The organism is Bernardetia aquimarina, from assembly GCF_042180575.1.
GTDB lineage: Bacteria > Bacteroidota > Bacteroidia > Cytophagales > Bernardetiaceae > Bernardetia.
This window is the reverse complement of record NZ_CP170094.1, coordinates 5,592,056-5,649,726: the sequence shown is the minus strand read 5'-3', so window position 1 is coordinate 5,649,726 and position 57,671 is coordinate 5,592,056. Positions and strand designations below refer to the sequence as shown.

The 57,671-nt window shown below is 31.2% G+C and carries 53 protein-coding genes (2 of these 53 running past the window's edge); 22 read left to right on the top strand and 31 right to left on the bottom strand.

The genetic code is table 11. From position 1 onward, the window contains the following. The 8 genes from ACE193_RS24335 to ACE193_RS24300 all read right to left on the bottom strand — a co-directional run. A protein-coding gene (locus ACE193_RS24335; RefSeq protein WP_375560785.1) for an alpha-1,2-fucosyltransferase crosses the window boundary here: on the bottom strand, positions 1–359 show its 5' end (the start). It extends 580 nt beyond the left edge of the window; only the first 359 of its 939 coding nucleotides appear in the window; it begins with the start codon at positions 357–359; its stop codon lies off the left edge, out of view. Positions 360–375: 16 nt separating this feature from the next. Next, positions 376–1,008 carry a macro domain-containing protein gene (locus tag ACE193_RS24330; RefSeq protein WP_375560784.1) on the bottom strand — a complete coding sequence of 211 codons (633 nt, stop codon included), beginning with the start codon at positions 1,006–1,008 and terminating at the stop codon, positions 376–378. Between the two features lie 78 nt (positions 1,009–1,086). Then, entirely contained in the window at positions 1,087–1,923 is an 837-nt protein-coding gene (locus ACE193_RS24325; RefSeq protein ID WP_375560783.1) for a Rossmann-like and DUF2520 domain-containing protein, read from the bottom strand. Between the two features lie 76 nt (positions 1,924–1,999). Continuing rightward, a complete protein-coding gene (locus ACE193_RS24320; protein ID WP_375560782.1) occupies positions 2,000–2,341 on the bottom strand; it encodes a hypothetical protein in 342 nt (113 codons plus the stop codon). A 35-nt stretch (positions 2,342–2,376) separates the two neighbouring features. Next, positions 2,377–3,621, bottom strand: a complete 1,245-nt coding sequence (locus ACE193_RS24315; protein WP_375560781.1) for a ThiF family adenylyltransferase — start codon at positions 3,619–3,621, stop codon at positions 2,377–2,379. Positions 3,622–3,721: 100 nt separating this feature from the next. Beyond that, complete coding sequence (locus ACE193_RS24310) at positions 3,722–4,690, bottom strand: DNA-methyltransferase (RefSeq protein ID WP_375560780.1); 969 nt, start codon at positions 4,688–4,690, stop codon at positions 3,722–3,724. A gap of 105 nt (positions 4,691–4,795) precedes the next feature. Next, the gene (locus ACE193_RS24305; RefSeq protein ID WP_375560779.1) at positions 4,796–5,545 is read right to left on the bottom strand and encodes a HindIII family type II restriction endonuclease; all 750 of its coding nucleotides are present in this window, start codon (positions 5,543–5,545) and stop codon (positions 4,796–4,798) included. Positions 5,546–5,588: 43 nt separating this feature from the next. Then, positions 5,589–6,503 (bottom strand): hypothetical protein, encoded by a 915-nt coding sequence (locus tag ACE193_RS24300; RefSeq protein WP_375560778.1) that lies wholly within the window; start codon positions 6,501–6,503, stop codon positions 5,589–5,591. A 251-nt stretch (positions 6,504–6,754) separates the two neighbouring features. On the opposite strand from ACE193_RS24300, the gene ACE193_RS24295 reads away from it, so the two are divergent. The 5 genes from ACE193_RS24295 (at position 6,755) to ACE193_RS24275 (ending at position 14,811) form a co-directional block, all read left to right on the top strand. After that, positions 6,755–10,216 (top strand): pyruvate carboxylase, encoded by a 3,462-nt coding sequence (locus ACE193_RS24295; RefSeq protein ID WP_375560777.1) that lies wholly within the window; start codon positions 6,755–6,757, stop codon positions 10,214–10,216. A gap of 93 nt (positions 10,217–10,309) precedes the next feature. After that, positions 10,310–11,722, top strand: a complete 1,413-nt coding sequence (locus ACE193_RS24290) for a hypothetical protein (protein WP_375560776.1) — start codon at positions 10,310–10,312, stop codon at positions 11,720–11,722. 50 nt (positions 11,723–11,772) lie between these two features. Beyond that, complete coding sequence (locus tag ACE193_RS24285; protein WP_375558620.1) at positions 11,773–12,315, top strand: transposase family protein; 543 nt, start codon at positions 11,773–11,775, stop codon at positions 12,313–12,315. Beyond that, positions 12,269–12,709: a transposase family protein gene (locus tag ACE193_RS24280; protein WP_375558619.1), complete on the top strand. Its 441-nt coding sequence runs from the start codon at positions 12,269–12,271 to the stop codon at positions 12,707–12,709. The genes ACE193_RS24285 and ACE193_RS24280 overlap by 47 nt, the downstream gene beginning before the upstream one ends. 296 nt (positions 12,710–13,005) lie before the next feature. Further along, the gene (locus ACE193_RS24275; protein WP_375560775.1) at positions 13,006–14,811 is read left to right on the top strand and encodes a tetratricopeptide repeat protein; all 1,806 of its coding nucleotides are present in this window, start codon (positions 13,006–13,008) and stop codon (positions 14,809–14,811) included. 75 nt (positions 14,812–14,886) lie between these two features. On the opposite strand, the gene ACE193_RS24270 is transcribed toward ACE193_RS24275, so the two are convergent. Beyond that, a complete protein-coding gene (locus ACE193_RS24270; protein WP_375560774.1) occupies positions 14,887–15,387 on the bottom strand; it encodes a hypothetical protein in 501 nt (166 codons plus the stop codon). A 163-nt stretch (positions 15,388–15,550) separates the two neighbouring features. Continuing rightward, positions 15,551–18,406, bottom strand: a complete 2,856-nt coding sequence (locus tag ACE193_RS24265) for a 2-oxoglutarate dehydrogenase E1 component (RefSeq protein WP_375560773.1) — start codon at positions 18,404–18,406, stop codon at positions 15,551–15,553. A 551-nt stretch (positions 18,407–18,957) separates the two neighbouring features. Between ACE193_RS24265 and ACE193_RS24260 the strand changes: the two genes are divergently transcribed. Further along, on the top strand, positions 18,958–19,590 hold the full coding sequence (locus ACE193_RS24260; protein ID WP_375560772.1) for a hypothetical protein: 633 nt from the start codon (positions 18,958–18,960) through the stop codon (positions 19,588–19,590). Positions 19,591–19,666: 76 nt separating this feature from the next. On the opposite strand, the gene ACE193_RS24255 is transcribed toward ACE193_RS24260, so the two are convergent. Both ACE193_RS24255 and ACE193_RS24250 read right to left on the bottom strand, forming a co-directional pair. Beyond that, complete coding sequence (locus ACE193_RS24255) at positions 19,667–20,170, bottom strand: dihydrofolate reductase (protein ID WP_375560771.1); 504 nt, start codon at positions 20,168–20,170, stop codon at positions 19,667–19,669. Positions 20,171–20,321: 151 nt separating this feature from the next. After that, entirely contained in the window at positions 20,322–21,071 is a 750-nt protein-coding gene (locus ACE193_RS24250; protein WP_375560770.1) for a DUF1573 domain-containing protein, read from the bottom strand. 326 nt (positions 21,072–21,397) lie between these two features. Between ACE193_RS24250 and pdxH the strand changes: the two genes are divergently transcribed. Further along, positions 21,398–22,054 carry a pyridoxamine 5'-phosphate oxidase gene (gene pdxH, locus ACE193_RS24245; protein WP_375560769.1) on the top strand — a complete coding sequence of 219 codons (657 nt, stop codon included), beginning with the start codon at positions 21,398–21,400 and terminating at the stop codon, positions 22,052–22,054. 409 nt (positions 22,055–22,463) lie between these two features. Here the strand turns inward: pdxH and ACE193_RS24240 are convergent, their stop codons facing one another. After that, entirely contained in the window at positions 22,464–24,257 is a 1,794-nt protein-coding gene (locus tag ACE193_RS24240; protein WP_375560768.1) for an ATP-binding protein, read from the bottom strand. Positions 24,258–24,504: 247 nt separating this feature from the next. Between ACE193_RS24240 and ACE193_RS24235 the strand changes: the two genes are divergently transcribed. Beyond that, positions 24,505–25,521, top strand: coding sequence for a bifunctional heptose 7-phosphate kinase/heptose 1-phosphate adenyltransferase (locus tag ACE193_RS24235; protein WP_375560767.1), 1,017 nt, complete (start codon positions 24,505–24,507; stop codon positions 25,519–25,521). 40 nt (positions 25,522–25,561) lie between these two features. Then, positions 25,562–26,011 (top strand): protease complex subunit PrcB family protein, encoded by a 450-nt coding sequence (locus ACE193_RS24230; RefSeq protein ID WP_375560766.1) that lies wholly within the window; start codon positions 25,562–25,564, stop codon positions 26,009–26,011. Positions 26,012–26,091: 80 nt separating this feature from the next. On the opposite strand, the gene ACE193_RS24225 is transcribed toward ACE193_RS24230, so the two are convergent. Then, entirely contained in the window at positions 26,092–26,847 is a 756-nt protein-coding gene (locus ACE193_RS24225; protein ID WP_375560765.1) for an SGNH/GDSL hydrolase family protein, read from the bottom strand. A 244-nt stretch (positions 26,848–27,091) separates the two neighbouring features. Between ACE193_RS24225 and ACE193_RS24220 the strand changes: the two genes are divergently transcribed. Then, a complete protein-coding gene (locus ACE193_RS24220) occupies positions 27,092–27,553 on the top strand; it encodes a PA2169 family four-helix-bundle protein (RefSeq protein WP_375560764.1) in 462 nt (153 codons plus the stop codon). A gap of 87 nt (positions 27,554–27,640) precedes the next feature. On the opposite strand, the gene ACE193_RS24215 is transcribed toward ACE193_RS24220, so the two are convergent. Beyond that, entirely contained in the window at positions 27,641–29,086 is a 1,446-nt protein-coding gene (locus ACE193_RS24215) for a bifunctional folylpolyglutamate synthase/dihydrofolate synthase (RefSeq protein ID WP_375560763.1), read from the bottom strand. Positions 29,087–29,282: 196 nt separating this feature from the next. Between ACE193_RS24215 and ACE193_RS24210 the strand changes: the two genes are divergently transcribed. Together ACE193_RS24210 and ACE193_RS24205 are read left to right on the top strand one after the other, a co-directional pair. Further along, positions 29,283–30,260, top strand: coding sequence for a sterol desaturase family protein (locus ACE193_RS24210; protein WP_375560762.1), 978 nt, complete (start codon positions 29,283–29,285; stop codon positions 30,258–30,260). 189 nt (positions 30,261–30,449) lie between these two features. Next, complete coding sequence (locus ACE193_RS24205) at positions 30,450–31,757, top strand: dicarboxylate/amino acid:cation symporter (RefSeq protein ID WP_375560761.1); 1,308 nt, start codon at positions 30,450–30,452, stop codon at positions 31,755–31,757. Positions 31,758–32,341: 584 nt separating this feature from the next. Here ACE193_RS24205 and ygiD read toward each other — a convergent pair. Continuing rightward, positions 32,342–33,229, bottom strand: a complete 888-nt coding sequence (gene ygiD / locus ACE193_RS24200; protein WP_375560760.1) for a 4,5-DOPA dioxygenase extradiol — start codon at positions 33,227–33,229, stop codon at positions 32,342–32,344. A 428-nt stretch (positions 33,230–33,657) separates the two neighbouring features. Next, positions 33,658–34,545: an SDR family oxidoreductase gene (locus ACE193_RS24195; protein ID WP_375560759.1), complete on the bottom strand. Its 888-nt coding sequence runs from the start codon at positions 34,543–34,545 to the stop codon at positions 33,658–33,660. A gap of 156 nt (positions 34,546–34,701) precedes the next feature. Between ACE193_RS24195 and ACE193_RS24190 the strand changes: the two genes are divergently transcribed. Further along, a complete protein-coding gene (locus tag ACE193_RS24190; RefSeq protein ID WP_375560758.1) occupies positions 34,702–35,076 on the top strand; it encodes a winged helix-turn-helix transcriptional regulator in 375 nt (124 codons plus the stop codon). Between the two features lie 346 nt (positions 35,077–35,422). Here ACE193_RS24190 and hisIE read toward each other — a convergent pair whose 3' ends face one another. Together hisIE and ACE193_RS24180 are read right to left on the bottom strand one after the other, a co-directional pair. After that, a complete protein-coding gene (gene hisIE / locus ACE193_RS24185; RefSeq protein WP_375560757.1) occupies positions 35,423–36,052 on the bottom strand; it encodes a bifunctional phosphoribosyl-AMP cyclohydrolase/phosphoribosyl-ATP diphosphatase HisIE in 630 nt (209 codons plus the stop codon). Between the two features lie 142 nt (positions 36,053–36,194). Further along, entirely contained in the window at positions 36,195–36,809 is a 615-nt protein-coding gene (locus ACE193_RS24180) for a DUF2179 domain-containing protein (RefSeq protein ID WP_375560756.1), read from the bottom strand. Between the two features lie 325 nt (positions 36,810–37,134). On the opposite strand from ACE193_RS24180, the gene ACE193_RS24175 reads away from it, so the two are divergent. The 3 genes from ACE193_RS24175 (at position 37,135) to ACE193_RS24165 (ending at position 40,180) form a co-directional block, all read left to right on the top strand. Further along, positions 37,135–38,046 (top strand): succinylglutamate desuccinylase/aspartoacylase family protein, encoded by a 912-nt coding sequence (locus ACE193_RS24175; RefSeq protein ID WP_375560755.1) that lies wholly within the window; start codon positions 37,135–37,137, stop codon positions 38,044–38,046. 239 nt (positions 38,047–38,285) lie between these two features. Further along, a complete protein-coding gene (locus tag ACE193_RS24170) occupies positions 38,286–39,329 on the top strand; it encodes a GSCFA domain-containing protein (protein ID WP_375560754.1) in 1,044 nt (347 codons plus the stop codon). A 110-nt stretch (positions 39,330–39,439) separates the two neighbouring features. Beyond that, positions 39,440–40,180: a methyltransferase family protein gene (locus ACE193_RS24165; protein WP_375560753.1), complete on the top strand. Its 741-nt coding sequence runs from the start codon at positions 39,440–39,442 to the stop codon at positions 40,178–40,180. A 104-nt stretch (positions 40,181–40,284) separates the two neighbouring features. Here the strand turns inward: ACE193_RS24165 and ACE193_RS24160 are convergent, their stop codons facing one another. Both ACE193_RS24160 and ACE193_RS24155 read right to left on the bottom strand, forming a co-directional pair. Continuing rightward, on the bottom strand, positions 40,285–41,220 hold the full coding sequence (locus tag ACE193_RS24160) for a C40 family peptidase (protein ID WP_375560752.1): 936 nt from the start codon (positions 41,218–41,220) through the stop codon (positions 40,285–40,287). A gap of 265 nt (positions 41,221–41,485) precedes the next feature. Continuing rightward, positions 41,486–42,013 carry a hypothetical protein gene (locus ACE193_RS24155; RefSeq protein ID WP_375560751.1) on the bottom strand — a complete coding sequence of 176 codons (528 nt, stop codon included), beginning with the start codon at positions 42,011–42,013 and terminating at the stop codon, positions 41,486–41,488. 202 nt (positions 42,014–42,215) lie between these two features. On the opposite strand from ACE193_RS24155, the gene ACE193_RS24150 reads away from it, so the two are divergent. Next, a complete protein-coding gene (locus ACE193_RS24150) occupies positions 42,216–42,671 on the top strand; it encodes a DUF1573 domain-containing protein (protein ID WP_375560750.1) in 456 nt (151 codons plus the stop codon). A 113-nt stretch (positions 42,672–42,784) separates the two neighbouring features. Here the strand turns inward: ACE193_RS24150 and ACE193_RS24145 are convergent, their stop codons facing one another. Further along, a complete protein-coding gene (locus ACE193_RS24145) occupies positions 42,785–43,252 on the bottom strand; it encodes a peptidylprolyl isomerase (RefSeq protein ID WP_375560749.1) in 468 nt (155 codons plus the stop codon). Between the two features lie 217 nt (positions 43,253–43,469). Here ACE193_RS24145 and ACE193_RS24140 point away from each other — a divergent pair, with 217 nt between their 5' ends. Then, positions 43,470–43,757: a hypothetical protein gene (locus ACE193_RS24140; protein ID WP_375560748.1), complete on the top strand. Its 288-nt coding sequence runs from the start codon at positions 43,470–43,472 to the stop codon at positions 43,755–43,757. A gap of 254 nt (positions 43,758–44,011) precedes the next feature. After that, positions 44,012–44,533, top strand: coding sequence for a CAP domain-containing protein (locus ACE193_RS24135; protein WP_375560747.1), 522 nt, complete (start codon positions 44,012–44,014; stop codon positions 44,531–44,533). An 82-nt stretch (positions 44,534–44,615) separates the two neighbouring features. On the opposite strand, the gene ACE193_RS24130 is transcribed toward ACE193_RS24135, so the two are convergent. The 6 genes from ACE193_RS24130 to ACE193_RS24105 form a co-directional block, all read right to left on the bottom strand. Further along, positions 44,616–45,806, bottom strand: a complete 1,191-nt coding sequence (locus ACE193_RS24130; RefSeq protein ID WP_375560746.1) for an NAD(P)/FAD-dependent oxidoreductase — start codon at positions 45,804–45,806, stop codon at positions 44,616–44,618. Positions 45,807–45,915: 109 nt separating this feature from the next. Beyond that, positions 45,916–46,737: a 23S rRNA (guanosine(2251)-2'-O)-methyltransferase RlmB gene (rlmB, locus tag ACE193_RS24125; protein ID WP_375560745.1), complete on the bottom strand. Its 822-nt coding sequence runs from the start codon at positions 46,735–46,737 to the stop codon at positions 45,916–45,918. Between the two features lie 117 nt (positions 46,738–46,854). Next, positions 46,855–48,306 carry a tRNA lysidine(34) synthetase TilS gene (tilS, locus tag ACE193_RS24120; protein ID WP_375560744.1) on the bottom strand — a complete coding sequence of 484 codons (1,452 nt, stop codon included), beginning with the start codon at positions 48,304–48,306 and terminating at the stop codon, positions 46,855–46,857. A gap of 25 nt (positions 48,307–48,331) precedes the next feature. Next, on the bottom strand, positions 48,332–48,730 hold the full coding sequence (locus tag ACE193_RS24115) for an acyl-CoA thioesterase (protein ID WP_375560743.1): 399 nt from the start codon (positions 48,728–48,730) through the stop codon (positions 48,332–48,334). Positions 48,731–48,780: 50 nt separating this feature from the next. Beyond that, positions 48,781–50,034: a class I SAM-dependent RNA methyltransferase gene (locus tag ACE193_RS24110; protein ID WP_375560742.1), complete on the bottom strand. Its 1,254-nt coding sequence runs from the start codon at positions 50,032–50,034 to the stop codon at positions 48,781–48,783. Between the two features lie 151 nt (positions 50,035–50,185). Next, on the bottom strand, positions 50,186–50,803 hold the full coding sequence (locus ACE193_RS24105) for a hypothetical protein (protein ID WP_375560741.1): 618 nt from the start codon (positions 50,801–50,803) through the stop codon (positions 50,186–50,188). Positions 50,804–50,954: 151 nt separating this feature from the next. Here ACE193_RS24105 and murC point away from each other — a divergent pair, with 151 nt between their 5' ends. Beyond that, positions 50,955–52,319: a UDP-N-acetylmuramate--L-alanine ligase gene (gene murC, locus ACE193_RS24100; RefSeq protein WP_375560740.1), complete on the top strand. Its 1,365-nt coding sequence runs from the start codon at positions 50,955–50,957 to the stop codon at positions 52,317–52,319. A gap of 157 nt (positions 52,320–52,476) precedes the next feature. On the opposite strand, the gene ACE193_RS24095 is transcribed toward murC, so the two are convergent. Then, on the bottom strand, positions 52,477–53,592 hold the full coding sequence (locus tag ACE193_RS24095) for a serine hydrolase (protein WP_375560739.1): 1,116 nt from the start codon (positions 53,590–53,592) through the stop codon (positions 52,477–52,479). Between the two features lie 189 nt (positions 53,593–53,781). On the opposite strand from ACE193_RS24095, the gene ACE193_RS24090 reads away from it, so the two are divergent. Both ACE193_RS24090 and ACE193_RS24085 read left to right on the top strand, forming a co-directional pair. After that, the gene (locus tag ACE193_RS24090) at positions 53,782–54,732 is read left to right on the top strand and encodes a DMT family transporter (RefSeq protein WP_375560738.1); all 951 of its coding nucleotides are present in this window, start codon (positions 53,782–53,784) and stop codon (positions 54,730–54,732) included. 215 nt (positions 54,733–54,947) lie between these two features. Then, on the top strand, positions 54,948–55,160 hold the full coding sequence (locus ACE193_RS24085; RefSeq protein WP_375560737.1) for a hypothetical protein: 213 nt from the start codon (positions 54,948–54,950) through the stop codon (positions 55,158–55,160). An 83-nt stretch (positions 55,161–55,243) separates the two neighbouring features. Here the strand turns inward: ACE193_RS24085 and ACE193_RS24080 are convergent, their stop codons facing one another. Further along, positions 55,244–56,191 (bottom strand): peptidase, encoded by a 948-nt coding sequence (locus tag ACE193_RS24080; RefSeq protein WP_375560736.1) that lies wholly within the window; start codon positions 56,189–56,191, stop codon positions 55,244–55,246. A 128-nt stretch (positions 56,192–56,319) separates the two neighbouring features. Then, positions 56,320–57,671, bottom strand: partial view of a hypothetical protein gene (locus ACE193_RS24075; RefSeq protein WP_375560735.1) — the 3' portion only. Its footprint extends 10 nt past the window's final position; only the last 1,352 of its 1,362 coding nucleotides appear in the window; its start codon lies off the right edge, out of view — the gene reads right to left on this strand; its stop codon occupies positions 56,320–56,322.

Here is a 57,671-nt window from a genome sequence, read left to right as displayed (position 1 = left end):
TTCTTTGTTTTTTCTAAAAACTCTTGACTATTCAAATCATATTTTCGTTCGTCTTTATCATACTCTGAAATATTTAGTGTTTCTATCCACCTTTTATTTTTATCAATTTTGGGCAAACGATAACGTAAACGCTCTAAATTTTGTCGTAAAAACTTATCTATTATTTCATTTTCTGAAAGACGAGTTTTGATAGAATAATTTAGAAATTTATTTTGAGCAATAGTAGGAAAATACTCTTCATACTCATCAAAATTGGGATTATAAAGTGTGTATCTATATTCGATTGCATTCGCTATAAAAAAACCAAAAGAAAAAATTCGATTAGCAAGCTGTCCAGATTTTCCGTCTATGATGACCATTTTTTATAAAATAAAATTAAGGAATATCGTAAGTTATATCTCTGTCATGGTGTGTAAAAAAATACGCATAATTTGAGCGTAATTCTTCCCAACCTTTTTCTGTTTTGAATTTTTCATTCATTACATCTTCCCAAGCTATTCTCATACTTCTAGCACAAAGCAAAGGCGCAACTTGCCCAATTCCAGTTCCCAAACCCGAAAGTGCAACTGTCTTAACTTTATCTTTTATAAGCTCTCCATTTTCAAATTTCCCATAATTTAGAAGTGTCAAAATTGCTTTCATACTCAAATATATATTCGGACTTCTATGAATTGTCATGGGAGTTCGCATAGTTGGAGCAGAAACCAAGTAGGGAAAATCAGTGTGGTCTGTGGGAATAATTTCGGCTTGTCCGACCAAAAGTTCGCCAAAATATTTTTCTCTAATTACTTTTTGAAGTCTTTTTTCAATATGCCAACCCAAATTTTTAGAAATAGCAAAATCAATTCCTCCATTCATAAATCCAAAACTATTAGCAGGACTTACAATAACATCAGAGGGATAATTAAAAATCGAATCGTTCTTGACAATTACATTTTCTACGTCTTGAAAAACTTTTTCCCAAGCAGCAGTAACTTTTTCGTTTGTATCTACAAAATAAAATTTCATTTTGTAAATTTAAGAATGAATTTTCACAAAAACTAGAATACAGTCAAAGGCAAGCCTTTAACCTACGATAAAAATCTATTATTTTTTTTGAATGCTCTCTGTCATTAATTTATAAATTTGGCTAAAACCACTATTCAAATTCATTTCTTCAATCATTTGCAAATGTTTTTCAATTACCTTTTCGTCTTTTCTAATTGCAGGACCTGTTTGAGCATTTGATGGATTTATTTCTAATGCTTTTTGAAGAGTTTCCTCCAAAAGAGGTTTGAGCATATCAAAAGGAAGATTTTTTTCTTTCAAAATTTGCTCGCTGATTGTCCATAAATAATTGGAAAAATTACACGCAAAAACGGCAGCCACATGCAAAATACTTCTATCTTTTGAAGAAACTTGAAATACTTTTTGAGAGAACTGCTTTGCTAGATTTGTCAGTTTTTCTTCAATTTCTTTCTCATTTGCTTTATCGTTTGCTTCTATGCAAAAAGGAATAGAACTAAAATCTACTTCTTTTGCCTTACTAAAAGTCTGTAAAGGATAAAAAACACCAATTTTTTCTATTTTTTCTCCTAATACATTTTGATTAGCTAATTTCAACATTTCCATCGACTGCGAACCCGAAGTATGCGCCAAAATACAGTTCTTTGGAAGAATAAGTTTTGACAAAACACTCTCAAAAGCTCCGTCTGCAATAGATAAAATAGCTAAATCTGCATCTGTTTTAGAAAAATCTAGCTGATTGATAGAATAATGAATTTCAATATTTTGATTATTCTCTCTATCAATTTTTTGCTTTAAAGTTTCTGCATTGTGTTTAGTTCTACTCCAAATATGAGTGATTTGTAAGTCTTTTTTTTTAGAAAATAATACTGCCAAATGCCAAGCTACATTTCCAGCACCAATGAAGATAGTTTTCAAATTAATTACGAGTTACGAATTTAACACTACAATTTCAGCAAAGATAAAAATATAGCCAATTTCATCCTTATCTTTTTTATTTTCCATCGTAGATGGAAGGATTCAATACTTTTTCTAAATCGCCAATTTTAAGCAACTCTTGAATAGTTTGTTGAATACATTCTCTTGTCAATTCTTTTACAAACAAATCAGGAGGCTTTTGATAAAGTCCTCCTAGATTTTGACCTGTTTCTTTATCAGAGTTGATAGCTGTTTCTAAGAATTTATACGTCCAAACATTCAAACCATAATGTCGTCCATCTTCTAAATCAACATGAATGTTACAAAACTCATTTTCTATATTCCAGTTATTAGGTTCTACCTCTTCAAATTCTAACCACAGTGTAAATTTTGGGTTTACTATATTTTTGGCTTTCATTTTTTAGTAAAAATAGATAGTTTACAAACTGATTACTACTTACTGGTAACTGAAAACAGTTTCTTTTTATCTCCAGTCAGTTCATAATATTTATGTTTTCCTTCTGTATCTTGAACTGCCACGACGTGCAAAATAGGAACACCTAGTTCTTTTAGTGAAAAGTTTAATAGCCTTTCTTCTGTTGTTTCTAAATTAAACTGTCCGATAGTTTGTTTTGGTGCTGGAGTTTGGTGTTCTGTTTCGTTTTCTCCTTCACTTCTACACTCTTCACAATGACTTTCGTAATCAAAAATTCGGAAAGAAGGACGATAAAACTCTATTTCTTTCTGACAGCCACGACAAGACATCGTTTTTACAAATGTTCTATCTCCTCTAAAGTCTAACGTTGCGCCTTCGCCTGAATGCTCTGCTTTAGAAATTTCTTTTAGAAAATCTTTAAGTAAAATATCTGTATCCAAATCTAAAGAAATAATTTCATCATAACTCGCTTGATGCGCCCAACAATCTGGATTATCTGGCATATCAAAAACATCAAATTCATTTGTTTTTCCTTGATAATAAATTTGTTTTCCGACAGCTACATCTTGTCCACAAAGAAATTTTATTACTTCCTGTACTTGCAGCGCACCTACCAAAGCCGAAGCAATCTGAACCGTAGGAATTTTGCCTTCACTAACAACTTGCTTTTTAAAATCATCACACGAATAACGCTCTCTGGCTGCCTGCCATTGATTTGGCGACAAACTACACTGATAACAAGGCGCATGAGGAGGCTGATAAAAATTGATTCTCAAACCTAACTCATAAATTCCTGCATCAATCCAAGGTGTACCAGCCAAATAACATTGTTTGTTTACAGCAATTCTAGTTTCGACATTATCCAAACACCCCAAAACTATATCTACATGTCTGTAAACGCCTGTTCCGAGTTCCCAAACTACATCGCCTTCAAAATAATTGACTTTAAAATCATCTGATAAAGCCATTTCTTTAATTCTTTCGGCTGCTGTTTGTGCTTTTCGTTTGCCTTCATCACCTTTTTTGAATAAAACAGTTCGGCTAAGGTTAGACTTTGAAATATCATCAAAATCTGTAATTAAAATACTTCCAACTCCTAAGAGAGCCAAATTTTTGAGTGTTTCGTTGCCGATTGCCCCAGCACCTACTACCAAAACGGTTGCATTTTTTAGTTTGTCTTGTTGCCACCAGTCTATTCTTTCTTGACGGTCAAAAAAACTGTCTTCTGTGGTAGATGTATTGGTTATTTCGAATTTTGACATAGTTTCTTGTTGTTTTGTGTGTCGCTCGTGAGGACACGAGCAACGGCTATATTTTGTTTAAATCTCTTTCTGACAGCTTGGAAGCTGACAGCTACCTATTTTATGATTTATAAAATAAATTCAAATTTCCGTTTTCTGTTTTTTTGGTAGAATAGGCCTTTGCATCATTTTTTCTGATTACATTTTCTACTCTTTGATTCGCTAATAAAGTATAATTTTTATCGATTTCAAAACCAATAAAGTTTCTATTCAATTTTTTGGCTGCAACTGCTGTTGTTCCACTTCCCATAAAAGGATCAAGAACGATTTGATTTTCAGTTGTTGTAAGTGTTATCAAAAATTCTAATAATGCAACAGGTTTTTGAGCTTCATGAAATTTATTTTCATCATAAACAGATTCAAAACCAAATTCTAATAAATTTGTTGGACTTGTTCCATTTATTTTGCACTCTTCAATATTTAAAGCTCCAACATCATTTTTCAGAATATTATCTGTAATTGTAATTTTGTAGGGCTTAAAAAACCAAGCAATCGGTTCGTAAATAGGTGCAAGATTTCCCAAACGCCACCCTTTCCATTTTTCTGCATCTTCTTTTAAACCACGTTTTTCTAAAATACCTGAAAGACGTTGCGCTCTATGATGAGCTGAAGGCTTTTTCCAAGCCAAAACATCTTTCAATAAAAAACCACTATCTTCAAACGCATTTATAGCTCGGTGTAATGTTCTTCTTGCACCAAAAACAAACACTGATGCACCCTCTTTCATAATTGGAAAAATAAGTGATGACCAACTTTCACACCATTCTTGATATTCTTTTCCACTATTTCTGTCTGCCGAACTCCAACCATTTATTGGTTTTCCTCTACGTTTAAATCCTGTTTTTCCTTTTTGTGCTGGAGACTCTCCTAAAAGAGCTGAATTTGTATTCTTATGTAAAACATCCCATTCATCTAAATTTATTCCATACGGAATATCAGAAAGAAATAAATCTATACTTTCAGTTTCCAAATGCTTTAAATGTTCTATACAATCTCCATTTGTAATTGTATTTATATATTCTTTATTCATAGTTTAAGTAATTGAAATATTAATTGTTTTTTCAATCGTTTTAATTTTATTCTCTATTTTTTCAGACTTAATTAATAATTTTATTGCGTCTTCTTTTGATAGCTTTTAAAAACATTCAATTTTTTCAGTCCAATAATTAATACCTTCTTGTCCAATTTGTTTTGTTTTTTGGATTTCTAAATTCCTATACTGTTGTATTTTTTCAATAGGTTGATTTACTGAATTTGCAACTGTTCTATCAATAAACTCCCAATATTGAACAGCATCTTGAAGTTTTAAATCAGATTTTTCAGAAAGTTTTTTTCCTGTTTCTAAAACAGATTTTAAAGAATTTTGACTAGAGAAATCAAGTAAAAAATGCAAATGAGTATAAGAGAGAAGTGTTACATTTTTAGAAACAGCTTGAGAATATATCTGACTTTTACGACTAGGATATTGTGCCAAAGGAGCAACTAATAAAGCATAATTATTTGTTTCTCGCCAATTGTCTAAAGCATTTACTTTAAAATCCTTTTGATTTTTGGCTGTTCTACTTAATCTAAATGTTTTTGCATCTGCTACCAATGTATAATCTTTGGTTCTTCCCAAAACGTCAGCAGAATTCCCTCTAGCTCCCAAAACTTCCGATTTTATTCCTAGATAATTCAATGATTGAGCTAAAAAAATATCTGAAAGTTTAGCCCATATTTTTTCTTCTGAGCTATCATGGTCAAACATTTCTGGCAAAATCCCTACATCAATTATATTTTTAATTATTTTTTTCTTAGTGATAGTTGCTACATAGGCTTCTAGTTGCTCAAAAGCATTTTTTTCTTTAGCAACTTTGAAAACTAAATCTATTAGTTCTTTACGCATATTTTTTATTATTAGTATAATCAGCTAAAATACTAAAAAACTGTTATTTCTCACAAATAATAAGTTCAATACCTCCCATTTTAGCAGCCGTTTCTGAAAATGAACTTGCATGAGAGCCATATATTTTTGAAGTTTTAGAAAGACAAGCCACATCAATATAAGCATCTTGAACACCTTTTTCGGAATCTCTATCAAATGCCTTTTCTGGGTTGGTTATGATTTTTTTTCCAAATAATTGTATAAGTTCTTTTTCAGTTGCTTTATCATCAGTAGCTAAGAAAAAATTGGTTTCTTCGTTTAAAGCTATTTCTTCATTCATTTTTTCTATGAAAAGCGACAACGGACTTTTTTCTATTGCACCTGCATGGTCTGTCCTACGAATATGCAAACCGATTGTAAGACTTGAAAAATCCTTTGTAATTTGACTTATTTTATTTTGAATAGAAGAATGAACTACAAAATTTGAAAAAGGAATATTCATTGTTTCAGCATTCATAGAATATTTATGGGCATAATCAATTTCAAAATCAAAACAAGAAACTATATATAAGGAAGTATGTGTTTTTAATTCATTAAAATCAAAATTATTATTAATGAGTTTAAACATTTCATCTTGATAGATAATTTTATCAAAACCTTTTTCTTTTCCTAAAATCTGACGAAATTTCGATGATTTTTGATAATTTTCTTCTGTGGGCGAAATTACATTCCAAACATTTGCTATGTGCAGTGGATTGAGCATGTTTTTTCCAGTAAAAGGCTGCGTTTCAATTACTTTTATTTTATTATTTGGCTGAAATAGACTTTTATAACTTGCTCCTAACTCATGATTATTTTCCCAAACAACTGTAATATAATCAGTTTTATCTGTTGTTTTTAGTAAATTAAGAACAGATTCTATGGCACGAAGACGGTTACAAAGTCCTCCTGTTGGTTGTACAACTATTTTTTTTAGCATTATTCTTTATCTTCGAACACTAAAGTATTCAGTACATTTTTCACACGCTAAAGCGTATGCTACTTTTTCACGAAATTACTAAACAGTTTTAGATTTTGATTTGATTAAGTCCTTTTTTTATCTATTTTTAGAAATAAATCAATTCAAAACACACAAAGACATTCATTATTTTTCTTATTACACAATTCGCATTTATCATTTTACTATCCTTTTTTACTGGTAACTGATAATTGTTTACTGATAACTGATATATGCAAAAAGAAAATATAAAAAAATTAGACCGTATTTTGGTCGCCAATCGTGGAGAAATTGCAATTCGTATTCTTCGTGCAGCCTCCGAACTTAATATTCGAACTGTTGCTATTTATACCTATGAAGACCGTTATTCTTTACACCGTTATAAAGCTGATGAAGCCTATATTATTGGTGCAGAAGACGACCCTCTGAAACCTTATTTGGATATTGAAGAAATTATTGCGCTGGCAAAAGCTAAAAAAATTGATGCCATTCATCCGGGGTACGGGTTTTTGTCTGAAAATGTTCATTTTGCAGAACGCTGTCGTCAAGAAGGGATTATTTTTGTAGGACCACTTCCAGAAGTAATGAATCAATTAGGCGACAAAGTAGCTGCCAAAATAATTGCTCGTCGTGCATTAGTTCCAGTTATTGAAGATAGTAAAGACCCATTGAGTGATGTCAATGTTGCAGTAAAAGAAGCTACTAGAATTGGTTATCCTGTTATTATAAAAGCTGCTGGTGGTGGTGGTGGACGTGGAATGCGTGTCTGTCATGACGAACCAACTCTCATAAAATCATTCAAAGAAGCAAAAAGTGAAGCCAAAAAAGCCTTTAATGATGATAGGATTTTCTTAGAAAAATATATCGACAATCCGAAGCATATCGAAGTTCAGATAATGGCTGATAATTATGGACGAACCGTTCATTTGTTTGAGCGTGATTGTTCGGTACAACGTCGTTTTCAAAAAGTGGTAGAGGTTGCGCCAAGCCTTACACTTTCACAGCCTACAAAATATGCGCTTTATGATTATGCTTTATCGATTGCAAAAGAAGTAAAATATAATAATGTCGGAACAGTTGAGTTTTTGGTAGATGCCGATGAAAATATTTATTTTATTGAAGTAAATCCACGAGTTCAGGTTGAGCATACAATTACAGAAGAAGTAACAGGAATTGATATTGTTCGTACTCAAATTTTGATTGCTCAAGGTTATCCACTTACAGACAAACGCATTTATATTCATAGTCAAGCTGATGTTCCTTGCAATGGTTTTGCTATTCAATGTAGAATTACAACAGAAGACCCAGTAAATAATTTCAAACCTGATTTTGGTCTTATTGTCGCTTATCGTTCTGCTGATGGTTATGGAATCCGTCTTGATGCAGGAAATTGTTATACAGGCGCACGAATTTCTCCATTTTTTGACCCAATGCTTATCAAAGTTTCGGCAAAAGGACGCACACTTTGGGGAGCTGCTATTCGTTTACATCGTGCTTTGAGAGAATTTCGAATTAGAGGCGTAAAAACAAATATTGATTTTCTTTTGAATGTAATTTCACATCCAGAATTTCAAAAAGGAGCTGCAACTGTTAAGTTTATTGATAATTATCCAGAGTTATTTGAAATGCCTCGTCGTTTTGATAGAGGAACAAAAATACTGCGTTACATTGCCGAAACGACTGTAAATGGCAATGAAAGTGTAAAAAAATTAGACCCAACAAAAACATTCAGAACTCCAAAAATTCCAGATTTTGATAAAAAATATCAAGATTCTTTTCCAAAAGGAACAAAAGACAAACTCAACAAATTGGGTAGAGAAGATTTTTGTAAGTGGCTCAAAAACGATAAAGCAATTCATTATACAGACACAACATTGAGAGATGCTCATCAGTCTTTATTGGCTACTCGTGTTCGTCCTTATGATATGCTTGCTGTTACAGAAAGTTTTGCCAAAAACCACCCAGAAGTATTTTCTTTGGAAATGTGGGGAGGAGCTACTTTTGATGTTTCGATGCGATTCTTGCACGAAGACCCTTGGGAACGCTTAAAAAATATTCGAAAGGCTGCACCAAATATTCTTTTACAAATGTTACTTCGTGGCTCAAATGCAGTGGGTTATAAAGCATACCCTGATAATTTGGTTGTTAAGTTTATTGAAGAAGCCTCACAAAATGGTATTGATATTTTCAGAGTTTTTGATTCTTTAAACTGGGTCGAAGCAATGAAAGTAAGTATCAAAACGATTAGAAAAAATACAAATTCGTTGGCAGAAGCCTGTATTTGTTATACTGGCGATATTATCACAAATCCAAAAGGAAAGTATAATTTACAGTATTATTTAGATTTGGCAAAGCAGTTGGAAGACGAAGGAGCGCATATTTTGGCAATCAAAGATATGGCAGGACTTCTTAGACCGTATGCAGCCGAATTATTAGTTTCAAAACTCAAAGAAACCGTACAAATTCCGATTCATTTGCATACGCACGATACTTCTTCTATTCAGTCTGGAACGTATTTGAAAGCGATTGAAGCAGGTGTAAATGTGGTCGATGTTGCACTTGCGTCTATGTCTGGCTTGACTTCTCAACCATCTTTCAATTCAATGGTTGCAGCAATGGAAGGACATGAGCGTGAGCAAAAAATCTATTTACCAAAACTAAATGCCTTTTCGAATTATTGGGAAGATATAAGAGAAGTTTATTATCCTTTTGAGTCTGATTTGAAGGCTGGAACAGCAGAAGTTTATGAACACGAAATACCAGGAGGTCAGTATTCAAACTTACGTCCACAGGCAGAATCATTAGGTTTGGGAGATAAATTCCAAGAAGTAAAGAAAAATTATGCTGTTGCAAATGAGCTTTTTGGAGATTTGATTAAAGTAACTCCTAGCTCTAAAGTAGTAGGCGATTTTGCTTTATTTATGACGGCAAATGGTTATACAAAAGCTGATATTTTGGAAAATGGAGCAAATATGTCTTTTCCAGAATCAATAAAAGAAATGATGCGTGGAGATTTGGGACAACCACAAGGAGGTTTTCCAAAGAAAGTTCAGAAGATTATTCTCAAAAAAGAAAAACCTTTTACACAGCGTCCGAACGAACATTTAGAACCGATTAATTGGGAAAAAGAATGGAAGAAATTTAAGGCAGCGTTCAAAAATGCAAATGAATTAGATTTGCTTTCTTATTTATTATATCCAAAAGTATTTACAGATTTTTATAACACAACACAAGAATTTGGAGATGTTTCTATTTTGCCTACCAAAATTTTCTTTTATGGAATCCAGCCAAATGAAGAAATTATGATTGATATTGCAGAAGGAAAAACGCTTATCGTAAAACTTCGTTCTATTAGTCAGCCAGATGAGGACGGAATGAAAACAGTTACTTTTGATATGAACGGGCAAATTCGTCGTGTCAGAGTGTTAGATAAGAGTTTGAAAATAACAAAAGTTTCTAATCAAAAAGCAAGTCCAACCGAAGACGGAGAAGTAGGTTCACCACTTCAAGGCAAAATAGCCGAAGTTTTGGTAAAAGAAGGCGATACCGTAAAAGCTGGAGAATCTCTTTTTGTAATCGAAGCCATGAAAATGGAAACAACTGTCAGCACACCGAAAGCAGGAAAAATCAAAAAGATTGTTTTAGGTGGTGGTGCGATGGTTGAGCAAGAGGATTTAGTGATTTTGGTGGAGTAAAAACTAAAGTTTTCTGAATAATTAAAATCTAAATCCTAAGTTTCTTTATATTTGAAGATTCTTAGGATTTTTTATTATTAAAAAAGAATTTCATTGAAAAATTTACATTTATACATACTCTATTTTATAGCATTTCTACTTCTAAATGCCTGTACTTCTAATAGTTCTGAAAGTACAGAAAAACTAGAGTTAGTTCCTTATTTTTATAAAAACGAACTAAATATCTTTGCTAAAGATGGAAAGTGGGGCTTTATGGATAGAGATAAAAATGTTGTTGTACATGCGAGTTATGAATATGTTCAGCGTTTTTATAGAGGAGATAGTCTATTCAATTTTACTTTTGGAAGTGTAGGAGATAGTGAATATGAACTTATTGATAACAATGGAAATATCCTTGAAAAAGATATTATAAAACGAGAAGATGTATTTTTTCAAAAAGATACAAAAGAATGGTTTTACAGATACAAAAATGAAAATATTCTATTAGAGGGAAAAGTGCCTAAAAAATATATTGGAAATAAAATTATACTTCATGATTCGATAAAAAATATAGATTATTTAGCTTCTGCTTTACCTATAAATGAAATAGAAATTGCAAAAAATCATGAACGTATAAATAAACTATATGCTATTAAAGTAGAAAATATAAAGCATTCAAAAAATACCATCTTTTATGAAAATAAGTTAGCAATAATTAAATACAAAAATATTTTATATGAAATTACTCCCACCAAAATAACAGAAGTTGTGGAATATTTGGGTAAAGAGGATAAATTTTTGACAATTAAAGAACCTACATCTTTTATTTATATAGATAAATCAATCAGTCAAAAAATGCCTTCTACAACTGTCTACTCACGTCTAGGTTTTTTTATAGATTACAAAAAGGACAGTTCATTTATTTATGATGAAGAAGGAAACTATTTTGATAAGCACAAAGGAAAAGTAAAAGATGTAATTCAGTATAAAAATAAGACTTTGCCAATTTATCATAAAGATAGTGTAGATGGATTGTCTATAAAATTACCAACAAATAAAGAGATTCTAAGAAATATCAGAAGTATTCATAATTATAATGATGTAGTGCATATAGAATTTGTTGATAGTGCAATAATTGTTACAAAAAATACTATTATAAATAATTTGAGCCATTCATTCCGAGAACAAACATTATTCGGATTTATCAAAAAAAATATACCTGATAGTATATATTTTATTCCTTATGGAAGAAAAATATCGATTGCTGTTCCTACTTACATGGAAGTTGCTATTTCAGATACTCTGACAGAAAAACAAGAACTATGGTATTCTGCAACTATAAAAAATGATGTTTTTTTCTATCGTTGTCCAGCCAAGCAAGAATTTAGTTTTCAAGATTATAAAACGAAAAAGGTAGAAACTATAAAAGGAGTAGTAAGTAGTCTAGGTTTTTCAGAAGGTTTTGCATTTCTGAAAAAAGAAAATGAAATGCTAAAAATTAATGAAAAAGGAGATATAGTTAATTAGACTTTAAAACGTAAATTTTATTATATTAGTGGTCATTTTATCCTTACTTTATGATTGATTTACCTAACTTACGTAAAAAAGAAAAGCCTTTTATGGCTCTTACTAGCTTGACTATCAAAGAGTTTGATGAGTTATTAGCTACTTTTTCTCCACTTTGGGAAAAACATTATATGTATTATGACCTCAAAGGAAAGGCTAGAAATAAGCCCACCTTCCGAGAACACGCAAAAATACAACTAAAAGGTAGTGAAATGAAACTTTTTTTTATCCTTTACTACTTGAAAAACAACCCTTTACAGGAATCTTTAGCTCTTACTTTTGATGTTTCTCAAGGAAAAGTTAATCAATGGATTAACAGCCTTCTTCCCATTTTAAAAGAAAGTTTAAGAAAAATTAATGTATTGCCTGCAAGAAATGAATCGGAATGGACAATAAAACTTGCAGATCGTGTTGAAGAAGCAGGTAAAGCCTTAGAGTTATGGGTAGATGGAAGCGAACGTGAAATTCCTCGTCCCTCCGATTACAAAGCTCAAAAAGAAGTATATAGTGGAAAAAAAAAAGCACACTATAAAAAATACTTTAGTTACAGATAAACATCAAGAGGTAGTTTTTTTAGGAGATACAGAAACAGGAAAAGTACACGATAAACGTTTATTAGAAGAAGATGATATTACCTTTCCTGAGGGAACTATTCTTCATCAAGATACTGGTTATCAAGGTCATAGACCTAAAGGTGTCCTTATTGAGCAACCCAAAAAAAAGCCTAGAGGAAAAGAATTATCGGAGCAGGACAAGGCTGAAAATAGTAAAAAGTCTAGTCGTAGAGTACGTGCAGAACACAGCATAGCAGGAGTAAAAAGACTTAGAATTGTCTTAGATGAAATCCGATTGTGGGGAGAAGAGGTAAGAGACCAAGTCATGGAAATTGCGTGTGGTATTCATAATTTAAGGGTAAAGACAAGAATAACCTATCAAAAATTATCGTAATAAAGTCTATTATTTTGCATTTAAAAGCATTAATAATCCTGTTTTTGAAAATGGATTAGCTTTAATCGTAGAAAGTTCTAATAAAAAACAATATTACATAGACAAAGAGGGAAATACATATTCACTTGATGATTAACAATTTCCTTGAAAAAAATAATTATATTGGAGTATGAATCTTATTATTCCCTTTTATTTTTCTAAAAATGAAATATATTAAACTTTGTATTTGTAAATATTTTGTATTTTTTTATTGCATATTTTTTAATTACTGTTTTGCTCAAAAAAACAAGCAAGATGTGCAGAAACGAATAGATAGTTTAGAACAAATTTTGCCTACTCAAACCGATACAGCAAGAGCGCATACACTTTATGATTTGGCGTATGTGTACAGATATTCTGAACCTCAAAAAGCAAAAAAATATGTGAAAGAAGCTATCTTAGAAGCTACTCCAAAACAATCATATATTCTTGCTCCTGCCTTAAATTTATTAGGAATGTTTTTGAAACACGAAGGAGATTATCAAGAGGCTTTGAGAGTATTTTTGCTTGCTTTACCTTTGCAAAAAAAGGTAGATAATAAAGTCAGTTTGGCGAGTTTGAATAATGATATAGGGCTTTTGTATAAAAACACTGGTGATTTTGAGCGTGCATTACCTTATTATAATGATGCTTTAGAAATTTGTGAGGAAATAAAAATGCACAAAGGTTCGGGAATGATTTTGAATAATATTGGTGTGATTCATCAAGAATTAGAAGAGTATGAACAAGCAAAACCTTATTACTTTGCTGCAATAGAAAAAGGTAAAATTATACAAGATTCAAGTGTTTTTGCAACAGCTTTTGGAAACTTAGGAGAGTGGCATGCGCTACGTCAAAATTATGATAGTTCGCTTTATTATTTAAAAATAACTTTAGAAATTGATAAAAAACAAAAAAATAAAGGTGGAATTATTCTTTCTAGTTTGAATATTGGGGGAGTTTACATGGATAAAAAAGAATTTAGTAAAGCCAAACCATATCTTGAAACAGCTCTTGAAATAGCTTTTCAGATTAATGCAAAACCACTAATTAGTAATACCTATAATTCATTAGCTAATTTTCACGAAAAGCAAAATCAATTCGAAAAAGCCTATTTGTATAGAACAAGAAGACAAAATTTGCAAGATAGTATTTTGAATGAATCAAATCAAAAAGAAATTGCAAGGCTACGAGAAAAGTATGAAACAGAGAAAAAAGAACAAAAAATAATTACGCTTAATCAAGAAAATTTAATCAAAGATTTAGAAATTCTACAAGCTAAAAATAGAGAAAAAATACAAATTGGAACGTTTGTCTTTGTACTACTTTTGGCAGGAATTGGAGTTTTTTCAAATCAAAAAAGAAATCAATACAAACAAAAAATAGCATTAGCAGAAAAAGATAGTTTTTATTTTGCAGCCTTGATAGAAGCACAAGAACAAGAACGCAAACGCATCGCAGCCGATTTGCACGACGGATTAGGGCAACTTTTGGCAGTAGCTAGAATGCAAGTTTCTTCCCTAGAACCTTTGATTGAACTCAATACAAATCCAAAAGAATACGAAGAAGACAAAGAAATATATCAAGAGAACTATGAGAAATCAGTTCAAACGCTTGATTTGGCTTGTAAAGAAATTCGTAGTGTTTCTCATCAAATGATGCCTTATGCCCTTATCGAACAAGGTTTAGTGTCTGCAATCAAAGAATTAACAAATAATATAAATGAGTTGGAAAACAACAAAATGAAAATAGTCTTTTCAACAAATCTCATAAATCAAGAAGTAGCAACTCATCGGTTAAATTCTTCATTAGAAGTTTCTATTTTCAGAATTGTACAAGAAGTAATCGGAAATTCACTCAAACACGCAGAAGCAACTCAATTTGAAATTAGCTTGAATCAAGAACAAAATAATATCATTTTACATTTAAAAGATAATGGAAAAGGTTTTGAGGCAAATCAGATTACAAACAGCAAAGGATTAGGATGGAAAAATATTTATTCCAGAGTAGTCATGGCAAAAGGAAAAATTGATATTTTAAGTGAAAATGGAATGACAATAAAGATTAAATTTCCATTGATGTAAATTGACTTTTGCACAAGTTCATTTTCTGTAAAAATAGTATTCTCACAGAAAATGAATTTGATGATGTTGCTCATTTTATAAGGCAAGTTTATACACAAAAAACTCATTAAAATCAGGAGTTATTATCTCTATTTCCAAAGAACTAATTTCTTCTAGTTCATAAAATGTACAGCAATCTCCTCTCTTTTTCTTGCTATAATGAACAAAACTATACTCTACAGAATCTTTTATACTCAGAATATAGTTTTTATTATCATTTCCATTTTCCCAGCCTATCTCATTGTCTATCAAAATAGCTTTTTTTTGTCCATTTGATTCTATTGAATCTATTTTCAAAGTATGAACTTTGTTTTCTGCAATAGATTTTATGCGAATATCAGAAAGTGTGTAAGTTCCATTTTGAAGTAAATTTTGATTTGTTTCTTTATCAATTAATTGAAAATAAAATGACTCTGGAGGAGTAAAACATTCTGTATCAGCACATTTATCACAACTAGAAATAGAAAAAACTAGACAAGGAAATATAACAAAAAAGAAAAATTTGAATTGCAGTAAACATAAATTATATTTTTTCATAGCATTCTTTAAAATTGAATAATAATTTTTCTCTACACGAAATTAAACTATAAAATGCTGCATAATTATAAAAAAAGACCATTCTTTAAAAAATAAAAAATGGTCTTTGTCATTAGTTTAATTAGTCAGAGGCAAACCTTTTGACCTACAAAACAAATAATTCTTACTTTATTTCAAAAGCCTCATCAACGATAGCTTGTTGTGTTTTGGCGTGAACTTTTGAATAACCTGTTGCTGGAGAAGAACTCGCTTTTCTTGAAATAACATTCAAAGTAGGGCGTTTCTCTTCAATCCACTCTTTGTAAAGCATACGTAAAACAAAAAGCCAAGCTCCCATATTTTCAGGTTCTTCTTGTACCCAAACTACTTCTACTTTCTTACCATATTTATTAATTTCTTCATAAATACGTTTTTTAGGGAATGGATGAAGTTGCTCAACTCGTACAATCGCAACATCTTTGCGCTCATCTTTTTCTTGTTTGTCTAATAAATCATAATAGACTTTTCCAGAACAAAGAAGAACACGTTTTACTTTTTTCTTATCTGCATAATCATCTCCATAAACTTCTTCAAATTTTCCATTTGTAAAATCTTCGATTGGAGAAACCACTTTTGGATGTCTTAAAAGTGATTTTGGCGACATCAAAACACAAGGCTTACGGAAATCCCAAGCCATCTGACGACGCATTAAGTGGAAGAAATTTGCAGGTTTTGTAACATTAGCAACAATAATATTATATTCTGCTGAAAGTTGTAAGAAACGTTCTGGGCGAGCATTTGAGTGTTCAGGACCTTGACCTTCATAACCATGAGGAAGCAAAAGAACTAAACCTGTTGTGCGTTGCCATTTTGTTTCACTACTTGTAATAAATTGGTCAATCATAATTTGCGCTCCGTTGGCAAAATCTCCAAACTGAGCTTCCCAAATTGTGAGTGCATTCGGGTTTGCCATAGCATAACCAAATTCAAAACCTAAAACTCCATACTCAGATAGAAGAGAATTATAAATATCAAAAGGAGGTAAATCTTCTCCATCTTTTCCTTCTAAGTGATTAAGATTATTATACGTTTCATTTGTTTCTGCATCACTCAAAATAGCATGGCGATGCGAAAATGTACCTCTACGCACATCTTGACCTGTAAAACGAACTGTATGTCCATCCAAAATGACAGAACCATACGCCAAAAGTTCGGCACTTGCCCAGTCTAAAACCTTATCTTCAAAAAACATTCTATTTCTTTCAGAAAGAAGTTTATCAATTTGTTTTAGCGCATTAAAATCTTTTGGAATTGTTGTAAGAGCTTTTCCTACTTTATCAATGTGTTCTTGTGTGATTGATGTTTTGGGAGAAGTATCAAAATCTTCAGGCGTAGAACGACGCATGCTTTTCCATACTTGCTCTAATTCTTGATATTCGTAAGGAAGTGGTTTTTGTCTCACATCATCTAAACGTTCTTGAAGCATTTTTTTGAACGACTTTTCCATGTCTTTCGCAAGTTTGCTTGTAATATCGCCTTCTTTTGTCAATTTTTCTATATATAATTTTCTAGGATTAGGATGTTTTCCAATCAAATTATAAAGATGAGGCTGTGTAAATTTTGGTTCATCGGCTTCGTTGTGTCCGTATTTACGATAACAAACCATATCTACATAAACGTCTTTGTGGAATTTCTGACGGTATTCGGTAGCTAATTTGACAGCAAAAACAACAGCTTCTGGGTCGTCGCCATTCACATGAATTTCTGGAGTTTCGGTAAGCTGTGAAATATCTGTACAATAATTTGAAGAACGACCGTCATAAAAATCTGTCGTAAAACCAACTTGATTATTGATTACAAAATGGATTGTTCCACCTACTTCATATCCTTCTAACTCTGACATTTGGGCTACTTCATAGACAATTCCTTGTCCTGCAAGTGCTGCATCTCCATGAATAATAATTGGTAGTGCTTTCTTTTTATCTCTTCCATGCAAATAATCTAATTTTGCACGAGTATAACCTTGAACTACTGGCGCAACAGCTTCTAAGTGAGAAGGGTTTGGAGCTAAACGCAAATATACTTTTTCTCCATTTTGACTTTCTACTTGTGAAGAATAGCCCATGTGGTATTTTACATCACCATCTCCCAAGCCTAAAAGTTCGTCAGAAACATTTCCTTCAAATTCATTAAATACTTGAGCATACGTTTTGCCCATGATATTTACCAACACATTCAGACGACCACGATGAGCCATTCCGATTACTACTTCTTCTACACCTAATCTTGCTCCTTCACTAATAATTGCATCAAGGGCAGGAATTGTAGATTCTCCACCTTCTAAAGAAAAACGTTTTTGACCTAAATATTTTGTATGCAAAAAGTTTTCGAATACAGAAGCTTCATTGAGTTTCTGTAAAATACGTTCTTTTTGTTGGTGGTCTAACTTGAATTTTGGATAATCAACTTCTACTTTTTTTCTGAACCAATATTTTACGTCAGGCTCACGAATAGACATAAATTCAAAACCAATTCCACTTTCATAAATCATCTTTAATCTATCAATGATTTCTTGAAGTGTTGCTTCTCCTATTCCAATTTCATTTCCAGCTCTAAATTTTTTATTTAAATCAGCTTCTGTAAAACCAAAATCTTCTAATTTCAAACGTGCATGTCTATCTCTACGAGGGCGAACTGGGTTTGTTTTGGCTTGTAGGTGTCCACGCAAACGATAACCATCAATTAATTTTTTGACAGAAATTTCTTGTTTTAGTTTATCATCATCAATTCCAGCAGGAAGTGAGTCTGCAAAACTTTTTTGATTTTCTGTTTCTACGCTAATAGCGTGTCCATTTGAGCCATTTTTATTTATTTTGGTAACTTCTCCTGTTTCGGTGTCATAATCAGTCATCGAAAATTCAAAGCCTTCAAAAAATCGTTGCCAACTAGAGTCGACCAAATTTGCATCTTTTTGATAATCTTGATACAATCCTTCGATATACGAGTTTTCGGCATTGGAAAGGTATGAGAGTTTGTCCATTTGTTTGGGTTATATTTTCAAAAGCATTTATATTTATTCTTCGTTTTATTTGGAGAATAAATGCTTCTTGTAGTTTTTTATTCTTTAAACTAAATAGTATATGAGAAGTTATGAAATTTAGAACGAAATTACAATAAAGTAGTCTATTTTACAAAGAATAAGAATAAATTATGACCTGCCAAAACAGTAAATCTAAGCAATAGCTCACTCTCATTAAACACAAAGTTTAGATAATAAATTTTAAGACATACTAAAATAGAATACAAGATCAATTTAAATAAAACAAAGTTACCATACTACTAAACTAAAAATAGAAGAAATTGACTATAAAAACAGTCTGTTATACAAGACTGACCTATATCATATACTACTTTTGTAGTAGTATGCAAAATTAAGGTAAGGTGCATAACTCCTAAATTAGTACCATTCAGTAATAACTGTTTTTCCATATACTACGTTTTAAGTAAAAATCAACTCCTTTATTGCTTGTTGCTAAGAAAAATAGTAGTTTTATAAATCTTTTATCAATTATTCAATCATATACTGTATTTATGCGTTTATTTCTCAAAATATTTGTTGCTGTTATTCTTGTTCATATTATATGGAATTTTCGTTCATGTTCGTATAGCGCACTCAAACCTATATTTTCAGAACGTGCAAAGATGAATGCAGTCGCAAAAGTAGAACGAAATTATGGCGCAGAAATAGAACGTATTTGTGAAGAATTAGAAGCTCCTTCAGAATATTTCAAAGCCTTGGTTTTATTGGAATGTTCGGCACAAAACCCACCTCAAAGTCGTTATGAACCAAATGTTTTTGAAAAACTAAAAGCAGTAAAAGATGGCAAAAGAAAAAAGTATGGAAACTTGACTCAAAAAGATCTAGAACGTTATTCTACCCAAGAGCTTACTATGCTGGCTACTTCGTGGGGCGCATTACAAATTATGGGATATCACGTCGTGAAAGAAGGATTAACTATTGATGATTTGAATGGAGAAAAAGGACTTCAAATTGCTATTCAGTGGTGCATTGCTAATTATGGAAAGTATTTAGAAAAAGGCGACTACAAAAACGCATTTCATATTCATAATACAGGAAAAGAACATCCTATTTTTTGGCAAGCTACTACTTATGACCCACTTTATGTCGATAAAGGTTTGATTTATGTTTCTTCTCTTGAGTAAAGTAAAAGTCTTAATAATTAAATAATCAACCGTCATTGAAACTCAAACAAAGTCTCCAACGATGTTTTTCAATGTTTTATTTTTTCTCATACAAGACAAAACTATAATCATACTGATTTTTTTCTCCTGCTGCAAAATCATCTTTTCGGATAATATTCCATTCTGATTTATCAAACTCTGGAAAAAAAGTATCTCCTTCTATAACTGCATCAATTTCTGTAATATATAAATTTGTTACAAGATTCTTATCTAAGGCTTGTTTGTAAATTTCACCTCCTCCAATAATAAAAAGCTCTGTTTCATTTTGTTCTTTGGCTTTCTTGATTCCCTCTTCCAATGTATTTATGGTTTGGTCTTCTTTGTATTTTGGCTGATAATCTGATTTTCTAGTCAAAATAAGTGCAGGACGCTCCACAAGTTGAATATTAAAACTTTGATATGTTTTACGTCCTACCAAGACATGATGTCCGATAGTAGTTTGTTTGAAAAAACGCATATCAGAAGGCATTTTCCAAGGAAGAGAATTATTTGAACCGATAACACCATTTTTCGAACGTGCTGTAATAATACTAATTTTCATTTGAATAGTTGACGATTTTTTCTTTATAATTTTATTTCATTCAAAATTACTATAAAATTATTGATTTGTATAAATTCTCAAATTATTTCCACAAAAAAACCTTATCTGAAATAAATCAAATAAGGTTTTTAGAATTTTATTTTATTCTAGTTTAGAATCCAGAATTTTCGTTGCGAAGAACGCTGCTAGAACCTTCTACTACTGTTCCTGTAAGTTTGATAGTAGTTGTTCCTTGCGAACGGCTATTTGTATAAATTACGATATCGTCTGAAAAATCACCTGTTTGAGTTGGCGTAATTACGATTTCTAATTCTTGTGTTTCGCCAGCATTTGCAGTTGCTCTTCCTGCTAATTTCACACAGTTACATTTGCTAGTTAGGTTATGAACTTGAAGTTGTTTTTTTCCATCATTTTTGAAAGAAATTTTATAAGTAACAGCTTCTCCTTTTTTGATTTTACCTAAAGCTACCGTAGTGCGTTCTACTGTCATTTTTGGGTCATTTGCAGGGTCACTTACTACATTTCCACGAATAGTCAAAACTTTTGTTGCATCAGTTGCATTCGAAGTAATTGTAATTGTTTTGTTAAATGCTCCTGGACGACCAGCAGAGTTATAACTTACTTCAATTTTGCCAGTCTGACCAGGCATAACAGGCTCACGAGTCCAGTTTGGTGTTGTACATCCACAAGAAGCACGTACATTACTTAAAATAATTGGTTGATTTCCTGTGTTTTTGAACGTAAATGTTTTTTCAGCTTTATCGCCTTCTTCTACTGTTCCGAAGTCAAAAGACTCTACTTCAAACTGAAAAACGCCTTGCGCCATTGAGTTAGAAGATAAAAATAAGAATAAACAGAAGCTAAAAGCCAAAGATGCAAGAGAGTATTTTGTGATTTTCATTGCTAATACGGTTTTTAATGATGAAAATGATATTAAGAAAATTCTGATATTGACAAAAATACAAAATTAGTAATTCAAAACAGATATTTTCTTAAAATTTAAGTGTTAATGAGATGTTAAACTAAAATTGTTTTTTTAGTACTCTACGAATAATGAAAAATTCGTGCCTATTTTTTTCTTAATTTTAGAGTATGTTTTTTTATTCTAGAAATAATAGTGTTACAAATCATTTATTTTGCAATCTTCAAACACCTTTATTACAAAAATGTTATTGATTAATTCGTAATTTTACACAGATTAAAATTTGACAATCAATTATTATTTTTATGGATTTAGGAAATTTAAGACAAAATTATAAAAAGGCTGAGTTTGATACTAAAGATGCTCTAGCAAACCCAATGGAGCAATTCAAGCTTTGGTTTGAACAGGCTTTAGAAACCAAACTTTCAGCAGAACCTAATGCGATGGTACTCTCTACGGTAGGAAACAATAATCGTCCTTCAGCTCGTGTCGTTTTATTGAAAAGTATTGATGAGGGTTTTGTTTTTTATACCAATTATGAAAGTAGGAAAGGTGAAAATTTGGCAGTAAATCCTTATGCTAGTCTGACATTTTTTTGGGCAGAGCTAGAAAGACAAGTCCGAATAGAAGGAAAAATTGAAAAAATTAGTGCTGAAAAATCATCTGAATATTTTGAAAGCCGTCCGATTGGAAGCCAACTTGGAGCAATAGCTTCTCCACAAAGTAAAGTTTTAGATAGCAGAAAAGAATTAGAAAGTCTTTTTGATTCTGCTCAAGAAAATTATGACAAAACAAATACTATCGAAAGACCAGCAAATTGGGGAGGCTACCGTTTGATTCCACATTATATAGAGTTTTGGCAAGGAAGAGAAAGTCGTTTGCACGACCGAATTACTTATGTTTTGGAAGAAAAAAACAACGAACAAAAATCTACTTGGGAAATCGTTAGATTAGCACCTTAGAATAACGTGTACTCGGTATTAGAATTTCTGTATTTATCAGTGCTCTGCTTCTTTATTAGCTGATTTGCGAACTATTTTGTCAGTACACCTTCAAGGTGTCAGACAATTTAGCCCAACATAGCTGTCTGACACTCTGAAGTGTCTGACAGGAACATAAAGCAAGAATATAGTACCGAGTTCATGTTAGAATAAGGTCAGAAGTTTGAAATAAGAAGTAAATACCAAAAAGCAAAATAAATAGTATTTCAATAAACTTTATCACGGTTAATTTAGTAATGTTCATTTTTCCATAGCGACAGGTTTGCAACCTGTCGCTATGGAAAAATAAGACTGCTTTGTTTTTAGATAACTTGCTGAATGCCTGTAAATAACCGTGATAACGTTTAATTAATAGATAAAACTTCTGACTTTACTTCTTTATATTATTTGGTAAGACAATACTAAAAGTAGTTCCTTCATTTGGAGTTGAATCTATTTCTATTGTTCCCCCTAGCTTTAGAACAGTTTCTTTTACAATATAAAGCCCTAAACCTGAACCCATTTTTTGATCATTAGCTCTATAAAACATATCAAAAATATATTCTATGTGTTTTTGACTGATTCCTAAACCATTATCTGTAATATCTATTCTAGCTTCTTTTTCGTTTATGTGAATTGTTATTTTCACAAACCTCTCATCTTGATATGGATTGTGATAACGAATTGCATTTGAAATAAGATTATCAAAAATAGCCTTCACACGAATTTTATCACTTTTGAAAAAGATTGACTCTTGTTTAGAATTTATATCTACTTTGATACTAACATCTTTAAATTCATCTAAATAAGCCAAGTCCTCTTTTATTTCTTCTACAATCTCTTCAAAATCAATTTTTTCATTTGCTATTCTTGTACGACTATTTCTTGAAATGCTCAATACTTCACGAATATAATTATCTAGTCGTGTAATACTTTTCGAAATTAATTGAAGATACATATTCACATTCGAAACCGTTGAAATATCTGTTTTGAGCAGTTGCAAAATTCCCATTACAGAAGTAAGTGGCGCACGCAAATCATGCGAAACACTATATACAAATTGGTCTAATTCATCATTTGTTTTTTTGAGTTGCTCATTTTTTTCTTTGAGTAGATTTTCAACATATTGTGTTGTTAAGATTCCTCCAATAGTGATAGCTAGATTAAAAATAAAGCTCTCTTCTGTAAGTGTCCATATATGTTTTCCAGAACAATCTTCTAATCCTATAAAACCCCAAAACTCTTTTTCATTAATAAAAATAGGAACAATAAGTGTGGATTTTGCGTGCTTGCTCCATAAAAAATACTCTTCCAAAGGTGTAAGTTCTTCAGCTATATTCTTGACTCCCTTTCCTTCTTCAAGTTGATTCCTCCAACGTTCCAATCCTGCTAATTTATAATTTACATACTGCCACTTACTATTATGAATTTGTTTGTATTGAGGCTGGCTTGTCCATTCATGAATAATTTTGCAGCATTCTTCTTTTTGTTCATTCAAAAAATTTTGAAAAATAAATACTCTATCTGTTTTAGTTGCTTTTCCAATCGTAGAAACCGTTGTATCTAATCCATCTTGAAAGTTAGGATTTGTAAAAAGCTGGAAAATACAAGAGTTGATTCCTCTAAGTAAATTATCGTTATGAATAAGACGCTGTTCGGTTTGTTTATGCTCCCAAATTTCTAAAAGAAGTGCAATAATATTTCCAATAGCAAGTATAAATTGTTGTTCTCTAATTTTCCATTCACGAGGTTGTTCACTGTGATTACAACACAAAACAGCCTTAAACTGCCCTTCAATATGAATAGGCATATCAATAATTGAAGTAATAGAATTAGGCGTAAAATAGGTTTCTATTAATTCTTTCAATCTATCATCTTCATATACATTATTCGAAACAATTAATTGTCCTTCTTTCATTGTTTCGAAATACATGGGCATGCTTTCATTATCCAAATTTGCATTCGAAACAGATATATTTTCTTGTTGAGAATGAGCTACGCATTTTATTTGATTTTTGTCTTTATCGACAAGCCATAAATTTATACTGCTAACTTTTAATGTGTCGATGGCAGTCTGAATTACTTCTTCTACAGCTTCCGAAAAGTCTTTTAGTTCGGCTTTTTGGCTACGAGTAAGCTTGGCTAATGCCTCAAAATAATCAATATGAATGGAAGAGTCTGGCAAATCAAAAAATAAGAGTAGAGTTTTGTAATCGTTTTACTATTGAATATACATTTTTTAGACAACTCTTAAAAATCTAGTTCTAAAAATAAACCTAAAATTGAATAGAAGTACAAATTTAGAATTTTTACTGATTAATTCCTTATTAATTACTTGAATAATTACGACCTTTGCCGAATAGGTTTGATTCAAAATGAAAATATCAAACAAAATTCAAACAAAATAAAGCCATTTAATTTTTTATTATAAAATGTCATTAGATTCTATTTTTGAAAATTTTAATACGCTTACAGCTCTTGTTATTGGAGATGTAATGATAGATTCGTATTTATGGGGAAAAGTTGATCGAATTTCGCCAGAAGCACCTGTTCCTGTTGTGAGCTTAAAAGATAGGGAAAGTAGGCTTGGAGGTGCTGCTAATGTAGCACTGAATCTCAAATCTTTGGGTGCAAAAACAATTATGTGTTCGGTGGTAGGAAATGACAAAGAAAGTCAAACTCTTATCGAAATGTTTGAGCAACAAAATATTGATGTACGTGGAATTATTCATAGCAAAGACCGTCCTACAACCATAAAACACCGTATTTTGGCAGGTTCGCAGCACCTTCTTCGCATTGATTCAGAAACAACAAACTCTATTTCAGACAATGAAAGCAACCAATTAATCAATAAAGTAAAAGAATTAGCTCTTGAAGCTGATGTAATTATTTTTGAAGATTATGACAAAGGAGTTTTGACAGAACAAGTAATTTCAGAATTGATAGATTTTGCTAATCAAAATGATATTCCAACAGTCATTGACCCAAAGAAAAGAAACTTTTGGCACTACAAAAATGCAACTCTTTTCAAACCTAATTTGAAAGAATTACAGGAAGGATTGGGAAGAGATATTATTATCAAAAATTCTGTCAAAAATACGGATTTGAATAATTTAAGTGAAAGTGAAATAGCGATTGCTGTCCAAGAACTTGCACAAAAAATGCAACTCAAATCTGTCTTGATTACACTTTCTGAACATGGTGTTTATATTGCTAACCAAAATGAAAATCATCAAATAGCTGCTCATAAGCGAGAAATCTCTGATGTTTCAGGGGCTGGTGATACTGTTGTGAGTATTGCAGGGCTTTGCATGGCTTTAAAATTGCCTTTAAAAACAGTAGCTGAACTAGCTAATTTGGGTGGAGGATTGGTTTGTGAATCCTTGGGAGTTGTTCCGATAGACAAATCAATTTTCAAACAAGAAGCTAAGAAGAAAGTAGTTGTTTAGTATCATTTTTTAATTTTTAATCCTTAATTTTTTTAACTCTATGAAATTTATTTTTTTATGTATTTCTTTATTTTTATCATTTTCGTCTTGTAAATCAACTAAAAAACAAAATACTGATTCTATTTCTTTTGAAACGACTTTCAAAACCATGTCTTTGGGCAGTGAAACCGAAGGCTCAAAAGTAGTTCAAAACAAGGAGGGTTTGAACGATTTTGAAGTGGCTAATAATAATAATATGCCGAAAGAACTTTTAGAAGTGGATTATGACAAAAATACGCTTTTGATGGTAATGGCTGGAATGAAAAACACAGGTGGTTTTGATATAGAAATCAAAAAAATCTTCGAAACAAAGGATAAAATAACAGTTTTTTATGAAGAAACAGACCCTCCAAAAGATGCCATGCTTATTATGGCTCTGACGTATCCTATGCACGCTGTAACTATCAAAAAAACAAATAAAGAAATTATTTTTGAACAAATGACAAAGTAAAATAGCTGCTAAAAAGCAAAAAAAATGGTTTCGAATAATTATATTCGAAACCGTTTTTTTTATAGTTTTCAATTCTGAATTTATTTTATCATTTTCAAAACATCCTCAGCCATTAGTTTTACCCACGCTTTATACATGTCTGCCGATGGATGCAAACCGTCTTTTGCAATCAAATCTTTATCAGAAGTAGCTTTTCTTGAAATAGGAGTTATATCAAAATAATCCACTTTGTGTTTCAATGCTATTTGTTTATTTATTTTATTATAATAATCAATTTCGGTAGCTACTTTTTGGGCATCAATTTTTTTATTTTTGGCATAGTCTGTAACTCCCCAATCTGGAATTGAAATCACAAATACTTTTGAGGCATCTTTTCCTGCCAAACTAATGGCTTTTTGTAATATTTTTTCAAAACGCTGTTCATATTTTGTACTATCATAATTTCTATATTGGTCATTGACACCAATCAAAAGAGAAACAATATCATATTTTTGTTTGAGTTCATTTTTTTGTTCTTCCAAACGAATGGCTGTCAAAAGTTCTTCGCATGTCCAGCCTGTTTTGGCTATAATTTGAGGTTCTTCAAAGTAAATTCTGTTTTTTTCATCCTCCTTATTTGTTTCATTTTTTGATAAAAACTCTATTTTTTCGACAAGCTGAACAGGATAACGTTCTCTTATCTTGACACTCTCTCCGATTGTATAAGAATCTCCTAAAGCAAGATAATTTATTTTTTTATTGGTCCCTTCTTTATCTGTCGTTTTAACAGTGCTACAACAAAAAAACAAGAATATACAAAAAGTAAAAAGCAGGGAGTTTAAAAAGTTTTGGAACATAAGAGGAATAAAGTTTAGAATAGTTTATGCAGTAGAGTTCAAAATACATAGTTTTTTATTAAATTTCTAGCAAAAAATGATTTTTATAGAAAAACTTCAATTATAACAAACATTTTCCTAATACTCGTGTTGTTATAGTGTAATTTTCATATTGCTATATCAAAATTTTATCAATATAAAAATTACTTTTATCATTACAATATTTTAAATAATATTATTTTTTAATCTAAATTTTTAATTCATTATGAATACCGACAAAACAAGAGAGTATTTAAAAGACATTGCAGAATTATGTATCGACGGAGTACAAGGCTATAAAGATGCAGCTCAGCGAGTTGATGCGCCTCATCTAAAATCATTATTTACAACATTTGCCAAAGAACGTGAAGGTATCCTGAATGCCATCAACCAAGAATTAGTTGCTTTGGGGACACCTGCTGTAACTCAAGGTAGAACTGACGGAACAGCTTTAGGTTCTGTACACAAATTTTGGCTAGACTTTAAAGCAATTTTATCATCTGACAACACAGAATCTATTTTAGAAGAATGTGAGCGTGGTGAAAAATATATCTTAGACGAAATGGATGATGTTTTGAAGAACAAAACTGAAATGCCAATTTCATCAGTTAAAGTGTTGCAAGATGCTCGTTATACAATATGGAAAAGAATGGAAACTATCGAACACGCAGAAGAAGCACAAAGCTAGAGATTAGAATCTATGAAAATTAAGTTTTTCAAAAAAATACTCATACATTGAATTGTATGAGTATTTTTTTGCTCAAATTAAGCTACTCTACACTACTTCTGCCACTACAAATGCACTTCCTCCTACATAAATAAAGTCATTTTGATTTTTACCTAAACTAGAATCTTCTTTTGCAGCTTTTAGGGCATCATTTACACTTTCATAAACTTGCCCTTCTAAATCAAACCCACTTGCTTTGACTTTCAAAATACTGACTTCTAATCCACGAGGAATATCAGGTTTACAGAAATAAAATACTGTTTTTTGTGTAATTTTTTCTTGAAGTTTTGTTTGTAAAAGGGTAAAAATTTTGTCCAAATCTTTATCATTTACAACTCCAAAAACTATTCTTAATGTAGAATATTTTCCTTTCTCTAATTCTATCTTTAATTGAGAAATAACTTGGCTTATTCCGTCTTCATTGTGTGCAATATCACAAATTATTGTTGGTTTTTTATTTTCTTTGCTCAATTTGTACCAACGCCCTTTTAATCCTGTATTTTGTGCTGCGTTTTTTAGTCCTTCAATTAGGTTTTCTTCTGTGAAAGTAAAATATGGATTTTGCTTTTCTTGTTCTACTTCTACTTCTTTGAGTATTCTTCTTTTTGATTCAATGGTTTTTAGTTTTTCTAAGGCACAAATAACTCCTGCCAGATTCTGTTTTTGATAAATTCCTTTCAAATCTAATTCTATATCTGTGTAAAGATAAAGCAATTCGGTTGCGTTTAAATTTTTGTGATTTGTTATAGTAGAAATATCAAAATTACTTTTTTTCGAATCATCATCATAACTATAAATTGTTGGAGTTACTTCAAAATTATCTGTTGCAAAAATAAGTTCTGCATTGTTTTTTTGAGCAATTTCTTTAAAGGTTTCTGTTGTTTCTTCTTGCTTCTGACTGATAATTACTGGTGTATTTGGTTTAATTATTCCCCCTTTTTCGGCTGCAATTTTTTGTAAAGTATCTCCCAAAAACTGCTGATGGTCAAAACCAATATTTGTAATAATAGAAATCAAAGGCGAAATTATATTCGTAGCATCCAATCTCCCCCCCATTCCGACCTCAATAATAGCAATATCTACTTTTTTATACGCAAAATATTCAAATGCCATGGCGACAGTAACTTCAAAAAAAGAAGGCGATATAGAAGTAATTGTAGTTCTGATTTTTTCCACAAAATCAATGACAAAATCCTGTTCGATTTCTTGTCCGTTTAGTTTAATTCGTTCTGTAAAATTTTTGAGATGAGGCGATGTATAAAGTCCAACATCGTATCCTGCTGCTTGCAAAACAGAGGTTATCATGTGCGAAGTACTACCTTTTCCATTTGTTCCTGCTACATGAATGGTATCAAATTTTTGCTCTGGGTTGCCCAACTGCTTACACAGAATTTTGATGGTTGATAAATCGCTTCGATAAGCTGCTCCTCCTACTCGTTGAAACATTGGAAGTTGTGCAAAAAGATAATCTAAGGTTTCTTGATAATTTAGCAAAGTAAAAAGTATAAATTAAGGAGTTTGTGATTCTAATTATGATAAGACAAATTTAATTAGAAAAGCAACTAAATCAAGGCACATCAAATGTTTTTTTAAAAGCTGTTTCTCAAAAAGATTTAAAAATAGTAACTTGCATTTATAGATTATTATTTCGTCTAACAATTACTTCATTTTTTTATCAAAAAACATATTTATGTTATTTTCTTCTGTTTTTTTATTTTATTTATCCTCTCTTTTAGTAAACTTGACTCAAAAACCTATTTTTAATTTTGATAATTTAGAAACTTTCAATAATCAAATCAATGACTTGAATTTACCTCAAATTATTGTTTGGGCAGTTCCTGTAATGCTTTCTTTGGTAGCCTTAGAATATTATTTGGAACGAAAAGAAAAAAAAGAGCATGGTACTGAAAAACAAAATAAACGACAAACTTACAACAAACACACTTTTTTACCTTCTGTTTTGATAGGATTAGGTAATCTTATTTCTACAGCACTTGCTAAAGTTTTTACATTTGGTGTCATTTTATTCTTTTTTAGTATCTCTCCTCTTTATGTTGAGCCTTCTTGGTGGTCATTTATTCTTTGTTTTATTGTTTTAGATTTTTGTAGATATTGGGCGCATCGTGTGGCGCATCGTCAGCGTTTTTGGTGGGCTACTCATGTTACACATCACTCTTCGGAAGATTATAATTTTACGGTTTCCTTTCGTCTTTCTTGGGTTCAGCAGCTTAAAGTTATCTTTTTTGTTCCTGTGGCTCTTTTGGGTTTTCATCCTCTGACCTTTTTTATCTGTCATCAAATAGCTGTTTTGAATCAGTTTTGGATTCATACCGAACAAATCAGAAAAATGCCAATTTGGTTTGAGTATATTTTTGTTACACCATCGCATCACAGAGTTCATCACGGAACAAATGAACATTATTTAGATAAGAATTTTGGTTCTACTTTTATTATTTGGGACAGAATTTTTGGTACTTTCGAACCCGAAGGAGAAGAAGCAAAATATGGAATTACTGTGCCTATTAATACAAAAAACCCTGTTCGTTTGGTTTTTCATGAATTTGTGGATATTGCAAAAGATTTAAGAAAAGTACGCTCTCCAAAACAAGCATTTAAAGTTCTTTTTAGCCCTCCTGGTACGTATAATCCGAATGAAAAGACAAAGTAATAGGCAAACCAATTTAAAGAAAAATTAAATACTGCGTAAACTGGAGTAAAGTATTTTTCACAATCAACTTGCTTTTTGAAAGCCAAAACAAACTTCATTTGTTGTTTAAGAGAAACACAACTATATTTGAATTATATTTTAATTCTAGACGAATTAATTACCTAAAACATTATTACAAAACTATCACTCATGAAAGAATCCCCTAGAAAATCTTTTAAGCTCGCTCTACATTGGCAAATTATTATTGGCATGATACTCGGTGTCGTATTCGGAATAAGTGCCGTTCTGATGGGTTGGAGTGGCTTTGTTGCTGATTGGATTCAACCATGGGGAAAGATTTTTGTAAATTCATTAAAAATGATTGCAATGCCTCTTGTATTTATTTCTTTGATACAGGGAATTGCAAGTATGAGTGATATTTCAAAACTCTCTCGTTTGGGTACTCGCACAATAGTCATTTATTTGATTACAACAGTAGTAGCTATTACTATTGGACTTGTTTTGGCAAATGTAATTCAACCTGGTAAAGCATTTTCGGAAGAAAAAAGAGCCGAATTTGCTCAAAAATATGAAGCCAAAACAAAATCTAGCAAAGAAAAGGCATTAGCTGTAAAAGAATCAAATCCATTGCAACCTATCATCGACATTGTTCCTGATAACGTCGTAGCAGCAGCTACCAACAATCAAAATATGCTTCAAGTGATATTTTTTGCTGTTTTGTTTGGTGTCGCTTTAGTAATGATTGATTTTAAAAAGGGTGAGATTATTAAAAAAGGATTTGATGCTCTCAATGATTTGGTCATAAAAATAGTAGAAATACTAATGCTCTTTGCGCCTTATGGTGTCTTTGCGCTTCTTGCATTTTTGATTGTAGATTTTGCAGAAGGAGATTTGAATAAAGTAGTCGAACTTTTCAAGGTAGTTGGTTTATACTGTTTGACTGTAATTTTAGGACTATTTTTGATGGTCGTTTTTTATGTGGTTGTTTTGATGGTTCTTGCTCGTTACAATCCCTTCCAGTTTTTTCAAGGAATTGCGCCTGCTCAACTTTTAGCATTTTCTACCAGTTCTAGTGCAGCTACTTTGCCTGTTACGATGGAAAGAGTGAACAAATTTTTGGGTGTTCCCAAAGAAATTGTAAGTTTTGTTCTACCTGTCGGTGCAACTGTAAATATGGACGGTACAAGTTTGTATCAAGGCGTTGCAGCTCTCTTTATCGCTCAGGCTTATGGAATGGATTTGACTATTGTACAACAACTTGGAATTGTCTTGACAGCTACTTTGGCTTCTGTGGGTGCTGCTGCTGTTCCAGGGGCTGGTATTTTGATGCTTGTTATTGTTTTGGAACAGGCAAAAATTCCTTCTGATGGAATTAATCTTATTTTGGGAGTAGACAGACTTTTGGATATGTGCCGAACGGTTGTCAATGTTACAGGAGATGCAACAGTTTCTCTTTTAGTGGCAAAATCTGAAAATGAACGATTAGATGGGGAATAAGAATTAGAAAAATGGAGATTATAAAGTAAGGAAGACTAAAAAAATAAATTTACATTTTTAGCTATTTATAAAAACAGGGTTAAAACCCTATCAATTACCCACAAGTCTGAAACTTGCTTTTTTTGAAGTAAAAAAGCCGAAATATCGAATTTGAGTAGGGAAAAGGCACGCCTTTTCCCTACAAATACTGAATTTTTATTCAAAATTTACTATTTTTTGTTCTAAAAAAGATGTGGGTAAACAGTAGGGTTAAAACCCTGTTGATTAATGCGTGAATTTTTCAAAGTGTAAATTTATTCATTTTATACTCCTAAGAAATACAGGGCATGTTCATAAAAACTTTGTCAGTAGTTTTTGGTAATCCAAAATAACTCTGACAATAGTTTAACCCACAACTCTTTATTTTTTCAACTATTGACAGCCTTCTGAAAGGACTGTCAAAGTCAAAAAAATACTATAATTTGCTTGATTAAACATATTTACAAGAATATATATTTTTTATGAACATGCCCTGCTAAGAAATAGAAATACAGAATATAATTTCTCAAAAAACTGTATTCTGTATTTTTTTATAAAAAGTCATTCTAACTTGCTTCTATTTTTATTGAAGTCATTGTAAGCGAGCCACCAATAGGTTTATCATTAAAAATATCTATTTTGTCATTTTCCTCTTTTAATGCTAACGTATAAATGATAGGCAAGTAATGTTCTGGAGTTGGAATGGCTAGTTCGAATGCTTTTCCTTGTGATTTGAAATTGATAAGTTTTTGGTGGTCATCATTTAAGATGTATTTTTTGATATTTTCATTTGCTTCGGTTGCCCAATCAAAAGCATAAGGTTGATTCAATTTATCCCAAGCTACTAATCTTAAATTATGTACTATATTTCCACTGCCCACAATTAAAACTCCTTTTTCACGCAAACTAGCTATTTGTTTGGCTAACTCATAGTGATATTGAGCAGGTTTTGAATAATCAATACTCATTTGGATAATAGGAATATCAGCATTTGGATAGAGATGTTTGATTACACTCCATGCGCCATGGTCAAGTCCCCATTTTTCATCTAAACCTACTTCTGTTTTGGTAATTATTTTCTTTGTTTCATGAGCTAATTCAGGACTTCCTTTAGCTGGATATTGCACCTCAAATAACTCTCTTGGAAATCCTCCAAAATCATGAATAGTACGTGGATTTTGCATAGCTGTAACAAAAGTTCCTTTTGTTTCCCAATGAGCTGATATACAAAGTATGGCAGTAGGACGCACCATATCTTTTCCTAATTGCCTGAATGAGACAACAAATTCGTTTTCTTCAATAGCATTCATTGGACTTCCATGACCTAAAAATAATACAGGCATTTTACTTGTCTTACTCAGCGATGAAGTCATTTTATCTAACTCTTTCAATTTCATGGAAGTGCTTAATAATGGTAAAAGTAATAGTGATTTTAAAAAGTCTTTTCTAGTCATTGTAAATTCAATAATTAGCAATTTTAGGAAAAATACACAAATAAAGTAGGTAAAATCCTAAGTCATTTTATAAAACTTAGGATTTTGATAGGGCAAACGCACGAAAATAAAATGTGTGATTTTACACTCTTTTTGACCTATTTTTTTAGTTTTAAAATTCAAGCGAGGACGCTTGAATTAGACAAAAACTGGTTTAAGCCTCCTCGCTTGAACTAATTCTTAAAAAATAAAATTTCGTGCGTTTGCCCTAGTATTTTGATAATTCAATATAAGTAATTGGACAGAATTACATATAACAAAACCCACGATTTTAATCGTGGGAGAAAAGGAGCAGAAACTATCCCATAACTAAAGTTATGGGTTTCATTCTAAAAAAGATGCTTAATAAATAAGTTGTAAATGAATTTAGCTCAATTACTTATAACTCATTATTTATACATTTTTTTAATAAATGAAGAAAGAATTTGAGTTTTTCTACCTAAAATAGTTTCCAAATCACTTTTTGTTTTCTCAAACTCGCCACTTGCTATTCCCAAACTAAAACCTGTTGTCATACCAATAATTTCGGCTGGCAAACCTACAGATTTTAATGTCGCTTCAAATTCTGGAACTGTTGGAGAAACATAATTAATCGTTTCACCTATTACTTCAGATAAATAAGTAGCAATATCATTGAATGTTATCAGCTTGCTTCCATTAAACTCATAAATTTTGTTGGCATGTTTTTCAGGTTCATTCAAAATGATTGCTTCTGCTTCAGCAAAATCTTTTCTTAGAGCAAATGCTGTTTTTCCATCGCCAGTAGGTAAATAAACTGTTTTAGTTTCCTGTAATTGCTCTTTCGAACCGATGAACATAGGAACAACTTCTGCATATAGGTTATGTCTAAGAATTGTATAAGTAATTCCTGATTCTTTAATCCATTCCTCCGTTTTAATATGTGCATCAACAACAAGATGAAGTGGCGATTTTTCCGTTTCATCATTTCTTACTGTACTTGTATAAAGAATATGCTTTATTCCAACTTCTTTAGCAGCATTGACTACATTTTCATGCTGTGATAAGCGATTATTAATATCACTTCCAGACACAAAATAAAGCATATCAATATTTGCAAACGCAATTTTTAAAGCATCTAAATTGTCATAATCAGCAACACGAATGTCAAAACCTTGTTCAAGATAGTGTTTTGCTTTTTCAGCATTTTTATCTCTTACCAAAACGGCAATGTTTGTAGCTCCAATTTTTTCTTTTAAAAATTCTGCAACATTGCTTCCTAGTCCACCTGTCGCACCTGTAATTAATATTTTGCTCATGACTTTCTTATTTTTCTGTGATTTAATTTTACAAACTAAAATAAAGTAACTAACTTTTGGTTAGTCGAAGATAAAAGGTTACTTTTGTTATTACAAGAGCTTACAACAAAATCACTCACTTACCTTGACGTTATTATTGCTGATAATCAGTTAGTTATGAAAAAAGAAACTTTAGAAAAATATTCGGATGTAGATAATTGTCCTGTCAGAAATGTCCTTGATAAAGTAGGCGACAAGTGGTCAATACTTATTTTATTGATTTTGCACGAAGAAAAAATACTCCGTTTTAATGAAATAAATAAATATATTGAGAGTATATCACAAAAAATGCTTTCTGTAACTCTAAAAGGTTTAGAGTCAGATGGATTGGTCAGGCGAACTATTTATCCTCAAGTTCCTCCTCGTGTAGAATATGAACTTACTGATATGGGAGAAAGTCTTGTTCCTCACATAGAAACGCTTGTAAATTGGGCAAAAATAAATATAGACAACATAAAAAAATCAAGAGAAAAATATTCAAAATCAAAATAGGGTTAGGTTAATCTCACCAAAAAACGAAGGTTTTTGTGTAAAATAGATTTTATATGCCCTCTAAATTATTCATAAATTCTAATTTTGAAATTAGTAGGTTAAAGGCTTGCCTTTGACTGTATTTATTTTAATTAAAGCATAAAAAATACCTACCAAACAAGTCAAAGGCAAGCCTTTTGAACTACAAGTACACTATGATTTCTTTTTTTAATTTTTAAAAGTAAAAATCAAAAAAACGCCCAAATTATATGCGATTAGCCTAAAATAAGGTTAAAAAAAATACAGAATACAATTTATCAAAAAAAAGTATTCTGTATTAACTGGTTACTACTTACTGGTAACTGTTTTACTGGTGTCTTTTTTCCAAAACCTCCATTACCTCATCAATTTTGACATCTTGAGATTGCATCAAGACAAGCAAGTGGTACAATAAATCGCCACATTCTTCTTTGAATCGTTCTTTGTTTCCTCTCATTGCATCAATAACTACTTCGACGGCTTCTTCGCCAACTTTTTGCGCTACTTTATGAACACCACTTTTGAGAAGTTTATTTGTATAAGAACTTGTATTTTCTTCTGTGTCTTGGCTTCTTCTTTCAATCGTATTTTCTAAATGCTGCAAAAAATGAATATTAGCTGTATTTTTTTCTTCGCCAAAACATGTATCTGTTCCTGTATGACAAACTTCACCTTGAGGTTTGACAAAAATCAGAAGTGTATCATTATCACAATCTAAGTGCATTTTTTGTACATGCAAAAAGTTTCCAGAGGTTTCTCCTTTTGTCCAAAGACGGTTTTTTGTTCGACTAAAAAAAGTCACTTTGTTTTCTTTCTGCGTTTTTTCGAAGGCTTCTTGATTCATAAAACCAAGCATCAAAACACGCATGGTTTTAGAATCTTGAATAATGACAGGAACAAGTCCATTTTGCTTTTCGAAGTCTATTTGTTGGCTTTGTATTTTTTCGTTTATATTCATTTTATTTTTAGGCTACTAGCTAGGAAAAGACAAACCTTTTCTCTACAAATAATTTTATTTTTAATCTAAGGATTACAAAAGTAAACTATAAAGCTACATTTTTCAAAAAAGATTACTAATTCATTTTATTCTAAACCCTCAATTACTTTCTAATTGTTTTTATTTTTCTGACCACACGAGAGAATGTACCCGAATCAGAAGTAGGAATATCATCTGTATTTTGTACATGTCTAATATTTTCTATGGTATAAAAAGCATTGGGATTGTGTGTATTTATTAAGTGTAAAAACTTAGGTAATTCTTTTCTTTTCACAATCGAAAAAACTACACCTACATCACCATATTTCCCTTCTGCTTGCAAATGTGTAAATCTATAATTGGTGTCTTTTAGTTTTAAAATAAGATGTTCAGCCGTTTTTCCTGTAATAACTCTGACCATTACCATTCCTAAAGCAATTCGTTGTTCTAACCACATTCCCAAATATGTTCCCATTGCAAAACCTCCTGCATACGCCAAATAAGACATTATATTAGTTAAGTTTTGCATAATTTGACCAATAGCGAGCAGCCATACAAAAGCCTCAACAAAACCAATAAGTGGCGCAATATTGCGTTTTCCCATTGTTACAAGAACAATTCGTAGTGTTGAAAGACTAACATCAGTCAGACGAGCCAAGAAAATAAGAATAGGAAGGATAATGTAGGCATAAACCCAAATTGTATCTTCATTGAGATACTGATAAAAAAAATCTTGCATAGAACTACAATTTGACGAAATTTAGAGTTAAATTAAACTCTATTTCTGAATAAAAAATTAATTTGGTGCAAAAGTCGTAAGATTTAAACTAGCGACAAAACAGAACCCTTTACATTTAATCATTCTTAGCATTAGCTATTCAATTCAGATAGAATTTCAATTATCAAAAATTAGATTTTATAAAATTTAGATTTTTGTATCTTTGCATTTCGTTCTACGTACTATATAAAATTAGCCCTAAACTTCTACAACAACATACTGGAAAGTTTAGGGTTTTTATTAGAGTTTTACATGCTCTTTTTCATCTGAATTCTTCAATAAATAAATGACTCAAAAATCACAGGCAACCACACATACACCAACAGTTTTTAAGCGTATCATTGGAAATATATCGGGAGGAGATAACCAAACTCTTTTGGTTTGTATTGGTGGGTTACACGGAAACGAACAGGCAGGTTATGATGCTTTAGAATATTTAATTTCTCATTTGGATAAACGTCTTTTCAATGGACATTTTGTAGCTATTGGAGGAAATCTACAAGCACTCAAAGCCAAAAAACGTTATTTACAAACAGATTTGAATAGAATTTGGCTCAATGATTTGATTGATAATATCCCACACGACTCTGACATTTCAGAATATGAAGAGTTGCGTCAGCTTATTGAGGTATTACGAGTTATTCCTCATGATACCTACAAAAGAAGAATTTTGATAGATTTGCATACTACTTCTGCACCAAATGGAGCATTTGTGGTCAGAACAATAACAACAGATGACGAACTTGCAAAAGTCTTAGAGATTCCTGTAATTTTAGGTCTTGACAAAAAACTAGCAGGAACTGCCATGACCTACATGGAACAATGGAATTATGAAACCTTTGCCTTTGAAGGAGGAACAATAGGAAAAGAAAATTCTGCCAATAACCTTATTTTAGGAGTTTGGCGTATCATGAAAGCTCTTCAAATGACTTCTCAACCTATTCCAAATCTAGAACATTCTTTAGGAGAAACTATCCGAACTGGTGTTCCTAATTACCTAAACTGTGAATACATCCATAAAATACCAAAAGATTCAACTTTCAAGATGTTAGAAGGCTTTGGAAACTTTGATAGTATTGAAAAAGGTCAGTTATTAGCTTATCAAGATGAAAAAGAAATTCGTTCGCCTTATAATGGTTATATTCTGATGCCTTTGTATCAAGATGATGGAAATGATGGTTTTTTTATTGTAAAATAAAATCATAACTCTCTTCCTAAGTACACTGTTTCAAAAGTTTTTCAATGTTTTTAACTGTGCATTCAGTTCCTCAGAACTGAATGTTTCGCTTCCTCAGAAGCGTCATTTATTTGCTTGAATCACGCTTCTGAGGAAGCGTTTCGTTCAACTCCTCAGAGTTGAACGCGTAATAAATATAAATAAACTTTTGAAACAGTGTACTAAACTAAATTCTAAAATCAACTCATAAATTCAATAACGTGAAATTCAGAACCGAAATAAGTCCGACTCCAACACAAAAAAAAATAACTCTTTCTAGCAAGATAGTTTTGATGGGTTCTTGTTTTTCAGAAAATATTGGACAAAAGTTGCTTGAAAATAAATTCAAAACACTCATTAATCCTTTTGGCGTTATTTTTAATCCTCTTTCAGTTATTCAGCTTTTAGAATGGATAATAGAGGATAAAACAGGACAAAAACTAGAAGATAATTTAGAAAGGTTCTATATCCAGCACGATGAAGTTTTTTATAATTATCATTTGCATTCCAAAATCGCCAGTCAAGATAAAGAAGAATTAAAACAGATTATAAAAGAAAAAGCACAGCAAACCTTTGAATTTTTAGAACAAGCAGATACAATTATTCTGACTTTCGGAACGGCTTTTATGTATGAATTGATTGAGGGAAATAATAAAAATTCTGATAAAAAAACACCGATTTCAAATTGTCACAAACAACCAAAAAATCTATTCGATAAAAAACTAATTGATTTAGAAGAAGCAAAAACAAAGTTTGAAAATTTTATCAAAAAAATAAATTCCTTTAGCACAACAAAACAGCAAAAGCAGAAACAAATTATAATTACAGTCAGTCCTGTGCGTCATTTGAAGGAAGGATTGGTAGAAAACAGTGTCAGTAAGTCTATTTTGAGAGTTTTGGCACATTCTCTTATAGAAAATTTTGAAAACGTAAATTATTTTCCTTCTTATGAACTCGTTTTAGATGATTTGCGTGATTATCGTTTTTATGAATCTGACTTATTGCACCCAAATGCTCAAGCGATAGAATATATTTGGCAGAAATTTTCTGAAAATTACTTTGATGATAAAACACAGTTATTCTTAAAAAAATGGCAAAAAATAGCTTCTTCTTTAGCTCATAAACCGTTTTTTCCAAATCGAAAAACACATCAAGATTTTACTCAAAAATTGATTTCTGATTTAGAAAAATTAGAAAAAGAATTTCAAATTGATATACAAAAAGAAATGGATTTTTTGAAAAATAGCACTACAAAACCATTATAAACGCTGAATAAACTTTACGAGCTAAATAAAATAACTTACCTTTGCAGCACAAAAAAATCAAGAACATTTATTTGTTCAAAAATTATTAAACTCATAATCGAACTCACTAAATGGCATTAATTGAAGAATTAGACAAAGAAGGTAATTTTTTATTCAAACACAGAGGAACACTTCCTATTCCGTTTGTTTTTGTAGCATTAGGAATTTATGCGTGGCAAGCCAAAAATCAAGGTTTTCCAGAGTGGTTTCCCTATTATGAATATATTTGTTTGGCAGTCGGACTTTTAGGGCAGTTTGTACGTGCTTATACCGTAGGACACACGCCAAAAGGAACTTCAGGCAGAAATACTAAAAAACAAGTAGCCGAAACACTAAATACAAGTGGAATTTATTCTGCCATCAGACATCCACTTTATGTGGGTAATTTCTTGATGTGGCTCGGAGTGGCAATGCTAACGGCTCATTTTTGGTTTATTACGTGTTTTGTTTTGGCTTATTGGTTATATTATGAGCGTATTATGTATGCTGAAGAATATTTTTTACGTAACAAATTTGGACAGCAATATTTGGATTGGGCTGAGAATGTACCTCCATTTATTCCTCGTTTTTCTAATTTTAATGGTGCAAATTTAGAATTTTCTGCTAAAAATGTTTTGAAACGTGAATACAACGGTTTTTTTGCTTTGATGCTTATTTTTACTGTTTTTATTGGTATTCGTTATTATTTCAAAACCTTTATGTATGGATTGCCTAATGAGTGGTATATTATTTTTGGAGTAAGTTTAGTCATCTTCGGAACACTCAAAATACTAAAGAAATTTACGAAAGTATTAGATGTAAAAGGGAGATAATCAAAATAAAACTAACTAGAAAAAAGTCAATAAAAAAACGGATTCAAACTAATTTGAATCCGTTTTTTTTATTTTTTTTATAAAAAAAGAGTGGTATAATACTTCTATTCTGCACTTTCAGTACTTTCTATTTCTTCTAAAATCTCTTCCAAAATAGGAACTGCAATTCTACGAGCAGAACGAAAACGAGGTTTGTAATAACTACTTTCCATTGTACTATATGTAATTTGTCTTCTACTTCCTGATGCTGCATGAATGAATTTGATAGGTTCATTAGGATTACTTTCTACCACAATTCCGACGTGTCCTGTACGTCCAGAATGTGAATTTCGACCTGTAAAACAAAGTATATCGCCTACTTGAACGTCTTTTAAAGATATTTTTTTACCTACGTGGTCATACGAACTAGAAGAGGCAGGGAGATTTATATTAAACTGGCTATACACATACGATACAAAACCAGAACAATCAAAACCTTTTGGAGATTTTCCTCCATGTACGTAAGGAACACCTTCTTGAGCCACAGCAATATCAACTAAGGAAGTGATAAAGTTTTCTCTTATAACAACTCTTTCTAATAGTTGGGGAGCAATAACAAGGTTATTAGGAGTAGAAAAATCTATTGTATTAATTTCTTCTACATCTAATTCAATATCATTTTCGTTTGTCTTTTGATTAGCTTCTTCATCTAATAAAGATAACATATCAACTTGCTGATTTTCTGAATCATCAGAAGTAATTTCTAAAATACTATTTTCTGTAATTGTAGTGTCTTTAGTAACCGAATAAAAAGTGGGCAAAAAATCTAAAGGTGTTTGAAAACAGTGGAGGGAAGACATTGAACTAGAAGAAACAGAACTGAATGATGTAGGGGCGATAATAAGGCTATGAGAACGTTTTTTTGATTTTTTAGTTCTGTTATTTTTATTTGTAGTTTTAGAAGTAGGTTTCGTTATTTTTGATGGTGAAACGGTAAAAGCTGCACAAGTAAAAATGAGAGACGCACAAAGAAAGGATAATGAAGTACGTTTAAAGTCCATATAGTTGGATTTTAGTAAAAAATAATATTAGTGAGTGTGGGAGTAGGTGTTTTAGACCTTACTGTTTTTGCTTTAATTTCTAAAATTAATTTTTAGAAAGCGTAAATCTACAAAATATTATTTGATTAAGAACAAATTTAAAATCAAAAAAATCAATACCCTATTTCTCTTTTTAAGAGATAAAGTATTGATTTTTAGTAAGATAAAAGATGTATTTATATCTTTTTTAAGATGATTTATAGAATTATTCTTAGTTATGGTTATATTATTCTCTTCGTATTTTGATATTTAAAGAGCCATTTCTAACTCGCACTTGCTGATTTGCATTCAAACTATTTTGTAATGTTCCACTAAAATTTGCTTTAATAACATCATTTTCTATGCTTAAAACCTCAAATCGAATATCTCCTCCAGAAGCATTATAAATAACATTAGATTGAGGTTCAAAATCAAGACGCACATTTGTATTATCTAAAATTCTAGGTGTTGTATTATCAAAATCAAAACGAGTAAGTAAAACACGAAAAGTGCCAAATCGCAAGGCATTAGGAGATGATTTACGATAAATAGAAAGTGTTTGTACGCTTGCTGAATAGGTGTTTGCAATAGAAACAAGTGTTCCTGCTGGGTCATCAAAAGTATAGCTCAAATCTTCCACATCAGCCCAAATTTGACCTTCTTGAGGAAAACCTCCTACTCGTTCGTCATTCAAATCACAAGCTGTAAATAAAAAGATAGCTGCAAAAAAAGCTATTATGTTTAAAATAGAGAAATAAGATAAGATAGGTTTCATGGTTGTTGGGATAAAAATAAAGTGAATGATAGTAATAAAATGAAAATTTCGTGATAAAGTTAAAAAAAAATATATGGCAAAATAATTGACTTATTCTTATTAATTTTAAAACTAGAAACAAAGTTTGAGTACATAAGGTTTTATATGTAACTCTCTTACAATAGCATTATTTTAAATAAAAATCACACTCAATAAAAAAATTATGAAAAAAATATTTTTTGCATCTCTTTTAGGAGCTTTTACTTTTTTGTCTAGCCAAGCTATTCAAGCTCAAACTGTTACAGAAACAAAAAAAGAAACAACTACATTTACCAAAAAATCGGATGACCGTCAAGCACAACTTACCTTTACAAATCGTGAACATGATTTTGGTGAAATTGAAGAAGGTAAAATAGTTGAATATGTCTTTACATTCAAAAATACGGGAAATTACCCATTAATGCTGCAAGATATCCGAACTACTTGTGGATGTACTGCTCCTGAATGGACAAAAGAACCGATTGCTCCCAATGAAGAAGGAAAAATAATTGTTCGTTTTAACTCAGCTCACAAAGCAGGGCAGCAACGAAAAGTAATTACTGTTATCTCAAATGCTTCTAATTCTTCGGAGGCTTTAGTTTTGTTTGGAACTGTTTTGCCTAATGGAAGTGGAGAATAGTCAGTTACCAGTTGAATGAAAATTTCTAATTCTATAAAAAAATGCTATTCCTATTTAAAATAGAAATAGCATTTTTTGATTTAATCTCTTTTTATAGACTAAAAATAGTTTGATTAGTCAGCAAGAGTTCCACCTTCTACTTTTGATGGGTTGATTCCTACAAGCTCTAATTCGAAAACTAAAGTTTTTCCAGCCATTGGGTGGTTTGCATCCAAAACAACACCTTCTTCATTAGCTTCTACTACTACTACTGGAATTTGCTCACCATTTTGTCCTTGAAGTGCAAGCTGATCACCTACTTTTGGATTCATTTCTGGTGGCAATTTGTCTTTAGGAAAAGAAACAACGTTTTCTGGATTTGATTCTCCATACGCTTCTGTTGGTGCTAAAGTGATTGTTTTTGATTCGCTAAGATTCATTCCTTCTACTGCTGCATCAAAACCTTTTATCATTTGTCCTGCTCCTACTTGAAATTCAATAGGTTCTTTTCTATCTCTTGAAGAATCAAAAACGTTTCCGTCTTCGAATTTACCTACATAATGTACTTGTACTAAATCGCCTTTTTTTGCGCTGTTTGACATGCTCTAAAATTAATTGATTATAAAAAAATATCTTCTCTATTCTTTGAAAAAAAATAACTACAATAATTGTAATTGAATCATTTCATAAAATAAAAAAGACCATATTGTGATTTTCTGCAAGGTACGATTTTTTAGCGTAAAAATAAACTTGAGTCTCAATAAGGACTTAATAATTGTTATTTTTTGTGTAAATTTGCTGTTTGCTAATAAAAAATCTATGAAAAGTTATTTTATCTATATTGTTTTATTTTGGTCATTTCTCTTAGTAGGAATAACTGCCATGGTTTCTCTAAAATTTATTCAGAAGAAAGAAGCAAAAGTTTATTATTCTAATCAAAGACAGATTTCAAAGTCTTTTTTATTAACTGATTTTTGTTTTTCGACAGAATCTCGCCATGTTCGCCATCTTTCTATGCCTGAATGGATTGCTCCTTTTCAAGATTTCCCTGCTTATCATGAGCATTTTCCTTCCTCTTCTTTTTTTAAGCCTGTGATTGTTGATTAGGTAATTATAGAAGTTGTTTAAACTTTCTGTATCATCTGTATTGTTGTAGGGAAAAGACACGTCTTTTCCTACTCAGTAGGTAATTTTGTAGTTTAAAATCAAATTACAAACGACTATTTACAGGAAAAGGCATGCCTTTTCCCTACGAAATACCAAATAGTAGAAAAAAAATAAAAGTTTAAACAACTTCATAACTTAGGCAAACTATTTGCAACTTTTTTGCAAATCATTAATAACCTAACTATCTTTTACTTATGAACTTTCAAAAAATAAAACTGTATTCTTTTTTCTTTTTACTTTCTGTTGCTTTATTTTCTTGTGAAGAATTAGAAACTGAGCCAAATCAAGATGCTGATGATACAAATTCGGCAACTAATTTTAATGTAAACAGTCAAGAATTAGTCGATTTAGTGAATAGATATCGAACAGAAGGTTGTAGATGTGGTAGCGAACAAATGCCACCTGTTTCTACAATTACTTGGAATGAAACACTTGCAAAAACAGCTTATTTACATAGCAAAGATATGAATGACAAAAATTACTTTTCTCACACAGGACAAGATGGTTCTAGTTTTACAGAAAGGATGGAGCGACAAGGTTATAGTTGGAGGGCAGCAGGAGAAAATATTGCTAAAGGCTATGCAAATGAAACAGCAGTTATTGAAGGATGGATAGACAGCGAAGGACATTGTAGAAATATAATGAACCCAAATTTTGAAGAAATGGGTGTCGGAAAAGAAGGCGACTATTGGACACAAGTTTTTGGAACACGTTAGAGAGTGGGGTTGGAAATTAGGACATGAGAAATGATTAATTTCAATTTGATAAACTTATTCTTGATTTCCCAAACTCTAAAATCTAATTTCCATTCCCCATCATCAAAGCTATTTCTTCTCCTAATTTACTTCCCAAAGCCACGCCCATTCCACCTAAACGCATTCCTAAAACCACATTTTTTGAATAATTTTGAAGAAGTGGTTTTTTTGTTTTTGAAGTTTCTGTAAAAGCCATAATTCCTGCCCACGTAGTTTCTATTTCAAATTTGTGTTTTGGAATAATAATTTCACTTAATTTTGATTTTAAATCGTCAAGAATTAATTCCGTCGTTTCTAATTTTGTGGTAGTTTCTCCTTCAAAATCCATATTTCTACCTCCTCCTAAAATTATTCTTCTTCCAAAATTTCGGAAGTAATAAAAACCTTCATCCAAATGAAAAGTACCTTTAAAACGTAAATAATTTAAGGGTTTGGTAACCAAAACTTGTCCTCTTCCTGCTTGCAAATCTAAATCTGGAATGAGTTTTTTGGAAAAAGCATTCGTACAAATAGCTACTTTTGAGGCTGTTAGTTCAATATCAGAAAAATTAGATTGTCCGTTTTGTAAAGGATTCTTGATTTTTACAGTTACATTATTTTTTTTTCCTGTATTTCCTTCTATTTCTGTATCTTCAAAACTGACTACTTCACAACCTGTAAAAACAGTAACTCCTCGTTTCTGAACATATTTCAAAAGCGACTTCATCATTTTTCCTGTATGAATCTGTCCCTCAAAACGATTATAGACAATTCTACGGACATGACGAGCATTAAAACCAAAACCTTCTATTAATCCATCTTTGGTTTTGAAGACATTTTGCCCATTAAAAATAGGTTGTAAAAGCTCATTTACGTTGTCTAATTGTTCTATATATGGAATTTGTTTGTCTAAAATAAGCTCATAACCTCCATAATTTTTATAACCTATTTTTTTATTTCCTAAACGATTTCGCAGTTTTTCAAGACCTTCCAAACGGTTTGTTACGAGTTCTTGAAGCTCCGTTTCGCTCATTGTTTCTAAGTCAGAAGCAATTTCTGACAGACTTCCAAAACAGGCAAAACCTGCATTTTTTGTACTTGCACCAGTTGGTAAAAAACCTCTTTCCAAAACAGCTATTTTAGCCTTTGGATTTTTTTCGATAAGACTAGCAGCCGTCGAAAGTCCTGTAATACCAGCACCGACAATAATATAATCGTACTTTTTGAATGATTTATTTTCCCAAAAACTCCACATTTCAGTTATCAGTTATCAGTAAACAGTTACCAGTAAAATACGAATTACTGTAACTGCATATATGTTTATATTTATAGAAAATTAGTTTCTTTTATAGGTTATGATCGATTTAACTTCTTTGCCTGACGGCTTCATAAAGTGCTACACCTGTCGCAACTGAAACGTTAAGCGAACCTACTTTTCCTACCATAGGAAGACTAGCTCTTTCATCTACTACTTCTAGCACTTCTTCTGAAATCCCTACTTCTTCCGAACCCATCACAATCGCCAAGGGCATATCTAGTTCCAAATCATAAATCTGTTTGTCTGTTTTTTCGGTACAAGCGACCACTTTTAAGCCCGATTCTTTCAAAAAATTGACTGCTCCTACCAAACTTCTATATCTACAAATTGGCATGTGCATGAGTGCGCCAGCCGATGTTTTGACTGCATCTGCACCCATTTGAGCCGTTAAGCGTGTCGGAACTACAATTCCATCTACTCCAGTACATTCAGCCGAACGAACAATCGCACCAAAATTTCTAACATCTGTTATTCTATCCAAAATCAAAATCAAAGGATTTTTTCCAGCTTCAAAAGCTCCTGCAACGATATTTTCTAAAGGAACAAAATCAATTTCAGAAATGAAAGCCACTACACCTTGATGCGCTTTACGTGTAATACGATTTAGCTTTTCAGTAGGAACTCGTTGAACATAAATGCTTTGCTTTTTTACAAGTTGCATGAGTTCTGTCATTTCCTCACTTTTGAAGTCTTTTTCTACTAATACTTTGTCGATCGTTTTGTCGCTTCGAAGGGCTTCCAAAACAGGATGCCAACCAAAAATAAAATTAGAAGTTGTTTGTCTTTGATTTCTATTGTGTCGTGAACTGCTATATTCTCTTTTCTCTTTAAAATTGTCGTTTCTCTTATCGTCGTTTGGAGTTTGCATAGTTTTACTTTTTTTGAAATTGCTTTTGTTCTAATTGGAATGCAAAAAAACGAATAAAAGCAAAGATTACCTAATTTGTAATGTTAGGATTGAGTTTATTTATAAAATAATGAGGGGTTAATTTACCTTAATTGCATTTTGAGTAGATTTAGTCAGTTTGAGATTATTATTTATTCTCAATCCTTTGACTTTTTGGTTTTCAATAATTCCGACCCAAATAATTTCATTTTTTGACACTAAAACATAAACAAAACTTCTTTGATAAATTGGTACTTTGAGGTCAGTCAGAAAGTCGCCTATATTTTTTTTGTTATTCATTCCTAGTGGAACAAATTTATCCCCGTTTTGCCATTTTCTCAAAATCAAAGGAAACTCTAATTTATCAAAACTCAAATACATAGCTTCACTTTTAAAATCGGCTTCTTTTGGATTACATTTTTCAAAAGTTAGTGTAATTTTTTGGACTTCATTTTTGAATGTATATTTTTCTAATTTCTTAAAATGAATATTCAAATCAATTAGAAATTCTTCATCATTCTCAATTAGATTATTAATTAACTGGTTTTCTTTTTGAGCCATTAAAACCCATTCTTTTTTGTTGGTATAAAGAATATGCGATTTTGAAATAAATGTCTTTGTTTCTTCTTGTTCATCATTCTTGTTATCATTATCTAACTGTTCTATAATTTGCTTGACTTGTTTGTAGGAAAAGTCTTTTTTTTTCAAAAACTCTGAGATGATAAGCAATGGTTCTATCAAATTATTTATTTCTGAAATAGGTATCAAACTGCTTTTATCTTCCTTTATTAAAATTGTTTTTTCAAATTCCTTTACATGAAATTGAAGTAATTTTTCCATACTTCTCAATCTTTCCGACGTATTTAGAAATGTTTTTTCTATATCTGAATTAATTTCTTTTAAGCGAGGAATAATTTGATGTCTGATAAAATTTCGCTTATATTTTTCGGTCTGGTTGCTGGCATCTTCTCTCCATTTTAGATTATTTTGTTTAGCAAAAATCAAAATTTCTTCTTTTGTAATGCAAAGCAAAGGACGAATAATCGTAGTTTTATTTTTTACAGAATTTTTTCTTTTTGGTAGGATTCCACGTATTCCTGCAATGCCTGTTCCCTTACTCAAATGATAAATTGAAGTTTCTAAAGAATCGGATAAATGATGAGCCGTTGCAATAAAATCGTACTTATTTTCTAAACTAATTCTTTCAAAAAAATCATAACGAAGCTCTCTAGCCATCAGTTGAATTGATTTTTGATTTTGCTCTGCAAGTTGTTTTGTATTGAATTTTATGGAATGAAAAGGAATGTTATTTTTTGTAGCATACTCTTTTATAAATTCTTCATCTTCATCAGATTCTTTTCCTCTCAAAGAAAAATTACAATGAGCAATTCCAATTTGTATTTTTTGATGAAAAGTAGAATTAATTTGTAGTAAAATATCTATCAAAACCATCGAATCTACTCCACCACTTGTCGCCACAAGAATAGATTTATTTTCTAAATCAAAATTATTTCCTTTACAAAAGGATTGAATTTTTTTTAAAATTGTCATAATTTTTTGCTTTCTAACACAATTCCTAAAAAATAGAAGTAGGTTTTTTGTTTTCGTCTATTGCTACAAAACTAAAACTCCCTGTAATGGCTTGTTCTCTTTTTTCGGAATACATTTCTTCAATAAAAATCTCAACGGTTACATCAAGACTTGTATTTCCGACTCTTGATACCTGTCCAATAAGTTCGATAATCGTTCCTGCTGGAATAGGAACTTTAAAATCAATACGGTCAGAAGAAACCGTAACTACTTTTTTGCGACTAAAACGAGTAGCTGTAATAAATGCTACTTCATCCATAAGTTGCATCGCTGTTCCTCCAAAAAGAGTATCATAATGATTGGTTGTATTTGGAAAAACGGCTTTAAAAATACTTGTTTTTGATTTTTTGATGAGTTCTTCTTGCTTTTCTTTTGTTAAGGACATACTATTTTATGTTTGTTTTGTATTTACTACTGACTTTTTAAATCTGACTTCTAATTTGGTTTTCTATTGCTTCCTTCATAAATCTCAAAACGCATAAAACGACATTCCAACGAACCATTAAACATTTTGAGTTTTGGTTTTGATGCAAGCCCAATATGTTTTGCAGCGTCCATATTTGAAGTAATAATCCATGCTGTATAACCAGCCCAGTTTTGTTTTAACGTATCTCCAATTTGAGAATATAAATCAAATATATCTTCGTCTTTGTCCATTCTTTCACCATAAGGAGGATTTATGATGATTATGCCTTTGTCGGCTTTTCGTCTTTTAAACCACGATTTTTCTTTATCTTCGTCTTCTTGTTTAGTCTTTTTTTCTTCTATTTCAGCTATTTCTTCTAGGCTTTTTTCTGGTGGCATCAAATCTTGAAAAGCAATATCTTTCAAATGAATATATTTTTTTAGATTGGCTTCAGCTATGTTTGCTGCTGCTTTTCTTGCTACATTTTTAGATATTTCTCCTGCCAAAATATAAGGCATATTCTCTGTATTTACTTTTTCCATTTCTTCATCAAAAACTTCTTCCCACAAATCAGCATCAAAATTTGACCATTTCTCAAAGCCAAAAAGAGGACGAAAAGAACCTGCTGGAATATTAGCAGCCATCAATGCAGCTTCAATAGAAAGTGTTGCCGAACCACACATAGGATCTACAAAATCACTTTTTTTATCCCATTTAGAAAGCATAATTAGTCCTGCTGCCAAAACTTCATTCATCGGTGCAAGATTGGTTTTATCTCTATAACCACGTTTATAAAGTGGGTCGCCAGAGCTATTGAGCATTACCATACAAACATTATTTTTGATGTATAATTGAATTCTCAAATCAGGATCCATAATATCAACCGACGGACGTTTGTCGTATTTTTCTCTAAATTTATCTACAATGGCATCTTTTGTTTTTTGTTCGATATAACGAGAGTGTGTAAATATATTTGTACTCAAAGTACAATTAATAGCAAGTGTTTCTGTGATAGACAAATACTTTTCCCAGTCTATATTTTTTATTTTGTCGTATAAATCGTGTTCGTCTTTTACTTCAAATTCTGCAATCGGAACAAGCACACGAAGAGCCGTTCTGAGACATAAATTTGCTTTATACATCATTCTCAAATCGCCTTCAAAACTTACAGCACGATTGTTTAATTGAACATTTTTTGCACCTAAATCTTTTATTTCTTGAAATAAAATTTCGTCTAATCCAAACATCGTTTGGGCTGTCATTTGGAAAGTTTCGTTGAGCATTTTTGTATATTTTGTGTCGTTGGTGGAGACACCAACAACGGCGAAGGTAGAGAATAAAATTACCATTGCTCGTGTCCCACGAGCGATATAACTAAATAAAATTCAAAGATAAAGTCTTTTTTTGAAGGCAACTAAAAAACGTAGGAAAAAACTATTCTTTTATCTCTACTTTTACAGAATCCAAAATTTCAACGACTTCTCCATTCAGAAAACGGACAGTTCTTTTATACTTTCCATCTTCATTTGGGTATCCATAGCATTTCCAAATTCCGTTTATATCTTCTGATTTATAGTCTTCTTCTATACTAATCAAAGGAAAAAAGTCATGACAGTAAACTCGTTTTAGTTCCCAATCTCTTCCAAGGCGAGGAAAACGCTTGTAATGTGCGTAAGTAATTTTATCATAATTATTAGATACACTTTCATAGAAAACATAATTTCCTTCTCTGATAGAAAGAAATCCAAAAACAAATTGTATAAAGTTGAATAACAAGATAAATATAAGGCTAAATATAGCTCCAAAACGTATTACTTTTCTAAACTTTACTTTTGAATGAAATCTTTTATTCCAAAAACGAATAATCAATATCAATGAGGAAGTACTCAACAATGAAGCATCTAAAAATCTACTAAGAAAGTCTGGCATACCTAGCAAACAAACATCATAAGGAAGGATAATCAATACTAAACTGATTAAAAATAGTCCAATAATAACTTTATCAAACTTCTTAAATTCTAAAGGTTTTAATTTTTTCTCTGTCTTTTTCATAATCAAATTATAATTCTATCTAAAAGATTTTACGAAATAACGTATATTTGCCTATATCAAAACTACTCAGCAGAAAGAATTAAATTCTTTTATGTCAATTTTGAGTTTTTTATTATAAAACTAGAATTAGAAAATTAACATAGTCAGAAATATGAATATACATTTTATCGGAATCGGAGGAAGCGTTATGCACAATATCGCTATTAGAGAAAAACAGAATGGAAATACCGTTACAGGTTCGGATGATGCGTGGTATGATCCCTCTGAAAGTCGTTTGAAAGAACACGGTTTACTTCCTCAAAAAGCAGGTTGGTTTCCAGAGAATATTACTTCTGATTTGGATAAAATAGTGTTAGGAATGCACGCAAAGGCTGATAACCCAGAACTTGTGAAGGCACAAGAATTAGGACTCAAAATTTATTCGTACCCAGAATATATTTATTCACTTGCAGAAAATAAAGAACGTGTAGTGATTGCAGGAAGTCATGGCAAAACAACAATTACAGCTATGATTATGCACACATTAAGACTTCAAAGTTATCATTTTGATTATCTGATTGGTGCGTATGTAGAAGGATTTGATTCGACTGTTCAGCTTTCAGATGCACCAATTATTATCATTGAAGGCGACGAATATCAAACTTCACCTTTAGACAAAACTCCAAAATTCTTGCATTATAATCATCATATTGGTGTTTTGAGTGGAATTGCTTGGGATCATGCTAATGTCTATCCTGATTTTGAAGAGTATAAAAGACAATTTCGTTTGTTTGCCGAAAATTCAGTAAAAGCAGGTGCGCTTATTTATAATGAAGAAGATAAGCTCGTAAAAGAAATTGTAGAAGGAAACGAAAAAATACATTTTGATACCATTCAATTACCTTATACAACACATCCATCAAGCGTACAAGAAGGAAAAACATTTTTGAAAACAGAACTTGGACAAATGGAAGTTTCTGTTTTTGGAGAACATAACATGTCAAATCTAAATGCTGCAAAAATTGTTTGTAGAAGATTAGGAATTAGAGAAAGTCAGTTTTATGATGCAATGATGTCGTTTAGAGGTGCTTCAAAACGATTAGAATTAGTAGGAGAAAATGACAATATGCATGTTTTTAAAGATTTTGCTCACTCACCTTCAAAAGTAGAAGCAACAATAAAAGCAGTAAAAAAACAATATCCAAAACAACGTTTGACTGCTTGTATGGAATTACATACGTATAGTAGTTTGAATAAAGATTTTATACAAGAATATGCAAATACAGCCAAAACTGCCGATGTAGCAATCGTTTATTACAATCCTGACTATGTAGAAGCGAAAGGATTACCTGCTATCTCAAAGCAAGATTTGAAAGATGCTTTCAAAAGACAAGACTTAGAAGTTTTTACTACCATTGATGAAGTAGAATCTTTTTTAGTAGCTCAAAACTGGAAACAAAATAACCTTTTGATTATGTCTTCTGGAAAAATGGGAGGAATGAATATTGAAGGTTTGGCGAATCAACTTTTAGGCTAGAATAAAGTATGAAGTTAGAATTAATATTATTTCATATTAATTCTAACTTTTTGCTTTTAAGGAACAAGATTTTCTTAAAGTGAATAAGTTGATAGTATAATTTGCTTGTTATCAAGGCATTAAGCTAATAACTTATCACTAATAATTTATAACTATTCTAATCCAAATACTCATAAATTATCTTTGATAACTCTGCAATAAGTGCAGCATTAACCTCATTACTTTCTGTAGAATTTTTTATAAAAATAGCTACTGCATATTTTTTTGTGGGTGTAATAACAATTCCAATATCATTTTCGGCTGCTTTAAGTCCAAACTCTTCTCCTTCTTTAGCTTTTTTACGAAATGAACTTCCTGTTTTGTGTCCTAAAATGATTTTTTCATCTTGTGGTAATCCTGCTTTTATTTTATTGTTTCCTGTCTGTGTTTCGACCATTATTTTCCACAAAAAATCTTGAGTTTCTTTTTTGAGTATTTTTCCTTGATAAAAATGTTTTAATAAAGAAACTGCATCTAGTGGAGTTGTTGTATTTAGATATTGATTATCAAAACTCTCGTGCATTTTTTCTTCACTTGCTGAAATAGATGTATTTTTCAACCCTAACTTTTTTATAAAATGATTCAGTCTTTCTACTCCTTTTTGATTGTATTTTATTCTAACTTCTACGATTTGAGTTTCTGAAAACTTATTTTTTGATTTTTTCTTTCTAATTTTTATATACTCTTTTCCTCCCAAAAGACGAAACAGAATATCACAAGCATTATTATCACTTTTCGAAACCATATAAGAAAGAAGTTCTGTTAATTTTATAGAAACTCCATTTTTGATTTTTTCTTCATACCCTTCTCCATATTCTTTCTTTAAATCATTTCTTAAAGGTGAATAGGTTTCCTCTAATAAATCATTTTTCGTAATAAATAATTCATCATTCAAATTAAACTTTCCTTTATCTACTTCTTTCAAAATAGCCAAAGCTAAATGAAACTTGTAAACGCTCATGGTGGGGAAATTTATATCATTTCTGTTGCCTAAACTATCTGTTAAATTGTCATTCGAATAATTTTTAGACCATCTTTGACTGTCCTTTAAATCAATTATTGCTATTCCAATAGTAGTTTCTTTACTTTTTACAATTTCAGTAAATAGACTATCTAAATTTGAATATTTGAATCTTTTAATACTGTTTTCATAAATACGTTGCCCAAAACAATTCCCAAAACTCAATAAAGAAATCAGACAAAAAAAAGAAAAAAAACGAAAATAGATTTTCATAAGTGAAATGAATGATAGATGAATAAATGTGTTTTTATCAGAAGAATATTTCCTAGAGTAATACCGAAGGAACTTGGTAAGGCAAAAAAAAGAAAATAATACGGACAATGCCAATAAAATACTAAAGAGTTAGGACTTTTTTGTATTTTGTAGGTTAAACTACTAATCACTTTATACTGTTTAATTCCCTTGTTAAAATACCATCTCCGTCTTCATTTTGTTATTTGGCTTTCTAGTCTTGTTCCTTTAGTTGTAAATAATATACAGTTATCGGCTACTGAAATTGTCTTTTATAGGACATCTATGGCTGTTGTATTTTTGGCTATTTGGCTTTTGGTTATCAAAAAGTTTAAATGGGCAGGAAAAAAAACATATTTTTTGATGGGAACAGGAATTCTGACTTTTGCTTATTGGACGTTGATTGTTCTTTCGGCAAAGCTGGCAAATGAAGCTGTTTGTTTGATTGGACTTGCTACCATTCCTCTTTTTGTGAGTATTCTGCGACCCATCTTGGGAAAAGGAACATTATCAGTAGGCGAAGTAATTACAGGATTAAATGCCATTTTTGGAATTTATATTATTTATAGTTCTGATTTTGATTATGGATTGGGATTTTTGTTGGCTCTTTTTGCTGCTTTTTTTGGTGCTTTAGTAACAATTTTTAATGCAGAGTTGGTCAAAGAAGAAGATTCATTAGTCATTACTTTTTATCAAATGATGGGTGCAAGTCTTACAGCTTTTTTATTATTACTTTTTTCGACTTTTTGGGGTGGAGAAGTAGCCAAATTTATTCCTGTAAAATGGAGTTTGAGTTGGAGTGATTTTGCGCTTATTTTTGGTTTGGCTTTAGGCGTTTCTGTGTATGCGTATAGCGAATCAGTACGATTGATGAAATATCTAAATGCCTTTACGGTGGCAATGGTAGGAAATTTAGTTCCTCTTTATGGTATTTTGAGTGTAATTATTTTGTCTTATTTCATTAGTTCGATAGAAGTTGCCAAAATGGATCTTTATTTTTATGCAGGTGGAATTATTTTAGTTTCTGCTGTTGTAGCTCGTCCTTTAGTTGCTTGGTTTTTTGAGGTGTATGAATCAAAACAAGAAAATACAATGCTTCCTCCTACTGATAAAGTAGGTTAATCGTATCTAATTTAAAGGTTTTTTGACTTTTAGCTGCATCGCAGCATGACCGTTAGCTACGCTGACCTTCAGGTGTAGGTTTTAGAAGGTATTATTAATAATCCTAATTCAACTTTTAATGCTAGATTTGGAAACATTATTGAGGTTAAAATACCTAATGGTCAAGTAGCAAGATTTAGTCTTGATGGTAAAACTTTTCATGGATTAGAAACAGAATGAAAGAATTAAAAATAGAAATTGCTAGTCCCCCTGATAGGGAAGAATTGGTTGCAGAAATATGGCAAGACAATCAAATGATTGCAGAAGTAAATCAAGAAAATAATGAATTGGTAATACAAATTTATTTTGAAAATAATTTTATAGAGGTAAATTATAATTCTTTCTTACTTGCTTTGCTTGCAGCGAAAGATAAACTACAGGGTATATAGAATGCCCCTAGTTATCCTTGGTACACGCCTTATCAGTTTGCTGGGAATAAACCTATTTGGGCTACAGACCTCTCGTAGCTAAATTATATTTTTGGACTATGAAAAGCCTCTAAACATTCATCTATCAAAAGTTGTATGTTGTGGTTGTATTTACGAGAATGATGTACAGGATTTACTTTTTTTACTTGCGCTCTGCGTGCCACCAATCCTGAATTTTTAGCAGTACTATGATGATTTTTTAAAGCGAGTTCTTTATCTTCTTCCAAATAATAACTTTCAATAAATAACTCATCAGCTTTTTGAAAAAGATGTACAATTTTTTCAAAATTTTCTTCTGAAGCTAAATGATCCATTACATATCCTAGTTTGTAACCTTCTTCTACAAAAATATAAGAAAAAAGGTCTTTGGCTAGATAATTAGTACCCTCTATTTGAATATTTTTCTCAGGTAAATTTTGTTCAAATGCTTCTTTGAGTTCTTTTACCCACTTACCAGCCTTAAATGGAAAATCTTGAATTTTTGTTTTAGGATAAGTTTCAAATAAATAGGCTATTGAAGGTATGCTGTGATTTAGTGAGGTAAACTTGACATCAAATACATCATTTTTGTAAATGATTTCATCTTTAATAGTTTCAATAAACTTAATATCCCAAGAGGGAGGAGTAATTTCGAAAATAGTAATGGAATCATCTAAACCTATTTCTCTTATTTCATATTTTACAGCATCAGCTTCGATTAAATTCCATGTATAACCCAAAAGTTTGGCTTGTACATTTTTGGCTATTCCTACTGGTCCACAAATAGTAACAGTACGTTGAATACCTAACTGATGCCTAAAAATAGTATCAAAGTTGCAAAAATGGTCAATGTGTGTATGACTAATAAAAATAGCATTTACTTTCAAACAATCTGCAACACTAAGCTGACTAGCCTGCCCACAATCACAGAGATAAACCCAACTATGATTAGGGACAGTAAGCATAAGACAAATATCTTCATTGGGTAAATTTTTGAGCGTGCTGTGTATCATGATTGTTTGCTTTTAATGTATTTAATTGTTGGTTTGAGATTGTATAATAAATCCAGTTAAGCAAACAAAAATATCTGTATCAAAAGTTCCCTAATTTGAAAAAAATCACTCATATTGACATTAAATATCTATAATTCACTATGGTAGGTTTTTACTTCTTCGTTCATTAAATCCCATTGCCATTTCCAAAAAGTTGTTCCTTCTGAAAAAGGATTGTATATAATTTCTTGTGTTATTTCGTCATTATAGCCATTATAATCCATAATGTTTTCTGTGGTTGAACGTTTAAAATATATTTCAGAATTTAATCTTATTTTATCTATTTTTTCTTGTCTGAGTTGTACTAATTCTTTGTTGAGTTCATTCCGTAATTCTCCTAATGTTTTACCAAAATTTCCAACTTTGATATTGTCTTTATAGAGCTTGTTTTTATCTAGATAAGTCCTTAATTGCATTTCTCTTGCTTCTATTCTTTTTAGTCTCTCTTTATACATCTTTGTATTGTTCCATGGATGATGTAGTCCTAGTGCATGTCCTAATTCGTGTACAAAGGAAATATATCCACCTCCTACAGCACTAGGATTCATCATAATATAATTACTATTTCTTGGGTAAACTTTTGCGTGTCCAAGTTCCATACCTTGTTGTTGCAGGGAACTCATCAAAAATAGTATTCCATCGTAAGGTTTATTTTTTTCAACATACTCTTTGTAAATTTCGTCATCAAATCCTTTATTATATCTTGGAATACTTTGTTTTCCTTTATTATCTGCAAATACAAAAAGTAATTTTTTTTCTCTATATCTCTCTACATCTACTATAAAATCTTCAGTTTCATCAAATACAATATTAATTAATGCTTGATTAAAATATTTACTCTTGAATTTTTCCTTTAATTCATTCATCCATTCTAAAGTCATCTGATCGAATACTTTTTCATTATAAGTATTATCTTTCTCATTTCCTTTTAGCCTTAAAAACTTGATTTTTAATGTATTCAAATTGTGATTAGCATAAAAACACACTTTACCTACTACAATTTTATCTTGATTTATTATTTCTATCGTGGTATTTACAGTTAATGGTTTATTACATTCTATAATTACTTCTTTATTTTGTGCTTCAGATAAAGGAAATTTATTAGGGATAAATTTAATACCATCAACAGATTTAAACTCAATACTATCAGTATTAATATCTTCGTTTGTTTCCACTTCAATCCTCAATTTTACTCCTATCTGATTAGGAAACATACTTATCCAAGGAATTAAATATTCTTGGTTTGTTAAAGTTATTGGTTGATAAACTTTTTTCAACTCTTCATAACTCAAACAAGTTTTTTTATAATCTTTTCGCATCCAATCAAATCCAAATTCACCATCATAATTATTCAATCTACGTAAATGAATAATATATCCTGTAGAATTTTCTTTACAAGACTGACAACTTATACACATTAAAAACAATAAAATATATAATA

What these genes read in the sequence shown, in the direction of transcription:
- ACE193_RS24190 (WP_375560758.1), top strand. Translation starts at nt 34,702, where the DNA reads ATGAAAAAAGAAACTTTAGAAAAATATTCGGATGTAGATAATTGTCCT.
- ACE193_RS24140 (WP_375560748.1), top strand. Translation starts at nt 43,470, where the DNA reads ATGAAAAGTTATTTTATCTATATTGTTTTATTTTGGTCATTTCTCTTA.
- ACE193_RS24160 (WP_375560752.1), bottom strand. Translation starts at nt 41,220, where the DNA reads ATGGACTTTAAACGTACTTCATTATCCTTTCTTTGTGCGTCTCTCATT.
- ACE193_RS24180 (WP_375560756.1), bottom strand. Translation starts at nt 36,809, where the DNA reads ATGCAAGATTTTTTTTATCAGTATCTCAATGAAGATACAATTTGGGTT.
- ACE193_RS24085 (WP_375560737.1), top strand. Translation starts at nt 54,948, where the DNA reads ATGAAAGAATTAAAAATAGAAATTGCTAGTCCCCCTGATAGGGAAGAA.
- ACE193_RS24260 (WP_375560772.1), top strand. Translation starts at nt 18,958, where the DNA reads ATGCGTTTATTTCTCAAAATATTTGTTGCTGTTATTCTTGTTCATATT.
- ACE193_RS24300 (WP_375560778.1), bottom strand. Translation starts at nt 6,503, where the DNA reads ATGCTAAAAAAAATAGTTGTACAACCAACAGGAGGACTTTGTAACCGT.
- ACE193_RS24295 (WP_375560777.1), top strand. Translation starts at nt 6,755, where the DNA reads ATGCAAAAAGAAAATATAAAAAAATTAGACCGTATTTTGGTCGCCAAT.
- ACE193_RS24225 (WP_375560765.1), bottom strand. Translation starts at nt 26,847, where the DNA reads ATGTTCCAAAACTTTTTAAACTCCCTGCTTTTTACTTTTTGTATATTC.
- ACE193_RS24230 (WP_375560766.1), top strand. Translation starts at nt 25,562, where the DNA reads ATGAAATTTATTTTTTTATGTATTTCTTTATTTTTATCATTTTCGTCT.
- ygiD (WP_375560760.1), bottom strand. Translation starts at nt 33,229, where the DNA reads ATGACTAGAAAAGACTTTTTAAAATCACTATTACTTTTACCATTATTA.
- ACE193_RS24235 (WP_375560767.1), top strand. Translation starts at nt 24,505, where the DNA reads ATGTCATTAGATTCTATTTTTGAAAATTTTAATACGCTTACAGCTCTT.
- ACE193_RS24250 (WP_375560770.1), bottom strand. Translation starts at nt 21,071, where the DNA reads ATGAAAATCACAAAATACTCTCTTGCATCTTTGGCTTTTAGCTTCTGT.
- ACE193_RS24305 (WP_375560779.1), bottom strand. Translation starts at nt 5,545, where the DNA reads ATGCGTAAAGAACTAATAGATTTAGTTTTCAAAGTTGCTAAAGAAAAA.
- ACE193_RS24115 (WP_375560743.1), bottom strand. Translation starts at nt 48,730, where the DNA reads ATGTCCTTAACAAAAGAAAAGCAAGAAGAACTCATCAAAAAATCAAAA.
- ACE193_RS24130 (WP_375560746.1), bottom strand. Translation starts at nt 45,806, where the DNA reads ATGTGGAGTTTTTGGGAAAATAAATCATTCAAAAAGTACGATTATATT.
- ACE193_RS24265 (WP_375560773.1), bottom strand. Translation starts at nt 18,406, where the DNA reads ATGGACAAACTCTCATACCTTTCCAATGCCGAAAACTCGTATATCGAA.
- ACE193_RS24310 (WP_375560780.1), bottom strand. Translation starts at nt 4,690, where the DNA reads ATGAATAAAGAATATATAAATACAATTACAAATGGAGATTGTATAGAA.
- ACE193_RS24195 (WP_375560759.1), bottom strand. Translation starts at nt 34,545, where the DNA reads ATGAGCAAAATATTAATTACAGGTGCGACAGGTGGACTAGGAAGCAAT.
- tilS (WP_375560744.1), bottom strand. Translation starts at nt 48,306, where the DNA reads ATGACAATTTTAAAAAAAATTCAATCCTTTTGTAAAGGAAATAATTTT.
- ACE193_RS24135 (WP_375560747.1), top strand. Translation starts at nt 44,012, where the DNA reads ATGAACTTTCAAAAAATAAAACTGTATTCTTTTTTCTTTTTACTTTCT.
- rlmB (WP_375560745.1), bottom strand. Translation starts at nt 46,737, where the DNA reads ATGCAAACTCCAAACGACGATAAGAGAAACGACAATTTTAAAGAGAAA.
- ACE193_RS24080 (WP_375560736.1), bottom strand. Translation starts at nt 56,191, where the DNA reads ATGATACACAGCACGCTCAAAAATTTACCCAATGAAGATATTTGTCTT.
- ACE193_RS24145 (WP_375560749.1), bottom strand. Translation starts at nt 43,252, where the DNA reads ATGTCAAACAGCGCAAAAAAAGGCGATTTAGTACAAGTACATTATGTA.
- ACE193_RS24270 (WP_375560774.1), bottom strand. Translation starts at nt 15,387, where the DNA reads ATGAAAAAATATAATTTATGTTTACTGCAATTCAAATTTTTCTTTTTT.
- ACE193_RS24150 (WP_375560750.1), top strand. Translation starts at nt 42,216, where the DNA reads ATGAAAAAAATATTTTTTGCATCTCTTTTAGGAGCTTTTACTTTTTTG.
- ACE193_RS24165 (WP_375560753.1), top strand. Translation starts at nt 39,440, where the DNA reads ATGGCATTAATTGAAGAATTAGACAAAGAAGGTAATTTTTTATTCAAA.
- ACE193_RS24110 (WP_375560742.1), bottom strand. Translation starts at nt 50,034, where the DNA reads ATGCTCAACGAAACTTTCCAAATGACAGCCCAAACGATGTTTGGATTA.
- hisIE (WP_375560757.1), bottom strand. Translation starts at nt 36,052, where the DNA reads ATGAATATAAACGAAAAAATACAAAGCCAACAAATAGACTTCGAAAAG.
- ACE193_RS24320 (WP_375560782.1), bottom strand. Translation starts at nt 2,341, where the DNA reads ATGAAAGCCAAAAATATAGTAAACCCAAAATTTACACTGTGGTTAGAA.
- ACE193_RS24330 (WP_375560784.1), bottom strand. Translation starts at nt 1,008, where the DNA reads ATGAAATTTTATTTTGTAGATACAAACGAAAAAGTTACTGCTGCTTGG.
- ACE193_RS24205 (WP_375560761.1), top strand. Translation starts at nt 30,450, where the DNA reads ATGAAAGAATCCCCTAGAAAATCTTTTAAGCTCGCTCTACATTGGCAA.
- ACE193_RS24095 (WP_375560739.1), bottom strand. Translation starts at nt 53,592, where the DNA reads ATGAAAATCTATTTTCGTTTTTTTTCTTTTTTTTGTCTGATTTCTTTA.
- pdxH (WP_375560769.1), top strand. Translation starts at nt 21,398, where the DNA reads ATGGATTTAGGAAATTTAAGACAAAATTATAAAAAGGCTGAGTTTGAT.
- ACE193_RS24255 (WP_375560771.1), bottom strand. Translation starts at nt 20,170, where the DNA reads ATGAAAATTAGTATTATTACAGCACGTTCGAAAAATGGTGTTATCGGT.
- ACE193_RS24315 (WP_375560781.1), bottom strand. Translation starts at nt 3,621, where the DNA reads ATGTCAAAATTCGAAATAACCAATACATCTACCACAGAAGACAGTTTT.
- ACE193_RS24210 (WP_375560762.1), top strand. Translation starts at nt 29,283, where the DNA reads ATGTTATTTTCTTCTGTTTTTTTATTTTATTTATCCTCTCTTTTAGTA.
- ACE193_RS24220 (WP_375560764.1), top strand. Translation starts at nt 27,092, where the DNA reads ATGAATACCGACAAAACAAGAGAGTATTTAAAAGACATTGCAGAATTA.
- ACE193_RS24175 (WP_375560755.1), top strand. Translation starts at nt 37,135, where the DNA reads ATGACTCAAAAATCACAGGCAACCACACATACACCAACAGTTTTTAAG.
- ACE193_RS24155 (WP_375560751.1), bottom strand. Translation starts at nt 42,013, where the DNA reads ATGAAACCTATCTTATCTTATTTCTCTATTTTAAACATAATAGCTTTT.
- ACE193_RS24285 (WP_375558620.1), top strand. Translation starts at nt 11,773, where the DNA reads ATGATTGATTTACCTAACTTACGTAAAAAAGAAAAGCCTTTTATGGCT.
- murC (WP_375560740.1), top strand. Translation starts at nt 50,955, where the DNA reads ATGAATATACATTTTATCGGAATCGGAGGAAGCGTTATGCACAATATC.
- ACE193_RS24105 (WP_375560741.1), bottom strand. Translation starts at nt 50,803, where the DNA reads ATGAAAAAGACAGAGAAAAAATTAAAACCTTTAGAATTTAAGAAGTTT.